Source organism: Variovorax sp. 05L425 (assembly GCF_056397705.1).
Genome location: NZ_JBFTNY010000008.1, coordinates 1 through 56,730 on the forward strand (window position 1 = coordinate 1; position 56,730 = coordinate 56,730).

Annotated in this window: 51 protein-coding genes and 2 riboswitches (1 of these 53 only partly in view); of the genes, 14 read left to right on the forward strand and 37 right to left on the reverse strand. The window is 66.1% G+C overall.

The annotated features are described in order from the left end of the window. The coding region (locus tag AC1DN9_RS11090; protein ID WP_478100029.1) for a nitronate monooxygenase at positions 1 to 462 on the forward strand (462 nt) is incomplete at its 5' end. 250 nt (positions 463 to 712) lie between these two features. On the opposite strand, the gene AC1DN9_RS11095 is transcribed toward AC1DN9_RS11090, so the two are convergent. Next, complete coding sequence (locus AC1DN9_RS11095) at positions 713 to 1,228, reverse strand: hypothetical protein (RefSeq protein WP_478100031.1); 516 nt, start codon at positions 1,226 to 1,228, stop codon at positions 713 to 715. Between the two features lie 158 nt (positions 1,229 to 1,386). Continuing rightward, complete coding sequence (locus tag AC1DN9_RS11100; RefSeq protein ID WP_478100033.1) at positions 1,387 to 1,629, reverse strand: hypothetical protein; 243 nt, start codon at positions 1,627 to 1,629, stop codon at positions 1,387 to 1,389. 63 nt (positions 1,630 to 1,692) lie between these two features. Beyond that, positions 1,693 to 1,755: riboswitch (Fluoride riboswitch) on the forward strand. Between the two features lie 88 nt (positions 1,756 to 1,843). On the opposite strand from AC1DN9_RS11100, the gene crcB reads away from it, so the two are divergent. From crcB to AC1DN9_RS11135, 7 genes are all read left to right on the forward strand, one after another. Then, positions 1,844 to 2,233, forward strand: a complete 390-nt coding sequence (gene crcB, locus AC1DN9_RS11105) for a fluoride efflux transporter CrcB (RefSeq protein ID WP_478100035.1) — start codon at positions 1,844 to 1,846, stop codon at positions 2,231 to 2,233. A 12-nt stretch (positions 2,234 to 2,245) separates the two neighbouring features. Beyond that, positions 2,246 to 2,617, forward strand: a complete 372-nt coding sequence (locus AC1DN9_RS11110) for an HIT family protein (protein WP_478100037.1) — start codon at positions 2,246 to 2,248, stop codon at positions 2,615 to 2,617. A 30-nt stretch (positions 2,618 to 2,647) separates the two neighbouring features. Beyond that, positions 2,648 to 2,971, forward strand: coding sequence for a DUF190 domain-containing protein (locus AC1DN9_RS11115; protein WP_478100039.1), 324 nt, complete (start codon positions 2,648 to 2,650; stop codon positions 2,969 to 2,971). A 35-nt stretch (positions 2,972 to 3,006) separates the two neighbouring features. Beyond that, a complete protein-coding gene (locus AC1DN9_RS11120; RefSeq protein ID WP_478100041.1) occupies positions 3,007 to 4,188 on the forward strand; it encodes a cation:proton antiporter in 1,182 nt (393 codons plus the stop codon). Further along, positions 4,185 to 4,601, forward strand: coding sequence for a universal stress protein (locus AC1DN9_RS11125; protein WP_478100043.1), 417 nt, complete (start codon positions 4,185 to 4,187; stop codon positions 4,599 to 4,601). The genes AC1DN9_RS11120 and AC1DN9_RS11125 overlap by 4 nt, the downstream gene beginning before the upstream one ends. 29 nt (positions 4,602 to 4,630) lie before the next feature. Then, positions 4,631 to 5,035 carry a universal stress protein gene (locus AC1DN9_RS11130; protein ID WP_478100045.1) on the forward strand — a complete coding sequence of 135 codons (405 nt, stop codon included), beginning with the start codon at positions 4,631 to 4,633 and terminating at the stop codon, positions 5,033 to 5,035. 104 nt (positions 5,036 to 5,139) lie between these two features. Continuing rightward, positions 5,140 to 6,372 carry an MFS transporter gene (locus tag AC1DN9_RS11135; protein WP_478100046.1) on the forward strand — a complete coding sequence of 411 codons (1,233 nt, stop codon included), beginning with the start codon at positions 5,140 to 5,142 and terminating at the stop codon, positions 6,370 to 6,372. Between the two features lie 129 nt (positions 6,373 to 6,501). Here the strand turns inward: AC1DN9_RS11135 and AC1DN9_RS11140 are convergent, their stop codons facing one another. The 14 genes from AC1DN9_RS11140 to AC1DN9_RS11205 all read right to left on the reverse strand — a co-directional run bounded on the left by AC1DN9_RS11140 (position 6,502) and on the right by AC1DN9_RS11205 (position 22,270). Beyond that, complete coding sequence (locus AC1DN9_RS11140) at positions 6,502 to 6,891, reverse strand: CrcB family protein (protein ID WP_478100048.1); 390 nt, start codon at positions 6,889 to 6,891, stop codon at positions 6,502 to 6,504. Continuing rightward, entirely contained in the window at positions 6,888 to 7,292 is a 405-nt protein-coding gene (locus AC1DN9_RS11145) for a fluoride efflux transporter FluC (RefSeq protein ID WP_478100050.1), read from the reverse strand. Before AC1DN9_RS11145 ends, AC1DN9_RS11140 begins: the two co-directional genes overlap by 4 nt. 214 nt (positions 7,293 to 7,506) lie before the next feature. Continuing rightward, entirely contained in the window at positions 7,507 to 9,045 is a 1,539-nt protein-coding gene (locus tag AC1DN9_RS11150; protein WP_478100052.1) for a MutS-related protein, read from the reverse strand. Next, on the reverse strand, positions 9,042 to 10,622 hold the full coding sequence (locus AC1DN9_RS11155; protein ID WP_478100054.1) for a MutS-related protein: 1,581 nt from the start codon (positions 10,620 to 10,622) through the stop codon (positions 9,042 to 9,044). Before AC1DN9_RS11155 ends, AC1DN9_RS11150 begins: the two co-directional genes overlap by 4 nt. Then, positions 10,603 to 11,868, reverse strand: a complete 1,266-nt coding sequence (gene eno, locus AC1DN9_RS11160) for a phosphopyruvate hydratase (RefSeq protein ID WP_478100382.1) — start codon at positions 11,866 to 11,868, stop codon at positions 10,603 to 10,605. Before eno ends, AC1DN9_RS11155 begins: the two co-directional genes overlap by 20 nt. A 416-nt stretch (positions 11,869 to 12,284) precedes the next feature. Next, positions 12,285 to 12,354: riboswitch (Fluoride riboswitch) on the reverse strand. A 313-nt stretch (positions 12,355 to 12,667) separates the two neighbouring features. Further along, positions 12,668 to 13,456, reverse strand: a complete 789-nt coding sequence (locus tag AC1DN9_RS11165) for a crotonase/enoyl-CoA hydratase family protein (protein ID WP_478100056.1) — start codon at positions 13,454 to 13,456, stop codon at positions 12,668 to 12,670. Beyond that, positions 13,453 to 14,439: an acyl-CoA dehydrogenase family protein gene (locus AC1DN9_RS11170; protein ID WP_478100058.1), complete on the reverse strand. Its 987-nt coding sequence runs from the start codon at positions 14,437 to 14,439 to the stop codon at positions 13,453 to 13,455. The genes AC1DN9_RS11165 and AC1DN9_RS11170 overlap by 4 nt, the downstream gene beginning before the upstream one ends. A 19-nt stretch (positions 14,440 to 14,458) precedes the next feature. Continuing rightward, positions 14,459 to 15,619, reverse strand: a complete 1,161-nt coding sequence (locus tag AC1DN9_RS11175) for an acyl-CoA dehydrogenase family protein (protein WP_478100060.1) — start codon at positions 15,617 to 15,619, stop codon at positions 14,459 to 14,461. Further along, positions 15,616 to 16,560, reverse strand: a complete 945-nt coding sequence (locus tag AC1DN9_RS11180; protein ID WP_478100062.1) for an SDR family oxidoreductase — start codon at positions 16,558 to 16,560, stop codon at positions 15,616 to 15,618. The genes AC1DN9_RS11175 and AC1DN9_RS11180 overlap by 4 nt, the downstream gene beginning before the upstream one ends. Before the next feature lie 37 nt (positions 16,561 to 16,597). Beyond that, positions 16,598 to 17,587, reverse strand: coding sequence for a Bug family tripartite tricarboxylate transporter substrate binding protein (locus AC1DN9_RS11185; RefSeq protein ID WP_478100064.1), 990 nt, complete (start codon positions 17,585 to 17,587; stop codon positions 16,598 to 16,600). A 26-nt stretch (positions 17,588 to 17,613) separates the two neighbouring features. Next, positions 17,614 to 18,738: an acyl-CoA dehydrogenase family protein gene (locus AC1DN9_RS11190; RefSeq protein ID WP_478100066.1), complete on the reverse strand. Its 1,125-nt coding sequence runs from the start codon at positions 18,736 to 18,738 to the stop codon at positions 17,614 to 17,616. A 3-nt stretch (positions 18,739 to 18,741) separates the two neighbouring features. Continuing rightward, entirely contained in the window at positions 18,742 to 19,914 is a 1,173-nt protein-coding gene (locus AC1DN9_RS11195; protein ID WP_478100068.1) for an acyl-CoA dehydrogenase family protein, read from the reverse strand. A 5-nt stretch (positions 19,915 to 19,919) separates the two neighbouring features. Then, the gene (locus AC1DN9_RS11200) at positions 19,920 to 21,107 is read right to left on the reverse strand and encodes a lipid-transfer protein (RefSeq protein WP_478100070.1); all 1,188 of its coding nucleotides are present in this window, start codon (positions 21,105 to 21,107) and stop codon (positions 19,920 to 19,922) included. A 23-nt stretch (positions 21,108 to 21,130) separates the two neighbouring features. Next, positions 21,131 to 22,270, reverse strand: a complete 1,140-nt coding sequence (locus AC1DN9_RS11205) for an acyl-CoA dehydrogenase family protein (protein ID WP_478100071.1) — start codon at positions 22,268 to 22,270, stop codon at positions 21,131 to 21,133. Between the two features lie 93 nt (positions 22,271 to 22,363). Here AC1DN9_RS11205 and AC1DN9_RS11210 point away from each other — a divergent pair, with 93 nt between their 5' ends. After that, complete coding sequence (locus AC1DN9_RS11210) at positions 22,364 to 25,177, forward strand: winged helix-turn-helix domain-containing protein (RefSeq protein WP_478100073.1); 2,814 nt, start codon at positions 22,364 to 22,366, stop codon at positions 25,175 to 25,177. A gap of 23 nt (positions 25,178 to 25,200) precedes the next feature. On the opposite strand, the gene AC1DN9_RS11215 is transcribed toward AC1DN9_RS11210, so the two are convergent. Both AC1DN9_RS11215 and AC1DN9_RS11220 read right to left on the reverse strand, forming a co-directional pair. Continuing rightward, the gene (locus AC1DN9_RS11215) at positions 25,201 to 26,553 is read right to left on the reverse strand and encodes an eCIS core domain-containing protein (RefSeq protein ID WP_478100074.1); all 1,353 of its coding nucleotides are present in this window, start codon (positions 26,551 to 26,553) and stop codon (positions 25,201 to 25,203) included. Between the two features lie 24 nt (positions 26,554 to 26,577). After that, a complete protein-coding gene (locus AC1DN9_RS11220; RefSeq protein WP_478100075.1) occupies positions 26,578 to 26,874 on the reverse strand; it encodes a hypothetical protein in 297 nt (98 codons plus the stop codon). A gap of 346 nt (positions 26,875 to 27,220) precedes the next feature. On the opposite strand from AC1DN9_RS11220, the gene AC1DN9_RS11225 reads away from it, so the two are divergent. After that, positions 27,221 to 28,792, forward strand: coding sequence for an AMP-binding protein (locus AC1DN9_RS11225; RefSeq protein WP_478100077.1), 1,572 nt, complete (start codon positions 27,221 to 27,223; stop codon positions 28,790 to 28,792). Here AC1DN9_RS11225 and AC1DN9_RS11230 read toward each other — a convergent pair. The 9 genes from AC1DN9_RS11230 to AC1DN9_RS11270 form a co-directional block, all read right to left on the reverse strand. Continuing rightward, positions 28,789 to 29,760 (reverse strand): Bug family tripartite tricarboxylate transporter substrate binding protein, encoded by a 972-nt coding sequence (locus AC1DN9_RS11230; protein ID WP_478100079.1) that lies wholly within the window; start codon positions 29,758 to 29,760, stop codon positions 28,789 to 28,791. The two genes, AC1DN9_RS11225 and AC1DN9_RS11230, sit on opposite strands and share 4 nt — an antisense overlap. 32 nt (positions 29,761 to 29,792) lie before the next feature. Next, entirely contained in the window at positions 29,793 to 31,679 is a 1,887-nt protein-coding gene (locus AC1DN9_RS11235) for a feruloyl-CoA synthase (protein WP_478100081.1), read from the reverse strand. An 80-nt stretch (positions 31,680 to 31,759) separates the two neighbouring features. Then, positions 31,760 to 32,584 carry an SDR family NAD(P)-dependent oxidoreductase gene (locus AC1DN9_RS11240; RefSeq protein ID WP_478100083.1) on the reverse strand — a complete coding sequence of 275 codons (825 nt, stop codon included), beginning with the start codon at positions 32,582 to 32,584 and terminating at the stop codon, positions 31,760 to 31,762. 110 nt (positions 32,585 to 32,694) lie between these two features. Further along, complete coding sequence (locus AC1DN9_RS11245) at positions 32,695 to 33,135, reverse strand: MaoC family dehydratase (RefSeq protein WP_478100085.1); 441 nt, start codon at positions 33,133 to 33,135, stop codon at positions 32,695 to 32,697. Positions 33,136 to 33,152: 17 nt separating this feature from the next. Then, a complete protein-coding gene (locus AC1DN9_RS11250; protein WP_478100087.1) occupies positions 33,153 to 33,593 on the reverse strand; it encodes a MaoC family dehydratase N-terminal domain-containing protein in 441 nt (146 codons plus the stop codon). Further along, positions 33,590 to 34,780 (reverse strand): lipid-transfer protein, encoded by a 1,191-nt coding sequence (locus AC1DN9_RS11255; RefSeq protein ID WP_478100089.1) that lies wholly within the window; start codon positions 34,778 to 34,780, stop codon positions 33,590 to 33,592. The genes AC1DN9_RS11250 and AC1DN9_RS11255 overlap by 4 nt, the downstream gene beginning before the upstream one ends. A gap of 21 nt (positions 34,781 to 34,801) precedes the next feature. Further along, a complete protein-coding gene (locus AC1DN9_RS11260; protein ID WP_478100090.1) occupies positions 34,802 to 35,941 on the reverse strand; it encodes an acyl-CoA dehydrogenase family protein in 1,140 nt (379 codons plus the stop codon). A gap of 87 nt (positions 35,942 to 36,028) precedes the next feature. Next, entirely contained in the window at positions 36,029 to 36,856 is an 828-nt protein-coding gene (locus AC1DN9_RS11265; protein ID WP_478100091.1) for an enoyl-CoA hydratase/isomerase family protein, read from the reverse strand. An 81-nt stretch (positions 36,857 to 36,937) separates the two neighbouring features. Continuing rightward, entirely contained in the window at positions 36,938 to 39,787 is a 2,850-nt protein-coding gene (locus tag AC1DN9_RS11270; protein ID WP_478100093.1) for a winged helix-turn-helix domain-containing protein, read from the reverse strand. Between the two features lie 202 nt (positions 39,788 to 39,989). On the opposite strand from AC1DN9_RS11270, the gene AC1DN9_RS11275 reads away from it, so the two are divergent. From AC1DN9_RS11275 to AC1DN9_RS11290, 4 genes are all read left to right on the forward strand, one after another. Further along, on the forward strand, positions 39,990 to 41,162 hold the full coding sequence (locus AC1DN9_RS11275) for a CaiB/BaiF CoA transferase family protein (protein WP_478100094.1): 1,173 nt from the start codon (positions 39,990 to 39,992) through the stop codon (positions 41,160 to 41,162). Between the two features lie 13 nt (positions 41,163 to 41,175). Beyond that, positions 41,176 to 41,925 (forward strand): electron transfer flavoprotein subunit beta/FixA family protein, encoded by a 750-nt coding sequence (locus AC1DN9_RS11280; RefSeq protein WP_478100095.1) that lies wholly within the window; start codon positions 41,176 to 41,178, stop codon positions 41,923 to 41,925. Positions 41,926 to 41,927: 2 nt separating this feature from the next. Beyond that, entirely contained in the window at positions 41,928 to 42,860 is a 933-nt protein-coding gene (locus tag AC1DN9_RS11285; RefSeq protein WP_478100097.1) for an electron transfer flavoprotein subunit alpha/FixB family protein, read from the forward strand. Positions 42,861 to 43,753: 893 nt separating this feature from the next. Further along, a complete protein-coding gene (locus AC1DN9_RS11290) occupies positions 43,754 to 44,839 on the forward strand; it encodes a serine hydrolase domain-containing protein (protein WP_478100099.1) in 1,086 nt (361 codons plus the stop codon). Positions 44,840 to 44,860: 21 nt separating this feature from the next. Here the strand turns inward: AC1DN9_RS11290 and AC1DN9_RS11295 are convergent, their stop codons facing one another. The 10 genes from AC1DN9_RS11295 to AC1DN9_RS11340 form a co-directional block, all read right to left on the reverse strand. After that, positions 44,861 to 45,154, reverse strand: coding sequence for a hypothetical protein (locus AC1DN9_RS11295; protein ID WP_478100101.1), 294 nt, complete (start codon positions 45,152 to 45,154; stop codon positions 44,861 to 44,863). 191 nt (positions 45,155 to 45,345) lie between these two features. After that, complete coding sequence (locus AC1DN9_RS11300) at positions 45,346 to 46,722, reverse strand: DUF1254 domain-containing protein (protein ID WP_478100103.1); 1,377 nt, start codon at positions 46,720 to 46,722, stop codon at positions 45,346 to 45,348. Positions 46,723 to 46,738: 16 nt separating this feature from the next. Then, positions 46,739 to 48,166: a DUF1254 domain-containing protein gene (locus AC1DN9_RS11305; RefSeq protein ID WP_478100104.1), complete on the reverse strand. Its 1,428-nt coding sequence runs from the start codon at positions 48,164 to 48,166 to the stop codon at positions 46,739 to 46,741. Positions 48,167 to 48,710: 544 nt separating this feature from the next. Beyond that, complete coding sequence (locus AC1DN9_RS11310) at positions 48,711 to 50,261, reverse strand: long-chain-fatty-acid--CoA ligase (RefSeq protein WP_478100106.1); 1,551 nt, start codon at positions 50,259 to 50,261, stop codon at positions 48,711 to 48,713. A 35-nt stretch (positions 50,262 to 50,296) separates the two neighbouring features. Next, positions 50,297 to 50,899, reverse strand: coding sequence for an N-acetyltransferase family protein (locus AC1DN9_RS11315; protein WP_478100107.1), 603 nt, complete (start codon positions 50,897 to 50,899; stop codon positions 50,297 to 50,299). Further along, the gene (locus tag AC1DN9_RS11320) at positions 50,896 to 51,978 is read right to left on the reverse strand and encodes an alpha/beta fold hydrolase (protein WP_478100109.1); all 1,083 of its coding nucleotides are present in this window, start codon (positions 51,976 to 51,978) and stop codon (positions 50,896 to 50,898) included. Before AC1DN9_RS11320 ends, AC1DN9_RS11315 begins: the two co-directional genes overlap by 4 nt. A 3-nt stretch (positions 51,979 to 51,981) precedes the next feature. After that, on the reverse strand, positions 51,982 to 52,311 hold the full coding sequence (locus AC1DN9_RS11325) for a hypothetical protein (RefSeq protein ID WP_478100111.1): 330 nt from the start codon (positions 52,309 to 52,311) through the stop codon (positions 51,982 to 51,984). Further along, positions 52,308 to 53,720 (reverse strand): alpha/beta hydrolase, encoded by a 1,413-nt coding sequence (locus AC1DN9_RS11330; RefSeq protein ID WP_478100112.1) that lies wholly within the window; start codon positions 53,718 to 53,720, stop codon positions 52,308 to 52,310. The genes AC1DN9_RS11325 and AC1DN9_RS11330 overlap by 4 nt, the downstream gene beginning before the upstream one ends. Positions 53,721 to 53,803: 83 nt before the next feature. Next, a complete protein-coding gene (locus AC1DN9_RS11335; protein ID WP_478100114.1) occupies positions 53,804 to 55,507 on the reverse strand; it encodes a hypothetical protein in 1,704 nt (567 codons plus the stop codon). 198 nt (positions 55,508 to 55,705) lie between these two features. Further along, positions 55,706 to 56,730: the 3' portion of an AraC family transcriptional regulator gene (locus tag AC1DN9_RS11340; RefSeq protein WP_478100116.1), read on the reverse strand. The gene runs 10 nt beyond the window's last position; only the last 1,025 of its 1,035 coding nucleotides appear in the window; its start codon lies off the right edge, out of view; it ends in the stop codon at positions 55,706 to 55,708.

Here is a 56,730-nt window from a genome sequence, read left to right on the forward strand (position 1 = left end):
GGTATCGGCAGCGGACGCCAGATCGCGGCGGCACTGGCATTGGGCGCCGACGGCGTGGTGATGGGCAGCCGCTTCATGGTGGCGCGGGAGATTCGCGCGCACGATGCCCTCAAGCAGCGCATCGTCGATGCCGATCAATACTGCTCGACGGCCATTCTCGGATCGCTCAACGACACCTGGCGCGTGCTGCACAACGACGCGGCGCGCGAAGTGCAGAAGATCGAATCCGCGGGCGCACGCAGCCATGGGGAGTTTGGCGACCTGATCCTCTCATCGCGCACGCGCCAGCGCGTGTACGAGGAGGGTGACGTGGACGGCGGCATCGTGTCGCTGGGCCCGGCCGGCGGCTTCGCCGACGAGATCGCGCCGGCGGCGCAGATCATCGACAAGCTCGTGCGTGACGCGGCACGGGCTGCGGTTGCTTTTGCGCAAGTCGTGCGCGACCCCGACATTGCGCGCTGACCGTGGCAGAGGAAGCGCCGGCGGTTGGAGGCGTCGCACGCTGAATGCGGGCCAAGAGTTCCGAGCACCGCCGAAGATCGACCTCTGAGGAGACGAGAGAGCCCCGGAGGCCTACGGCGGCCGAATGCGCCGATTGGCTGCGCGAAGTGTCCGATCCGCATTGATGCCGTCTGGTTGGCAGTCGATCCTTTCGCTCCTCGACCACTTGGCGGTGCCCAAGTAGAAGACGGCCCGCCTCCCGCTGCAGCGGCTACCAACTAACGCGCAAGCCGGTATCTGTGAGGCAGGTATGCGCCAGCACGTTTCCCGCGGCATCGGTGATCTGACCATTTACCGTGCCTGTGAAACTGCTTTCATCCTCGGAAAAGGTGCGCGTTCCCTTTGACTTCTGCATGCCGAGGAGCAACCCATCGGGGTTGAAACGATAGAACACCAGCGTAATGGTGTAGGTCCGATGGGACTCGCGCTTCCAGGTTCCCATTGAAGCGCTTGTCAAGGCGGGAGGGGAATTACTTCCATAAGAAGCCGTGCCTCCCACGTTGAACGTGGACAATCCCTTAAAGCTGCCAATCGCGACGCCGCTATTGCAGTCTCTGACTGTCGCCGTCGACTCCCAAACCCCGACGATGGCCTCCGGGCCTTTTTCTCCTTTGTCTTTTTGACGGTCGTCATCTCCGGCGAAAGCAGTGCCGTGGATCAGCAGCATCGTTACAGCGAGCGAAACGTTCACACGGGTGAATCTATAGAGGGCATCGGGCTTGGTCATGAGCTGACTCCTCGAGTTGGGTCGCAGAATTTCAAATCTTCCTCACGAATCTTTCAAGACGTCTCAGGCCTGCGTCCTTAGCCGCGTTTTCGCCCGGACGCGAGAGGTCGACAAAAAGAATTCCGCAGCACAAGCCGTCCCACCGGAAGCATGCGCAGTTAGGGTGGTCCATCGAGTTCCAACTCAGCACCTGGCTTGCACACAAGGGCATCGCCGACGAAGAAGCACGGATCCTCGGCGGCCGTCCGATTCGCAGCCAATTGACCTTCCACAGGAATGTGGCTTCCTCCCAGCCAAAACATCGCAAGCGCCCACAGCGCGAGTACCGCCAGAAGCGACGTGTTCTCGCGGAACCAATCCTTCAAGGTGGGTTCGGGTCGAAGGTTACGGACCGTCAGCATCTTCACCTCCCTGGGATCTGCAGACATGAGGTGTTTGCCGGCCCGTGGCTTGACCAATATACTGAGCCGCTCGGAGATGGCATTCCTCCAAAACCGCCCGCCCGGGCTGATGATGCCTACCAAGATCCCGGACGGATCGGAGTAGGCATTTCCGCTGCGCACACCGCGCACAGTTGCCGCACCGGTTGCTCCGGCCCTTTCGACCAGGAGCGACATGAGCGGGTTTTCGATCTTTGCAGTCTTTGGCGGCGCCGGCTGTGGCGCTTTGTTGCGTTGGTGGCTGGGTGGCTGGCTGAACCCCATCTTCCCAACGATTCCGCTGGGTACGCTCGCCGCCAATCTTATCGGCGGCCTGCTGGTTGGCGTCGCCAGTGCCTTCTTTACGCACAACGGCGGCCTCGCACCCGAATGGCGGCTGCTGATCATCACCGGCTTCATGGGCGGCCTGACGACCTTCTCTACCTTCTCGGTCGAAGTTGTGACATTGATCGGTCGCCATGAGCACTGGTGGGCACTGGGTGCGGCAAGCGTGCACCTCGTTGGCTCGCTGATCCTCACTGGGATCGGCATCCTGATCGCCAACGCGCTCTTCGTCAGGGCCTAGGCGGAGATGATCATGAACCACAGTGTCTGCCCTTTCTGCAACGAAAGTGAAGCCGTGCTCTCGAACACCCTGGCGATCGCGCGCTGGGACGTGAATCCCGTGACGCCGGGACACATCCTAATCCTCACCCGGCGCCATGTCGCCGACTTCTTCGAGACCACCACCGACGAACGGCAGGCGCTGCTCGCCTTGCTGCAGGAGGCGAAGGATCTGCTGCAGCGCGAGCGTCAGCCCGACGGTTTCAACGTCGGCGTCAACGTCGGCGAGGCGGCCGGTCAGACCATCCCGCACGTGCACGTTCACCTGATCCCGCGCTACCGCGGCGACACGCCGCAGCCTCGCGGTGGCGTGCGCGGCGTCATCCCCGACAAGCAGTCCTATTGAACCGAGTCATTCGAACCGAAGGAGCCCGTCATGCAAGGCATCTATCTCAAGTTCTACGTCCAGGAGAATCGCCGCCATCACGGCATCCTCGCCTACGAATGGCTGCTTGAAAAGGCCAAGAAGGTGGGTATCCACGGCGGCTCGGCCTTTCGGGCCATCGCCGGCTTCGGCCGCCACGGCAGGATGCACGAAGAGCACTTCTTCGAGTTGGCCGGCGACGTGTCGGTAGAGGTTGGTTTTGCCCTCACTGACGAAGAGGCGCAGAACTTCCTCGCGCACCTGGCCGGCGAGAAGCTCAAGCTCTTCTACATCAAGGTGCCGCTGGAGATGGGCGTCGTCGGGGGCGAGCCGTGACCGCCACCTGGGCGCTGGCCGCGCTCTGGCTCGGCTTGGCGCTGGCCGCGACGCTGCTGTCGATCTGGCTTCGGGTAGCCACCGCTTTGTCTGAGATCGTCGTCGGTGCCATCGCGCAGTTGCTGATCGGCGCCTTTGTGGGCGGAGCAGCTCTGGGGGTCGGCGAGTCGTGGGTCACCTTTCTGGCCGGCACGGGTGCGATCGTGCTGACCTTCCTGGCTGGCGCCGAACTCGATCCACGTGTTCTGCGGTCCAAGTGGAAGGAGTCCTCCGCGATCGGCCTTGTGAGCTTCGCGGCGCCCTTCTTCGGTTGCACCGCCGTCGCCTATTGGGGTCTCGGCTGGTCCGCGTCGGCCAGTTGGCTGGCCGGGATTGCAATGTCCACCACGTCGGTCGCTGTGGTGTACGCGGTGATGCTGGAGTTCGGGTTCAACGCGACCGACTACGGCAAAACAGTGCTGGCCGCCTGCTTCATCACGGACCTGGCCACGGTTCTAGCGCTCGGATTCATCTTTGCGCCGTTCACGTTCAAGACGCTGATCTTCTTTGCGGCCTGCGGGGTGGCTGCGATCGTCTTGCCCTGGCTTACGCCGAGGTTCTTCAAGCGCTTCGGCGGCCGGCCCTCGGAACTCGAAGCCAAATTCCTGATGTTCCTGCTGTTCGGGCTGGGGGCGCTGGCGGCCTGGGCGGACAGCGAGGCGGTGCTGCCGGCCTACCTCACCGGGATGGTGCTGGCCGGCACCGTCGGCAAAGACCACGCGCTGGTTCGGCGGCTGCGCACACTGACCTTTGGACTGCTGACGCCGTTCTATTTCATTCGTGCCGGCTCGCTGGTCTCGCTGCCAGCGCTGGTGGCCGCGCCCGGCGCTTTCATCATTCTGTTGTTGGCCAAGATGGCGACGAAGGTGGCCGGCGTCTATCCGCTGTCGCGCTGGTACGGCTCGCCGCGCAAGGAATCGACCTACACCACACTGCTAATGTCCACTGGACTCACCTTCGGCACCATTTCCGCTTTATTCGGTCTATCACACAACGTGATCGACCAAGCACAGTATTCGTGCCTGGTGGCGGCAGTGATCGGCAGTGCGGTGGTGCCCACGCTCATCGCCAATGCCTTCTTTCTGCCCCGCCACTTGCTGGACGAAGCCGACAAGGCCGAGGCGCTGCCAAACACTGCCGCACAACCTCATTCATCAGCAACCAGGAGCACACCATGATCCGACGCGTGTTGCTTGGCTACGATGGTTCGGCCGGGGCCGATCATGCATTCGAGTTTGCACTCGACATGTCGCGCAAATACGGCGCAGAGCTGCATGTGCTCACGGTGGCACGACCACCTGAGTTCGGCGACGAAGTGGAGACCGAAGCGGCGATCGAGGAGTCACGACGTCACTCCGACCGCCTGCTCGCCTCGATCCGAGCGAAGCTCGCGCAGGAGGCGATCAAGACGCACTTCCATGTCGCCGTCGGCCATCCGGCCGAACAGATCGTTCGTTATGCGGAGGAGCACGCGATCGACCACATCGTGGTGGGCCATCGCGGCCGCACGCTCTTCGAGCGCTGGCTGATCGGTTCTGTGGCACGGCAGGTCATCGCCTATGCCCACTGCGCTGTCACGGTGCTGAGATAGCGCGCCCTGCCTCATGATTGGAGAGCGCCATGACGAACCTGATTCTCGTCGCCTATGACGGAACGCCTGCCTCCGACAGGGCCTTCGATCAGGCCCTGACCTTAGCTCAACAGAGCGCATCGACGCTGCATGTCGTCGCCGTCGCTTGGTCCGCTGAAGTCGAAACTCGCCGCAGTATCGACCGGGCTCGCGTCAGGTGCACGTCGTGTCTGCGAGGGCTGCACGCGCGCGCGGTTGCCGCGGATGTCGATCTCGAACTCGAAGTGGCCGAAGGCATTGTGGCCGACCAGATCGTGGCGGCCGCCGAGCGAATTGGAGCCGACACCATCGTAATGGGTCATCGACATCGCTCACTGATCGATCGCATGGCCGAAGGCTCAGTGGCCAAACGGGTCATCGACCGCGCTCGATGCTGCGTTCTCGTCGCGCCTTGACGAGGTGTACGGCCAGTGCATGACATGTGCCCGCATACACGCCACGGATGCGACCCCGAACGCACCACTCGTTGCGACCCCCCGGTCCTGAGGACGCGAACATCATGCGAACAAGCGTCGAGCCACAGTCCCATCCGGTAGTGCCAAAGCGCTGGCTGAACCGCAATATCCTGGGCATGGGCCTCGCGAGCCTCTTCAGCGACTGGAACCACGAGATGGCTTCAGCCATCCTGCCGGTATTCCTGTCGAACGTGTTGGGTGCCCCCGCGTTTGCGCTGGGTCTGATCGAAGGCGTGGCCGACGGGGTGTCGACGCTGTTCCAGATCTGGGCCGGCTGGTACAGCGACCGCATCGGACAGCGCAAGGGCTTGGCGGTTGTCGGTTACTTCATCACCGCTGTCAGCAAGGCCGCGTTCGCGTTGGCGGGAAGCTGGTGGCAGGTGCTGATCGGTCGGACGGCGGGCTGGATTGGCTGGGCAATCCGCTCACCTGTGCGCGACGCACTGCTGACCGAATCGACGACGCAGGCCACGGTGGGGCGTGCCTTCGCATTTCATCGCACGCTTGATACGCTGGGCGCAATCCTCGGGCCACTGACCGCCTCGTTGCTCATCGCACACGTTTCGCTGCGCACTATCTTTGTCGTCTCGCTCATTCCGGGTCTGTGCGCGGTCGCGTCCATCGTCCTGCTCGTGCAAGAAAAGCCGCGACGCCCGGACGCGAGCCATCCCTGGCACAGCGTCAAGGCACTTCCGAGTGATTTCATGCGATTCCTCATCCCCGTCGGATTGTTCGGCATTTCGAACTTCGCGCCGACGCTGCTCATCCTGCGCGCGCAGGATCTGCTGACGCCCACGTTGGGCACGATGGCCGCCGGTGCATTCGCGATTGGCCTCTACACGTTCGGCAATGTCGTCTACGCGCTGGTGGCCTATCCGATCGGTGTCCTGGCCGATCGCGTGAACAGACGCCTTGTATTAAGCGCGGGCTTCGCGCTGTTCGGGTTGCTGTGCCTCGGCTTCATCGCCGCTGACGCGCAGCGTTGGCTGCTGGTGCTTTTGTTCGCCCTGAACGGCATCTACACCGCGATCATTGAATCGTCGCAGCCGGCGCTTGCATCCACGCTGATGCGCGATGACCAGCACGGCACCGGATTTGGGTTGATGAGTTCCGTGGACGGGCTGGGCGATTTCGTCTCCAGCATCGCAATGGGCGGACTATGGACGATGTTCTCGCCACAGGCAGGCTTCGCACTGGGGGGAGTCGTCGCGCTGGCGTCCGCGGTCGTTCTGGTCTGCATGCGACTCTCACCCGCCACCGAGGCGTCGAGCCCATGACGGACGAAGGTCGCGAAGTCCATGCACGCGTCGAGCATCGGTTATTTGGATCGGTGCCAGAGATGGTGGAGGCCGAGCGGCGTTGAAGACATTCCGCCCTCAGACCGGCAAGGTGCGCTGGTAGCGCGCTCAAGCCTGTGATAGCAGTTGTCCGCCAAGCTTGAGTCCGACAACAACTGCCACGTAGCCGGCTACCAAGCTGATCAAGACATAGGCTGCCGCCACGACGGCGCTCGCCCCCGAGGCCGTGATCAGCACGGCCATGCCATAAGCAAAGCTCGAAAACGTCGATAGCCCACCGGCAATACCGGTCCCGAGCAACAGGTTGGCCCGGTCGGACACTACCCTGCGGCTATGACGCGCTGTAACGAAGCCCAGCAGAAACGAGGCCACGAGATTGGCCATGAGGATGTCCAGCGGAAAACCGTCCGCCAGCTTTGGCATCATCAACATGACGAACTCGCGCAGCACAGCGCCCAGGGCTCCGCCGACGAAGACCGGAATGACGATTTTGATCACGGCAACGCCCCTTGGCCCTGCACACGGGCAATCGTGGCCCCGAGTACGGCGGCCAACAAGCCGACCGCGGCCGAAAGAAAAAGATAGAGCGCGGCAAGCACTCCGCGTCTCCCTGCGGCCAGATCGGCAGCGCCGAGTTGCATGCTGCTGAAAGTCGTGTAGCCGCCGAGCAACCCAGTCAGGACGCCGGCATTGAGGGCCATGCCGTAGCGGTCGCGCCAATCGACGTTGAACAGGACGGACAGGTATCCCATCACGAAGGCGCCGGAGATGTTGATCAGGAAGGTGCCGAGCGGAAAGTCGCCGCTGTGGCGTTCACCGACCACTCGTCCGATCCACAAGCGCAGCAGAGACCCCAGGCCACCGCCCAAACCGATCCACATGACATCCAATGGCTTCATTCCAACATTTTTGCGGTTTCAAGTCCTGAAGCGCAACAGGCTTGAGTCACTGGATAGGGCTGTGGGCTGACGGGTCGAGGCGGCCTGATCGGGTGCGACTCGGTCGTGGCCCGTGGCCATTTGCTTGGGCGCGTTTTGTGCATCGGTGCCGATCGGATTGGTTGCTCGCATCGCCTCCTGCCAGTCCACAGCGACAGGCGTGCGCAGCAGCAGGTCACGATCCGACAGGCGAGGCGTTCGACTCCCGCGCTTCGGCTTCGAACACCTCCCGGTACAAGTCGTCGCCATAGCTGGTCTCCAACGGCTCGCCCCCGACCAATTTGAAGGGCCGCGTGCCATCGGGCAGGCGCTCGGCCCTCAGGAAAATCGCGTCGTCGCGCCGCGCCGCGAAGATTCCGTGCGAGAAGTCGTACATATGGGTGACACAGAACACCTTGACGCGACGCTCGAGGAGCGCAGCGACGATCTGCCGGGCAACCTCGGAACCCTCGCGTTCGTTGGTCGATGCGAAGGACTCGTTGAACAGCACCAGCGCGCCGGGCGCAACCAGTTCTGCGATCCGGTTCATGCGCGCGAGTTCTTCGTCGAACTTGCCGCTCTTCATCGTTGCGTCCTCCTCGCGCTTGTAGTGCGTGAAGAGACCCGTGCAGACTTCCGCAGCAAACGATTGCGCGCCGACGAACATGCCGCTTTGCATCATCAGCTGGGCGACGCCAATGCTACGCAGGAAGCTGGACTTCCCGCCCTGGTTCGCGCCCGTGACGATCGCCAGGCTGCAACCTTGGGCGTCGACGGTGTTGCCCACGATGGCGCGGCCCAGGCTGAGGGCCAGGCAAGGGTCGTACAGCTCGCTGAAGCGGTGACCGCGCACGTCACCGGGCAGCGGCGTCGGTACGCAAGTCGGCAGGCCGAGGTCGACAAGCCGGTCGCGCAGGTTCAGGCACCCGACGTAGAAGGCGAGTTCGGTGCGCAATGCGACGAAGAAGCTCAGGATGTGCTCGGCGGACTGCGCGAGCGCATTGGCCGCGAGGTTCAAGCCTTGGTCCTGCAGCTCGGAAAGCGCCCGCGCGCCGGCTTCGTCGCGCTCTGGCAGGTGGAACGTGTACTCACGCGGCCCGTGGCCGAGCAGTCGGCGAAGCCAGGTGGGGCGCTTGTCTCCGAGCAGGCGCAGAACGTAGCCCTGACCCATGTTGCCCTTGCCCAATCGCGCACTGAGCAGCACGCCATGGCTGAATTTCAGCTCCTTGAGCTGATCCTCGATGACGCCGAAGTAGTCGTCGCCCAGCTCGCGCTGCAGCGTCGCGAACAGCGCCGTGAATGCACGAGACGAAAAGCTCGGCGCATGCGTTTCGGCCATCGAGCGCAGGATCTTCAGCATGTCGACGAACATGCGCATCAACTCGACCGAGCTGCTCAGGATGGACGACGGGAGACTCATGAAGTAGCCGAAATGGCTCTTTCGCCTGCGTTCCATCGTCTCGATGGTCAACCCATAGAGCTCGCGCACCGCTTCCGGATTGGCCAGGCAGTCGAGCAGGACCTCCTGCCGGTACAAGATCGTGTCGACCTCGTCGTGCAGCCCGTTCAGCAGCGCCTTGCGCGCCACCTGCAGCAGCAGCTCATCGTCGCCGGCCATCGCCTTCAGCAAGGTGCCGATCTCCAGGTCCTGCATCAGCGTGTCGTCGTGGGGCGGGGGCGGCAGCGGCTGCTCCAGGTCGAAGTCCCGTTCCGGGTGCATCAGCAGAGCTTTCATGGCGCGATGCGCTCCTTCAGCGCGTCGTAAGTGACGTGGTACTTGCGCGCGATCGCCACCGCGTAGGCGAGACCGTCGGCCGGCCGGCGTTCCAGCCTGTAGGTGCGGATGGCCGGATCGTGCGGATCCACCGCGCTCACCATGCTGACCGTCTTGGCGTCGAACGAGGCGAGCTCGCTGAGGAACGTGACGCACACCCCCAGCGCGTCGAGACGTGACAGCCGCGCCAGCACCTTCCGACTGAGGAAGACCGCGTCCTCCAGCGTGGTGGACGCGAAGATCTCGTTCAGGATCACGATGCTGCGCGGCGTGGCGGCATCCAGAACATGGCGGATGCGCACCAGGTCGTCCTGCAGCTTGCCGCGCAGGTTGGCGATGTCCTCATGCCGCTCGAAGTGCGCGAAGACGCGGTCGCACAAGAGCAGTCTTGCCTGCGTTCCCGGGACTGGGCATCCGAGGCTGGCCAGGTAGTGCAACTGCCCGAACATGCGTGCGAAGGTCGTCTTGCCGCCGTTATTCGGGCCCGTGACGACGAAGATGCGTTCGGCGCCGCGCAGGAAGAAGTCGTTGCAGACGACGCTTGCCTGTTCCTGCACGCGCTTGTTCGCGAGCGCGAGGTCGAACGTCTGCGCGCAGCTAACCTCCTTGTTCCTTTCGCTCAGCTGCGGATAACAGAAGCTCAAGCCGGCGCGGCGCAGCCGGTCCACGTGCGCAAGGTAGGCGAGGTAGAAGTGCACCTCCCGGTCGAAGCGCGACAGCGTCACGTCGAGGTACCCGGCATGCTCCTCACGGAAGGTCTCGAGGGCCCGGAAGGGCTCCGGGTTGAGCAGCGCTACGCGGTCCAGGATCTGGGCCTCGATGTGGTTCATGCTGCCCATCTCCTTGAATTTCATGAGGTAGTCCTTCACCGTTCCGCGGCGGAACGTTTCGAATGTGCCTTCCACGGCTGCCGTGTAGTCGATCTCATCGCAATAGGGACGCACGGTCACGCTGCCGCCGTGGATCAGCACGCCGTAGCGAATGGCGGCCAGACTGGAGGCGACCTGTTGCCCCTGCTCGCCGAGCCCACTGAACGCAGGCGATGTCGCGTAGCGCTCGACATGCTCACGCAGCGCGCGCATACCTCGCGACGCCAGCGTCAGCGGTTCGAGCTCGTGCCGCAGGCGTTCGACGGCGGCGCAATACGTCTGGACCGCGGAGAGGAACCAGCGCAGCTTCTCGTACTTGTAGTACATCTTTTCCGCGGCGAGCATGTGCAAACGCATCTCCCGCATCGCGCTTGCGAAGGCCTTGACGACTGCTGTCAGCGACTGCCCGTCGAGGTCGCACATCACTTCTTGGCGATAGACCACCGCGTCCACTTCGCTCAGCGGCATTTGGAAGAAGGGCACGAGGTCGTATTCCTGCCAGCCGGCGGTCGTCGTTTCCACGATCTGGTCGAGGTTCAAGTCGTGAAAGAAGTCGGGCTGCTCTCGCACCTCGCGCTCATCCTTCTCCCCGCCGGGGAGATAGAGGATGCTATGCAACGGCAAAGGCGTCGCACCCATGGATCCCGCATCAGCGTTCGAAGTGCGCACGATCGCCCAACTCCTGTTCGATCTCGAGCAGCCGGTTGTACTTGGCGACACGTTCGCCGCGGCACACCGATCCAGCCTTGATCTGGCCACCGCCCATGGCCACCGCGAAGTCGGCCATGAAGGTGTCGCCGGTCTCGCCCGAACGGTGGGAGATGACGTAACCCCACCCCGCCTGCCGGCATAGGTCGACGGCAGCGACGGTCTCGGTCACCGTGCCGATCTGGTTGAGCTTGATCAGCGCCGCATTGCACGTTTTTTCTTCGATCGCCCGCGCAATGAAGCGGGTGTTGGTGACGAGCATGTCGTCGCCGACGATTTGCACCTGGCCACCCAGCGCTGCCGTGTGTTCCCGAAACCCCTCCCAGTCGTCTTCCGCCAGCCCGTCTTCGATGGAGACAATGGGGTACTTCCGGATCCACTGTTGATACAGAGCCGTCATCTCCGCGCTCGTCTTGTCGCGGTAGGTCGTGTGCGACAGGCGGTACTTGCCGCCCTCATAGAAGGAACTGGCAGCAGCGTCCAGCGCGAGCGCGATGTCGTCGCCGGGCCGATAGCCCGCGGCGACGATCGCCTCGAGGATGAGCTCGCGGGCCTCTTCGTTGCTCGCGAGCAGTGGAGCGAAGCCGCCCTCATCGCCCACGGCGACCGTATAGCCTCGACTGAGCAGGATGGCCCGCAGCGCATGGAAGGTTTCGGCGGCGTATCGCAAGGCCTCGGCGAAGCTGTTCGCACCCCGCGGCACGATCATGAACTCCTGGATGTCCAGGCCACTGTCCGCGTGTTTTCCGCCGTTGATGATGTTCACCATTGGCATCGGCAGCCGACATGCATCCGCGCCCCCCAGATAGGCATATAGCGGCAACCCATTCGAGCGGGCCGCGGCACGTGCACAGGCTTGCGATACGCCCAGGATGGCGTTGGCTCCGAGACGCGATTTATTCTGCGTGTCGTCCAGATCCATCATCGCGTGATCGATTTCGGACTGATGCACGGGATCCATGTCGAGCAGCATTGGAGCCAGCACGTCGTTGACGTTGGCCACCGCTCGCAGTACACCTTTTCCGTTGTAGCGGCGCGCATCGCTGTCGCGCAGTTCGACCGCTTCGTTCGTGCCGGTGGAGGCGCCTGAAGGCACGGAAGACCCTGCGCGGAGGCCGTTGTCCAAGGTGACAACTACCTGCACCGTGGGATGGCCCCGGGAGTCGAGAATTTCAGTGGCACGGATGCCTGCGATGCGCGCGTTCATGGGTCTGTCTCCTGGTGATCTCTGCCGCTGGCCACGTAGGAAGTGAACCGACCGGGCGCGTTCCGCTCCCGGCGCGCGATCTGGAGCAGCACGCGGGTGCGGATCCGGCATGAATGCCCCGTCGCGGGCCCGGCCAGGTCGTGACCACCAGCGCGGTGTCGCGGCTCAGCGACGATGTGCTGGGTGGTCTGCAACAACATGGCCTCCTGGCGCGGGCTGAGCGCACTGGCGTACGCGCGATCGAAGCAAGCAAGCGAGTGCGTGGATTCGGGCGAGGTCTGGGAGGCGGAGATGGTGGGATCGGCGACGCAGCGTGTCCTGGCCGTACGGGCTCGGTGCACCGCAATGCGACGATGGGGCACTGCAGAGAAGAAGGCAAACAAACCGTTCATCCGCACACCTACACACCCGGACTGGGTCGTGTAGGCATCATCAGCCGGTGCGGCGGTTTCTCAAGGGAGGAGGAATGCCATCTCCTGGCGCCACTATATGGCGTTCAGGTTCACCGGACAAGTGCATCTGATTGGGGGATACGAACGACGAGGTTTTGATTCGACAGCTGCCCCGCCACGAGCCTATCGGCGCGCAATCGTATAAATCAGCGGCAACATCCAGCCAGCACTGCACGAGGCCGCACTCGCTTCCAACGAGGGCGGCGACTTGAACGGGTTGGAAGACCGGGCACCTCCTGCAAGAACCGGCGAGCCTCGCGGCTCCCCGTCCGCCTAGTCACCGCGGCTGCACGACACAGTAGCCTTGCGTCTACCGGCGAATCCCTGCAAGTCGCATCCGATTCGCGTCAGCCGCGGAACTCCGGCTTGCGCTTCTCATTGAAAGCCGCGACCGCCTCGTGATGATCCGGCATCTGGTGCGACATCACCTGGAAGGCGGCCGACATTTCCAGCAGCGTGTCCAGGCGCGAATGCAACGCTTCGCGCAACAGGCGCTTGGCCATCCGCACGGCATGCGGCGGGTTGGAAGCGATCTGCCCGGCCAGCTCGCGCGCCGTCGGCATTAATTGCTCGGCCGGCACCACACGCGACACCAGGTTCCACTCCACGGCCTGCTTCGCGTCGATGGTCTGGCCGGTCAAGGTCAGCTCGGTCGCGCGCGAGAGGCCGATGATGCGCGGCAACAGCCACGCACCGCCATCCCCCGGGATGATGCCGAGCTTGACGAAGCTCTCCGCGAACTTGGCACCTTCGGCGGCGATGCGGATGTCGCACAAACACGCCAGGTCCAGCCCCGCCCCGATGGCATGGCCGTTCACCGCCGCGATCACCGGCACTTCGAGGTTGAAGAGGTTGAGGGCCACCTTCTGGATGCCGAGCCGGTATTCGCGTCGCAACTCCATCCCCGGCATATCGTGGTAACGCCCCATGTCGCGCACATTGCCGCCCGACGAGAAGGCCGTGCCCGCACCTGTGAGGATGACCGCGCGCACCGAATGATCGGCGTGGATGCGATCGATGGCCGCCAGGAACTCTGCCGAAGCGGTGTTGCCCGTGAGCGGATTGCGGCGCTCGGGATCGTTCATCGTCAGTGTGACGATGTGGCCCTCTTGCTCATAGATCAAAAAGTTGCTCATTGCAGGATCTCCTCCATCACGAATTGCAGGACCGACGGCACGGCATGCCCGAGCATCGCCTCGCCGACGATGCGGTTCCAGTAGGCCTCCGAGCCATCGGCCATGCGCCATTCGTGCAGGCGGCGGCTGTAGAGCTGGAGATCGAATTCCTCGGTGACGCCGATGGCGCCGTGAAGCGCATGGGCCGTCGATGCCACGAGGGGCACCGAGGCACTGGTGCGCGCCTTGGCCGTTGCGGCAGCGAGCACCGCGGGGATCTTGTCGCCGGCCTTGAACGCCAGCTCCGCCGCCACGCCCGCGCAAGCCACGTGCTCGGCCATGACGCTGAGCTGGTGCTGGATCGACTGGAACTTGCCGATGGCCTTGCCGAACTGCACGCGGTCGTTGCAGTAGCCGAGCGTCATCGAGAACATCCGCTCCATCGCACCGGCCATGGCCGCCGCATGCAGCGCCGCGCTGAACACGGCGACCTGGTCGCCGTTGTCTCCGACCGGCGTGCCGATGGCGTCACGCGCCCAATGCAGCGATGCGCCCTGGCTGCCGCGCACGCCGGTCGTGGTGCGTTCGGCCTTTGCGCAGTCGAGCAGCACGAGCGCGCCGTCGACGTTGGCGAGTGCGTGGTCCGCGATGGCGCCGAACGCCACGTTGGCTGCACGGACCGAACCATCGGCTTCCCGCCGCGCATGGCCCACGAGCGTGATCATGCCTTCCGGCGCTGCCACATCACCCAGCAGGGCGCGCGCCGCAATGCTCTGGGCTGCGGGCACCGGCGCCGCGTGGCGGCCAAAGGCCACGAAGATCGGAAAGATCGCGTCCAGGTCGAGATCCGCGCCGCCGGCGGCTTCGCTCGCCATCAGTTCGAGGAATCCGTTGTCAGCCAGCGCGCGCCAGAGCGCCACGGGCGTTCCGCCGTTCTCGATCGCGCGGATCGCTGCCGGTGTGCACTGGTCCACGAGGATGGCCTCGATGGCTTCGGTAAACATGTTCTTGTCTCCTTGATGTTCAGCGCAGGCCGAGCCCGCGCGCGATCATGCCGCGAAGGATCTCGCGCGTGCCGCCACGCAGCGAGAAGGTCGGCGAGATCTGGCTCAAGTAGGCGAGCGTGCGATGCAGGTCGGCATCGATGGCGCGCGTCGGGTCGGCTGCCACGGCCGCTTCGATGGCGGCTGGAATGGCCTGCTCGAACTCCGTGCCGATGTCCTTGACCAGCGCCGCCTCGACCACAGGGCTTTCACCGCGCGCGAGCTTGGTGGTCACGGCGACCGACAGGCTGCGCAGCGTCGCCAACTGCGTCGTGAAGCCGCCCAGCAGCGCGGCATCCGATGCGGAGAAGCCGGTCTTGCGCAGGCTCGCCATCCAGGTGTCGAGCAGCACGACGCTCGAATAGAGGCGCTCCGGGCCGCTACGCTCGAAGGCGAGCTCGGCATTGACTTGCATCCAGCCACTGCCTTCGTCGCCGATCAGCGCGTCATCCTTGAGGAAGACGTCGTCGAAGGTCACTTCCGAGAAGTGCGCATCGCCCGTCAGGTCGACGATCGGGCGGATGTCGATGCCGGGCAGCGAGAGGTCGACGATCAACTGCGAGAGGCCGCCCTGGCGGTCTTCCGGCGCGCCGGAGGTGCGCACCAGCGCGATCATGTAGTGCGAGCGGTGCGCGTTGGTCGTCCAGATCTTGCGGCCCGTCAGGCGCCAGCCGCCTTCCACGCGGGTAGCGCGCGTGCGCACGCTGGCCAGGTCGGAGCCCGAGTTGGGCTCGCTCATGCCGATGCAGAAGAAAGCTTCGCCGCGGCAGATGCGCGGCAGGTAGAAGTCTTTTTGCGCTTCGGTTCCGAACTTGTTGATCAACGGCCCGCTCTGGCGGTCGGCGATCCAGTGCGCGGCGACCGGTGCGCCGGCCGCGAGCATTTCCTCGACGAGCACGAAGCGGCGGAAAGCATCGAGGCCCGCGCCGCCGTATTGGCTGGGCAAGGTGATGCCGACCCAGCCCCGCGCAGCGAGACGCCGGCTGAAGGCTGCGTCGAAGCCCATCCAGGTGCGTGCCCGCACCGCAGGCGCGGCAGGCTCCAGGTTGGCCGCCAAGAACTCGCGCACTTCCTTGCGAAATGCCTGCGCTTCCTCGGGCAGTTGCGCAAGGCGGAAGGCCTCGAGCAACTGCGTGCTCATGGCGTCACCTCTTCGACGGGGATCTCGCCGGTGGTCAGTGCATTCGGAGCGGCCTGCTTCACCAGGTCGGGGATCAGCTCACCGAGCTCCTCCACGGTCCAGCGTCCAACCTTCTCGATACGCGGGCCGGCGTGCCAGCCTTCGGCCACGGTGATGCGGCCACCCCGCGCGCCAAACACGCGCCCGGTGATGCCACGCGATTCGCTGCTGCCGAGCCATGCCACCAGCGGCGCTACATTCGACGGGTCAAGCGGATCGAAGCCGGGGGCCTCGTTGCGGATCGCCTGCCACTTGGGGCTGGCGAAGATGTCTTCGGTGAGGCGGCTCATGGCGGTCGGGTAGATGGCGTTCACCGTCACACCGTAGCGGTCCAGCTCGCGCGATGCAATCACCGACAGGGCGGCGATGCCGGCCTTGGCCGCGCCGTAGTTCGACTGGCCGGCGTTGCAATACAGGCCCGACGACGAACTCGTGTTGATGATCCGCGCGTCGCGCTGACGCCCGGCCTTCGATTCGTTGCGCCAGTAGGCGGCGGCGTGGCGCGAGGGCGCGAAGGTGCCGCGCATGTGCACGCGGATCACGGCGTCCCAGTCCTCCTCCTCCATGTTGACCAGGGTGCGATCGCGCAGGATGCCCGCGTTGTTGACCAGCACATCGAGGCCGCCGAAGGTGTCGATGGCCGCGTCGATCATGCGCTTGGCGCCCTTCCAGTCGGCCACGTCGTCCGCGTTGGCGATCGCCTGGCCTCCCATGGCTTCGATCTCGGCCACGACTTCGAGGGCCGGGCCGGTCGCGGAGCCGGGGCCGCCGTCGCCACGTCCGCCCAGGTCATTGACCACGACCTTGGCGCCGTGGCGTGCGAATTCGAGCGCGTACTCGCGGCCGATGCCGCGGCCGGCGCCGGTGATGACGACCACGCGGTCCTTGCAAAGCTGTTGCATGTCTTTCTCCTGAGTCTCTTCTCGCGGATGCAGCGGCTCAGCGCTGCACGATGTCGACCTGCTTGGCCAGCGCACGGTAGCGCGCGGTCTCCGACGCGATCATGGCGCTCATTTCCTTGCCGGGCATGGTGTAGACCTCGGCCCCCGCCGTCTCGGTCACGTAGGTCTTGAACTCCGGTTGCGCCATGGCCTTGAGCAGCGCGGTCTCCAGCGTCTTCGCCGCTGCGTCCGGCACCTTGCTGCTCACGCCGAAGCCGATCCAGACATAGAGGTCGTAGTCGGGCAAGCCGCTCTCGCGCACGGTGGGCACGTTGGCGAGCTTGGGGTGCCGTTCCTTGCCGGTCACGGCCAGCGGACGCACCTTGCCGGCCGCGATCAGCGGCAGCGCACCGCCGATGTCGAGCAGGGCCAGGTCCACTTGCCCGCCCATCAGGTCGGTCTGCACCTGGCCCGGGCTCTTGTAGGGGATGTAGTTGAACTGCACACCGGCCTCGTGCTGCATCATCAGCGAGCCGATGCGGTAGTGATGGCTGTAGCTGGCCATGCTCACGGTCTTCGGCGCCTTGCGCGCGGCGGTCATCGCCTCAGCGAAGGTCTTGTACGGCGAGTTGGCGCCGGTGACCAGCACCGCGGCGCTGCGCAGCATGGTCGCCACCGGACGGAGGTCCTTCTGCGGGTCGTAGGCCAGGCCTTCGTTGACCAGCGGGTTGATCACCATCGACGAAGGCGACAGCATCAGCACGCTGTAGCCGTCGGCCGGCGATGTCAACAGGCTCTGAACGGCCAGCACCGCATCGCCGCCCGGCTTGTTTTCCACGAAGGTCGACTGGCCCAGCTCCGGCATCGCCAGCTTGGCGACCAGGCGCGTGATGGTGTCGGAGCCGCTGCCCGGGCCCAGCGGCACGATGAAGCGCACGGGGTGCGACGGGAATGGGTCCGCGGCTTGCGCTGGCTGCAAAGGCAGGGCGAAGGCCATCAGCGAGGTCAACGCTGCGCCCAGCAGGCGAACAGTCTTGAGAGGTTTCATGTTTGTCTCCAGTTTGGTGATTCGATTCACAAGCGGGCCAGACGCGCGGCTTGCGCGTCCACGTCGCCGAACAATTGGTCGAGGACATGGATGCGACGCAGGCAATGGCCGACCGCGTATTCCTCCGTCATGCCGATGCCGCCGTGCGACTGGATCGCCTGCTGGCAAAGCGCACGTGCGTGACGGCCAATGGAAAGCTTGGCGCGGGGCAGGTCGGTGGCCGCGTTGGGCGACGCTGGGTCATCCGCCGCCACTGCCGCCGCAATGGCCATGCTTCGGGCCATTTCGAGTGCGACGGCCATCTCGGAGATGCGATGGCGCAGCGCCTGGTATTCGCCGATCAGCCGGCCGAACTGCTTGCGGGTGTTGACGTAGGCGGTGGTGAGGGCGAAGGCCGTTTCCATCGTGCCGACCATGTCCGCGCAGACGGCGGCGGTGCCTGCTGCGAGTGTGGCGCGGATGGCGGATGCTGCGCGCGCGTGGTCCGAAGAATTGCCCAAGGGTTCGGCGGCTGCCGAGTCGAGGATCAACTCGGCAGCGGGCGTGTCGTCGATGAGCCGGTAAGCCCGCAACCTGGCGTTGCCAGCATCGACGAGGAAGAGGGCGAGGCCGTCTTCATCGCCGGGCTGTCCGCTGGCGCGCGCACTCACGACAAAGCGGCTGGCCGCACCGGCATGCAGCACGAGCGACTTCGCGCCATCGAGACGCCACTGCTTGCCGTCGAGGTGTGCACGCGTTTCGACCCACAGGGACGCATGGCGCCCGGCTGCTTCCTCGTGCGCCCAGGCCATGCGCAATTCACCACTGGCGAGTGAGGGCAGCAAGCCGTCCTTCTGCGCTTCGCTGCCCGCTGCAAGCACAGCTGTCGTGGCCAGCACGCTCGACGCAAGATACGGCTCCAGCAGCAGCGCGCGTCCGAAAGCCTGCATCACCGGCAATCGGTCGCCCGCACCGCCGCCCAGCCCGCCGAAGGCCTCGGGAATGCCCAACGCCGTCACGCCGAGTTCGGCCAGCTTGTTCCACGCCGCTTCGCTCCAGCTCGCTTCCGAGCCTGCGATGGCGCGACGCTTCTCGAAGCCGTAGTGGTCATCGAGGAGGCGCGACAGGCTTTCCGCCAGCGCCTGTTGTTCTTCGTTCAGATCGAATTGCATGGCTTATCCCAGAAGCGTCTTGGCCAGAATGTCCTTCTGCACTTCGCTGGAGCCGCCGTAGATGGTGGCTGCGCGATAGAAGAAGTAGCGAGGAGACGCGGCAGCGAGCGGGTGCAGGGCAGCGTCGCCTTCGCCATCGCGCCGTTCCAGCCCAGCCGGTCCGGCGAGGCGGGCGATCAGCGAAGTCAACGCCTGCATCGTCTCCGAGCCCTTGACCTTGAGCACCGACGCGAAACCCGCGTTCTTGCGACCGATTTCCGGGTCGAGAAGGAAACGCCAGTTGGTCAGCTCCAGTGCGCGCACTTCGGCGCCGAGCGTGGCCAGTTCGGCGGCGAGCTTCGGGTCGTCGATCAGGCGCTTGCCGCCTTGGCTGATGCTCTCGGCGAGCTCCTGCGCATAGCCCAGCCGCTCCCAGCACAGGCCGATGCTGGCGATGTTGGTGCGCTCGCTCGCCAGCAGGTACTTGGCACAGTCCCAGCCGCGGCCTTCCTCGCCGACGAGGTTGGCGACCGGCACGCGCACCTTGTCGAAGAAGACTTCGTTGAGGTGATGCTGCCCGTCGATGGAAACGATCGGCCGCACCGAAACGCCCGGCGTCTTCATGTCGATCAGCAGGAGCGAAATGCCGTCCTGCTTGCGCGCCGCCTGCTCGGTGCGCACCAGCGCAAAGATCCAGTCGGCATGGTGCGCGGAGGTGGTCCAGATCTTCTGACCGTCGACCACGTACTCGTCGCCATCGCGCAAGGCACGCGTGCGCAACGAAGCGAGGTCCGAGCCCGAATCCGGCTCCGAGAAGCCCTGGCAGAACCACAGATCGAGCCGAGCCAGCTTCGGCAGGAAGAAGCGCTTCTGTTCTTCGGTGCCAAAGCGCAGCAGCACCGGGCCGAGCATCGCCACGTTGAAGGGCAGGGGCTGCGGCGCCGCGGCGCGTTGCAGTTCTTCGACCAGGATCAGTCGCTCCGCAGTGCCGAGCCCCGCGCCGCCGTACGCCTGCGGCCAATGTGGCGCCGCCCATCCACGTTCATGCAGGATGCGTTGCCACGTCACGATGTCCTGCTTGCGGGCCGCGTGGCCCTTGCTCAGGCGGTCGCGGATCTCGGCGGGCAGCCGGTCGCGGATGAAGGCGCGCACCTCGTCGCGAAACGAGGTCTCGCTCGGGCTCAGCTGGAGATCCATGGCGCTCAGTTCTTGCCGTAGAGCGTGACCACGCAGGCGCCGCCGAGGCCCAGGTTGTGCTGCAGGCCGAGGCGGGCACCTTCCACCTGGCGCTGGTCCGCGCTGCCGCGCAACTGGTGCGTGAGTTCATAGCACTGCGCCAGGCCGGTCGCACCCAGCGGATGGCCCTTCGACAGCAAGCCGCCCGAGGGATTCACCACGATCTTGCCGCCGTAGGTGTTGTCGCCGTCGTTCACGAACTTCTCGGCGCCGCCTTCGGGGCAGAAGCCCAGCGACTCGTAGCTGATGACTTCGTTCTGCGCAAAGCAGTCGTGCAGTTCGCAGACATCGATGTCTTCGGGGCCGACGCCGGCCGCTTCGTAGACGCGGCCCACGGCCGACTTGGTCATGTGCGTGCCCACCCAGCTCAGCATCGAGGGCGGTTCGAAGGATTCGACCGGGTCGGTGGTCATCGCCTGCGCCAGGATCTGCACGTCCGTGCGCAGACCGTGCTTCTTCGCAAAGCGCTCCGACACCAGCAGGGCGGCGGCACCGCCGCAGGTCGGCGGGCAGGCCATCAGGCGGGTCATCACGCCGGGCAGCAGCACCTTGTCGGCCATCACTTCTTCCGTCGTCAAAACCGTGCGGAAGAGGGCGAGCGGGTTGTTGGCCGCATGGCGGCTGGCCTTGGCGCGCACTTTGGCGAAGGTTTCCATGCTGCAGCCGTAGCGCGCCATGTATTCACGGCCTGCGCCGCCGAAGGTGCGCAGCGCCTGCGGCATGCCGTCCATGTCGGCCGTGAGACCGTGCAGCACCGGCAGGAAGCGCTCGCGCGTCGGCGGGCGGTCGGTGTATTGCGCCTTGAGCGCGCCCCCCTGCATCTGCTCGAAGCCGAGGGCCAGCACGCAGTCCGCATCGCCCGAAGCAATCGCCTTGCGCGCCAGGTACAGCGCGGTCGAGCCGGTGGAGCAGTTGTTGTTGACGTTGACGACCGGGATGCCCGTCATGCCCACTTCGTAGAGTGCCGTCTGGCCCGAGGTGGAGTCGCCGTACACATAGCCCACGTAGGCTTCCTGCACCACGTCGTAGCTCACGCCCGCATCGGCCAGCGCACGGCGCGTGGCCTCGGCACCCATCTCGGTGTAGCTCAGGCTCTGGCTCGGCTTGGCGAAGGGGATCATGCCGACACCGGCGACGATTACTTTTTCAGTCATGTGCTTGTCCTAAGGGGGTTGATTCAGAGCTTGCGTGAGATGAGGTCGCGCTGGACTTCGCTGGTGCCGCCGAAGACGCGCGTGATGCGGTAGTCGGTAAACGCCCGAGCGATCGGGTACTCCAGCATGTAGCCGTAGCCGCCGTGCAACTGCACCATCTCGTCGATGCACTTCCACAGCGTCTCGGTCGCGAACAGCTTCGCGATCGCGGCTTCCTGCACCGAGATGCGGCGCGTCATGTGCTCGCCGATGTAGTAGTCGACCATCGTGCGCACGGCCACGGCCTGCGCCTTCACGTCGGCCAGCTTGAACTTGGTGTTCTGGAAATCCCACACGGTGCCGTCGAAGGCCTTGCGCTCCTTCACGTACTCGATGGTCTGCTCCAGCAGGCGTTCGAGCTTGGCGGCCGAGTAGACGGCGATGATCAGCCGCTCCTGCGCCAACTCCTGCATCAGGCAGACGAAACCCTTGTTCTCCTCCCCCAGCAGGTTGTCGACCGGCACACGCACGTTGTCGAAGAAGAGCTCGGTGGTGTCGGCGGCCGGCTGGCCCACCTTGTCGAGCTTGCGGCCGCGGCGGAAGCCCGCGCGGTCGGTCTCGACCATGATGAGGCTCACACCTTTGGAACCGGCGCTCGGGTCGGTCTTGCAGGCCACCAACACCATGTCGCAGTTCAGCCCGTTGCTGATGAAGGTCTTGCTGCCGTTGATGACGTATTCGTCGCCGTCGCGCACGGCAGTCGTGCGGATCGACTTCAGGTCGGAGCCGGTGCCCGGCTCGGTCATGGCAATGGCCATGATGGTTTCGCCGCGGCAGATCTTCGGCAGCCAGCGCTGCTTCTGCTCTTCGGTGCCGAAGCGCACGATGTAGGGCGCGGTGATGTCCGAGTGCACGGACAGGCTGAAGCCCGAGACGCCCGAGCGGTGCAGCTCTTCGGCCAGCACGCACGAATGGCCGAAATCACCGCCACCGCCGCCGTATTCGGTGGGCACGGTCACGCACAGCAGGCCTTCGCGGCCGGCTTTCAGCCAGGTTTCACGGTCGGTACGGCCGGCCTTGTCCCATTCGGCCTGGCGCGGCAGGCACTCGCGCTCGAAGAATCGGCGCGCGGTCTCGCGCAGCATTTCGTGGTCGTCGCGGTAGACGGTACGGTGGATGTTCACGGGGTCTCCTTGTCTTGCGAGTGATTCTGGGAGCCACCCCCCGTAACCTCACTACCCCGATCGGGTGGCGGGCGCGCCACAATGCCCCCACCCATGCCCGACAAGACGCCCAGCCCTGCCCGACCTCCCGACGTCTCCGCGCTGAAGGCGCTCGTCACCACCAAGATGGTCCCGCCGCGCAGCGCCGGCCGCGTCGTGGCGCGCGAAGCATTGCTGGCCCGGCTGATGGAGGCGCGACGCCGTCGCTGCCTGGTGCTGCAGGGCCCGGCCGGCTGCGGCAAGACCACCACCCTGGTCGCCTGGCGCCAGGCGCTGCTGCCGCTGGGCTTCGACGTGGGCTGGCTCACCTTGACGGCGGAAGACAACGAACTCACCCGCCTGCTCGACTACCTGCTGGCCAGCCTGGCCCATGCGGCGCCCGCCGTGACGCAGGCGGCGGCCGATTTCGCCGGCCGCGGCATCGACAGCGAGGCCGTCGAGCGCACACTGATCGCGCTGGTGCGCTCCATCGCCGGCCATCCTCGCGACCTGGTGCTGGTGCTCGACGACCTGCACCACCTGACCGACGCGCGCATCCACGAGGCGCTGCAATGGCTGCTGGACTACGCACCCGCCAACCTGCACCTGATGATGGCCTCGCGCGGGGCGGTTCCGCTGTCGCTCGATCGGCTTCGCGCCGAAGGCCAACTGCTCGAACTGGACGTGCGCGACCTGCGCTTTTCCGCGGCGGAATCGGAGCGCTTCTTGCAAAGCCAGCTCGGCACCATCGACCACCGCGACGCGATGCAGTTGCACGAGCTTTCCGACGGCTGGGCCGCCGGCCTGCAATTGTTGGCCATCAACTGGAAGAAACGACGGCAGGAGCTGGCCACGGCCCGCGGCGATGCCAAGGCGCCCGGGGACTTCGTGCGCACACACGTGCAGGATCCGCAGGCTTTCGCCGCCTACTTCGAGAAAGAAGTGCTGTCGCGGCTGTCGCCGCAGGAACTGGATCTGCTCATCAGCGTGTCGGCCTGCAGCCGCTTCTGCGCGCCGCTGTGCGCCGTGCTGCTGGGCCGCTCTGAAAGCGATGTGGGCATGGCGCCCTTGCTCGCGCGACTGGAAGCCGAAAACCTCTTCATCGTGCCCGTGGAGAGCACCGAGCGCGAGACCTGGTACCGCCTGCACCCGCTGCTGCGCGAAACCCTGCGCGAGCGGCTCGGCCAGCGCAGCGAGGCCGAGCGCCTGCAGGTGCACCGCATCGCCTGGCAATGGTTCCGCGACCACGGCCTCATCGACGAAGCCGTGCGGCAGGGCGTGGCGGCGGGCGAGGGCGCCGCCGCCGCCGCGCTGGTCGAAAAATCCGCCCGCGACCTGGCCGTGCGCGGCGAACTGCGCAAGCTCATCGGGCTGGTGCGGCAGTTGCCGCTGGCGCAGGTGCAGGCGCGCGTCGGCCTGCGGCTGTGGATGATCCGGGTGGAGCTGTTTGCGCGGGAGTTCGACGCGTTTTCAGCGCAGATCGATCGGCTGCGCAAGGACATTCCGCCCGACGACGCCATGAGCCACTACGCGCTCACCTTGATGGAAGCCACGCTCGCCGTGCAGCGCGACGACACCGACGCGGCCATGGCCCTGCTGCCGCGCCTCCTGGCCGTGCCCGAGGGCGCGGATGCCATGACCATCGGCGGGCGCGACAACATCCTGACCTGGCTCTACATGCACCGCGGCGACTACGAGCGCGCGCGCCGCATCCAGCAAGACAATTCCATCCGCCTGATCAACGGCGTGCCCCTTCGCGGCACGCCATCGGGCACGCTGCAGGGCCGCGCCCTGGTCGGCCTGAGCTACGCCATGGAAGGTCGCATGACGCAGGCCGAGCGCATCTACCGCGACGTGCTGCGCGAATCCAACGAGGGCGGCAGCGCCTGCGTCGACTCGGCCTACCTCGCGACCGCGCTGCTGGGCGAGGTGCTCTACGAGCACGACGAAACCGACGAAGCGCTGCAACTGCTGGAGGACCGCGTGGATGCGCTGGAGCGCGTGTCGATTCCCGACTCGGTGCTTCGCGTGCACCGCACGCTCGCGGCCGCGCACTGGGTGGCCGGCCGACGACTGGAAGGCATGGCCTACCTGGAGCGGCTGGAGGACTACAGCGCCGCGCTGGGCCTAGACCGGCTGCTGGTGTACAGCCTGGCGCTGCAGTCGCACTACCGCATGGAGATGGGCGATCCGGCAGCGGCCGAGGCGGCGATGCAGCGCCTGAACGAGATCGATGCGCGCCATGCCAATGCGGAACACAGTGCGCTGATGGAGATTTCCGTGATCGCCGAGCGTGCGCGCATCCGGTGGTCGATTGCGCGGGGCGATCTCGACGACGCGGCACGGCGCATCGAATCGCTGATTGCGAACATCGAGATGCGCGGACGGCAACGGCTGGTGGCGCAGTTGAAGCTGATGCAGGCCGCCATCGAGCGGCGGCGTGGGCGCATGGATGCGGCGAAGGAATGCACGCTGGCGGCGCTGCGGCGCGGGCATCGGCTGGGGTTGGTGCGCAGTCTGCTGGATGCGGATCCCGTGGTGATGGAACTGGTGGCAGACGTGGCCAAGGACGCCTCGTTGGACCCGGTGCTGGCGTTTTATGCGGAGAGATTGGGCAGTGCGGGGAGGCGGGTTGTGGCGCCCGAAGCGTCGAGTTCACGCGGTACGTCGAGCGATGCGACAAAGCGCCCTGTGGAGCCCCTCAGCGAACGTGAGCGCGACGTCTTGCGCTTGCTTTCGCAGGCAATGCCCAACAAGAAGATCGCGCTGGCCTTGGGGCTGTCGATCGATACCGTGAAATGGCATCTGAAGAATATCTACGGCAAGCTGGGCGTCGCAGGGCGCGACGAGGCGGTCGCGTGGATGCGGGCGTTTGACGGGACTGACTAACTGAGCAGCTCGAGGCTGCGCCCTCAGGCCGACCGGGGGTCACCCGGCCGGAGCGGCCGCGGCGTCTCTCCGGCCGGGCGGGGCGGGGAGCTGCTGTTCAGGCCGATACCTTGATTGCCAGGTATCGCGTCCCAGCGCTTCGCGGCGTCGCGCAGTTCGGTGGTGCTGCCGCAGCTCGCAGCGGGCGTCGGGGAGAAGGTCACCGCGCCCGCGGCGTTGATCGTGTAGCCCCAGGTCACGCAGCCGAGCGCATAACGGCTGGAACCGCTGGTGCAGATCAGGCAGGTCTGGAAGTCCTTGCCCATGCTGCGGTCGGTGTCCCAATCCCCGGGCGCGTCCCACAGGATGGCGGGGTTGCGGTAGTCGCCGCTCTGCCCATTGCTGCCCTGGGTGAAGAAAGGATTGGTCGCGGACTCGATGCGGTCCACACGCCAGCCGCGCGAGGGCGCCGAAGCATTGCCCCAGCCCGAACGCTGACGGCGCACGTCGGTGCCCGGATCGGCCGTCGTCAGGCTGCCGCGGGCACCCACAGTGGTGTTGCGCAGCGTCTGCACCAGCTCCAGGCGGCTGCAGGCCCAGCAGCTTTCGTCGGGCCGGGCCACGATCTTCGCGTAGATGCCGCGCACCACGCGCCCATTCGCCGCGGCATAGGGATAGGTGCCCTTGTAGGCCTTGGCGAACTCGAAGTGCAGTTTGCAGTCCGCGGCACCGAAGCAGTTGCTGGCGTTGGCGGTGGTGCCGTGCACGCCGCCCACGGTGGTCATGGTGCCGTTGCTGATACCGGTGTCGACCCCGGCCGAGTGCTCGAATTGCGAGTCGGTCAGCCGCTGCATGCGCTGGACGGACAAGGGTGTGGGCCGGGGCTGGGGCTGGGTCATCGCGCCGGCAGGAGAAAGCACGGCGACGGCGATATGGTCGGCCTCGCGTTCATGCGCGTCGTCGGACGGCCCGATGGTCAGGCGCTGCACCGAGGTGGCGTGGCGCTGCTGCAAAGTGTGGGTGAGCTCATGCGCCAGGGTGCGCAGGCCGCCGGGTGTGTGGGGCGCGTATTCGCCAACACCGAACACGATGTGCTGGCCCACGGTGAACGCGCGCGCCTGCACCGCGCGGGCCGAAGCCTCGGCCTCGGCGCCGCTGTGGATCCGCACGCCGCTGAAGTCGGCGCCGAAGCGCGGCTCCATCTGCGCGCGCACTGCCGGGTGCAGCGGCTCGCCCGCCCTGTCCAGCACCGGTGCCGCGGCGGAGAGGCTGGAGGCATGGCCGGCGTGGTCGGCATGCGAGGCATGCTGCGCGTGCGGCCTGGCGCTCTCGCAGCGTGCGCAAGTGCCGCCGCAACTGCAGGCGGGCTTCCTGAGGCGTGCATACGTCTGTTCCATGGAACGCTCTCCTTGTCTTGCCCCTCAGGGCGGCAACACGATCGCGCGCAACAGCCGAGCGGCCTGGCCGGCGACGGGCCACACCAGCCCGGCCACGCGCGCAGCCCCTTTGTGCGGTTTCAGGCCCCAATACATCACGACGGCAGCGTCGTGGGGTGCGACAAACTCGTCCGGCGCCTCGGGGTCGGGCGCCAGGTCGGCGCCGGCCAGGGTGAGGGCATGCCCGGGCCGGCGGCTGTCCAACCAGGGTGGCCAGCCCACGCGCGTCAAGGCAGCGTCCGCGTCGTCTCCGGCCTGCAGCGCAAGGTGCAGGGCACGCAACAGAGCGTGGTCGTCGGTCATGGCGTGGGCGGTGCGGAGCGCTTCATCATAGCGACTGGTTCTTTTTTTGGAGACTACGTGCTGCGACTCCGGCTGCAATCCACAAATGGAGATAGTCTCATCATCCTCGATGAGGCTGATGTGCGTACCCCAAGCGTTCAGACTGCCGGGTGGCTGGCTGCATGGGGCTGTGCACCCCCCGACCAGGGTGGTCACATCGCGACCCGCCGGCTATCTACTCCAACGCACTTCTCATCGTTCGGAAGTCTCCCGCTCGGCTTGGTGAAATGGCGCACGCGAGGCGCGTGGCGGGACCGTCCGGACGTCAAGCCCTGGAATCCACGCCATGCCGACGTACCACAATCCCCTCAACCAGGGCTCGACTTTCGCCGAGCTGTACCGCTCCGCGTTCAAGGGCTTCGCGACGCGCGAGGCGCTGGTCGGCGGCGGCGTGCGCATGAGCTATCGGGAACTCGAACAGGCCTGCCACCGCATGGTGCGTTGGTTCCAGGCGATGGGCCTGCAGCGGCAGGACGGCATCGCGGTGCTCGCGACCAACCGGCCCGAGTCGGTGGCGACCATCATCGCGGCGCATCTGATGGGCCTGACCTACACGCCGCTGCATCCCATGGGCTCGGAAGAAGACCAGGCCTTCATCCTGGTCGATGCGAACGTGAAGGCGCTGGTGGTCGATGTGCCGCGGCATGCCGATCGCGGGCTGGCGCTGGCGCAGCGCGGGATCGTGCCGCGCGTGCTCACGCTGGGGCCGGCCGGCTTCGGCACCGACCTGCTGGCCGCGTCCTCCGGACTCGACGGCAGCGACATCGAACTGGACGTGCGGCCGGACGACATTCTCAAGATCGCCTACAGCGGCGGCACCACCGGCAAGTCGAAGGGCATCGTGCATCACCAGCGCACGGTGGTGACGTCGGCCCTGCAGCAACTCGCTTCATGGGAGTGGCCCGAGGAGGTGCGCTTCCTGGCGGCCACGCCGGTCTCGCACGCCGCGGGTGCGATGATCCTCACGACCTTCCTGCAGGGCGGCACCGTGCATCTGCTCGACCGCTTCACGCCCGGCGGATTTCTGAAGATGGTCGCGGCCGAACGCATCACGACGACCTTCCTGGTGCCCACGCAGATCTACGGGCTGCTCGATTCGCCCGAACTGGATCTGCACGACTTCACGAGCCTGCGCCTGGTGCTCTACGGTGCCGCACCGATGGCACCTGCACGGCTGCGGCAGGCGCTGAGGCGTGTCGGCCCAGTGTTCGGGCAGGTGTACGGCCAGGCCGAGGCGCCCATGACCATCAGCTACCTGCGTCGTGACGAGCACGATCTTGAACGCCCGCATCTCATGGGCAGTTGCGGCCGAAGCCTGCCGGGCAACCAGGTGCGCCTGCTCGATGCCGACCAGCGCGAGGTGCCCGTCGGAGAGATCGGCGAACTGTGCGTGCGGGGTCCGCTGGTGATGTCGGGCTACCTCAACCGCCCCGAGGAAACCGCCAAGGCTTTCGCCGGCGATTGGCTGCATACCGGCGACATGGCGCGCCGTGACGCCGATGGCTACCTGTACCTGGTCGACCGTGCCAAGGACATGATCATCACGGGCGGTTTCAACGTGTATTCGAGCGAGGTGGAGAACTGCCTCGCCCAGCACCCGGCCGTGGCGCTGTCGGCCGTGATCGGCGTGCCGCACGAGAAGTGGGGCGAGGCGGTGATGGCCGTGGTGGTGAAGAAAGACGGTGCGCGCGTAGAGGTCGATGACCTGATTGCTTTCGTCACCGAGCGCAAAGGCGTGGTGCAGGCGCCGAAGGCCGTGGAGTTCGTCCAAGCCTTGCCGCTCACTGCGTTGGACAAGGTCGACAAGAAGGCTCTCCGCGCCCGGTACTGGGCCGGGCGGGAGAGGCAGGTTAGTTAGTCAACCTTCGCCCCGGACACTTGGACCAGCTTCTGAATGATGGGGCCGCTCGCTTCGAGGTTCTTGCGGAATTCGGCGGAGCTGTTGCCCATGGCGACAAGCCCGTAGGTCTGGAATCGGGCTTTCATCGCCGTCGTCTGCACCGCGGCACGCGCCTCTTTCTCGAGCCTTGCGAGGACCGGCGCCGGGGTCTTTGCAGGCGCGGTCAGCATCACACCCCCAAGTGGCCTGAACTCCTCGTCCGGGAAGCCGGCTTCCGACATCGTCGGCACCTTCGGCATTTCCGACAGGCGGTTGTCGCCGATGATGGCCAGCGGGCGAAGGCTGCCGCTGGCGATGTGCGGCGCCATGGAGCCCAGCGTGCCGATGCCCACGGGGATCTGGCCGCCGATCATGTCCTGGATCATCGGCGCCTCACCCTTGTAGGCGACGTGGGTCATGTCGAGGTGGCGCGACTCGCCGAGGTAGGCCATCAGCAGGTGGCTCGACGAGCCGACGCCGAAGGACCCGTAGTTCACCTTGCCATTTTGCGAGTGCGCCCAGGCGACGAACTCCTTCATGTTGCGCGCGGGCACGTCCTTGCCGACTGCGAGCACCAGACTGGCCGAGCAGACCTCGGTGATGAGGGCGAAGTCACGCTTCACGTCGTAGGGCACCTTCGCGAACATGTACTGCGCGTAGTAGATCGGCGTGGCGTGCGACAGGAAGAGCGTGTAGCCGTCGGGCTGGGCGCGCGCCACGATCGAGCCGCCGAGCATGCCGGAGGCGCCGGGCTTGTTGTCCACGATGACGGGTTGCTTCAGGTTCCTGCCCATTTCCTCGGCCAGCACGCGGGCCAGCACGTCGGTCGCGCCGCCCGGAGGCGCGGGCACGACGAGGGTGATGGCCTTTGTCGGGTAGTCCTGCGAGAAGGCAAGGGCGCTGCTGGCGATGGCGGCGATGCCGATGAGAGCTTTCACGGTGCGCATTTTTGTCTCCGGTTTTGTTGACTTGCTTTGGCCTACGCGCACGCGCGCGCCACATGGGCGCCGGGCTGCGGCTGGAACAGTTCGTCGACCAGATGAGCCCGGCGCGAGCGCGTCGTGGCCTGGTTGACGTAGCCCTTGTCGGCGATCTCGTTGGCGTCCATCGAGGGCGGCTCCGCCATCAGCATCAGCCGCTCGACGCGCAGGCTGGCGCTGCCTGCGTCCTTGCGCAGGCGCTCGCTCAGCGCATCGACAAGGGCCGGGTGGGAGACCATTTCGGCGGCGCCCAGCCCTGCGAGTTCGGGCAGGAGCTTCTGGCAGGCGGCCGCGTTGGGCCACGCCAGCGCCGCGATGTAGTTCTGGTCATGTCCGCAGATCACGGCGTCGGTGATCAGTGGCGCGCAGCGCTCGATCAGGCCGAGGCGGATCGAGCCCGTGCGCACCCAGGTGCCGTTGACGAGCTTGAAGTCTTCCGCCACGCGGCCGTCGAAGCGCATGCCCTTGGCAGGATCCGCCACGTCGACGAGGCGCACGGCGTCGCCGAGCTTGAAGAAGCCTTCTTCATCGAAGGCCGCCGCGGTGAGGTCGGGCCGCGCAACATAGCCCGAGAAGTTGTGGGCGCCCCGAATGCGGATCTCGTAGCGGTCACCATCCAGCGGCACCAGCTTGAGCTCGGTGCCGGGTGCGGGTGCGCCGATGTTCGCCAGGTCGTCGCTCACCCAGGTGCGGTAGGTGCCCACGCCGGTGGTCTCGGTCGATGCCAGCCCGGTGCCGAAGACGATGCGCTCGCCCACCGTGCGCTCGGCCACACGCTGGATGCGCTCGTTGACGTCCTTGGGCAGGCTCGCACCGCCGTAGCCGAAGTTGATGACGCGTGCGAACACGCTGCGCGCGAGTTGCGGGTCGCGCTCGAGTTCGGCGGCCAGCATGGCCCATGCGGCCGGCACGCTGGTCAGCACGGTCGGCGAGACCTCGCGAAGATTGCGCACGGTTCGCTCGAACATCCCCGGCAGCGGCTTGCCGTCGTCGATGTAATGCGTGGCGCCGAGCAGCACCGAGCGCCCGATGTTGAGCACGCCGCCCAATGCGTGGTGCCAGGGCAGCCAGTCAAGAAAGACCGGCGGCTCTTCCTTCTCCGCCAGGGTCGCGAACATGTTCGAAAGGTTGGCTGCGCAGGCTTGCAGGTTGCTGTAGCTGATCGGCACGCCCTTGGGAACGCCGGTCGAGCCGGAGGTGAAGAGGATCTTGGCGACGTCCTCCGTGCGGATCGCCGCGTGCGCGGCAGCGACCTTGTCGCGCCGTTGTGCCGTGAGTTCAATGGACGACAGCGAAGCCCACGCATGCTGGCCCGCCGCGGCGCCATGCACGGCGATGACTGGTGCGTCGGGGCAACCCAGCGCCGAGATCGCCCGTTCGAAAGTGGCCGCGTCCTGCACGAACAGGGCCGCAGGCGGCACCAGTTCGCAAACGCCTTTGAGCCGCGCGAAGTCACGGCTCAGCAATGAATAGGCCGGCGACACCGGCGCGACCGGCACGCCCACGTACTCGGCCGCCATGAGCAGCACGAGTTGTTCGAGCGAGTTGGCCGACAGGATCACCAGCGGGCGGCCCTGGCCGAGCCCGAGTTCGAGCAACGAGGCGCCGACCGCCTGCACCTGCTGCCACATCTGTGTCCAGGTGATGCGCTTCCATGCGCCTTGCGCGTCGCGCTCGCTGAAAGCCGGCGCGTTGCCGCGCCGTTCGGCCCAATGCGGGATGAAGCCGGCAAAGCCAGTGCGACCCGTGTCCTTGGGAACAATCGGCGAACGCAGGATCAGCGTGCCGTCCGCACGCTGTTCGCAGACGGCCTTGCGGATCTCGTAGGGCACCGGCCGGTAGCGTGCCGGGGGTGGCGCGATGGCTTCGGTGGCGAGGGTGGTCATGCGGCTTGTCTCCAGAATTCTTTGAGATCGACTTGCGTCAGCAGGCGCGATGCCCGCCGACGCCCCCACGCAACGCGCAGTTACTGCGGCGAGCCAGCCACGGCCACGACCTGGCCGGTGATGTAGTTCGACTCGGGCAGGCAGAACAGGTACACCGCACCGGCCGCTTCTTCCGGCGTGCCGCCACGGCCCAGCGGATTGCGCTGGGCGTGCGACTTGAGCAGCTCGGGGTTCAGGCCCACGCGGATGTCCTTGCCTTCGATGTTGATCGTGGCGCCGGCCTTGGCGTCGGCGCTCGTCATGCGGGTGTGGATGAGGCCGAAGGCCACGGCGTTGACGTTGACCTTGAAGCGGCCCCATTCGCGGCTCAGTGCGCGCGTCATGCCGATCACGCCGGCCTTGGCGGACGAATAGTTCATCTGGCCGGCGTTGCCGTTGAGCGCCGAGGTGGAAGAGATGTTGACGATCTTGCGGAAGTTCTCGATGCCCTTTTCCTGGTCGGCCATGGCTTGCGCCTTGATGACCGGGTAGGCGGCACGCAGGATGCGGAAGGGTGCGGTGAGATGGCAGTCCAGGATGCCGTACCACTGCTCGTCCGTCATGCGCTGGATCACGTCGTCCCACGTGAAGCCGGCGTTGTTCACGATGATGTCGATGCCCTTGTAGTTGTCGATCGCCGTCTTGACGAAGCGCTCGGCGAAGTCCGGTGCGCTGACGTTGCCCGGGCAGGCCACGGCGTCGGCACCGCTCTTCTTCAGCAGCTCGACCGTCTCATGCGCCGGATCGGCGTCGAGGTCGTTGATGACGATGCGTGCGCCCTGGCTGGCCAGCTTCATCGCGATGGCCTGGCCGATGCCGCGGCCCGAACCGGTGACCAGTGCCACCTTGCCGTCGAGTGTTCCCATGTCTTGTTCCTAAGTTGATTGATTGAAGATGGATTCGGCTCTGTGCGGGGAACACCGCGGAACCGGCTTCGCCGGGCCGCTGGTGTTGCCCCCGGCGAGGGGGTGGGCGGCTACACGAAGTGAGCCAACCTGGGGGTGAGTGAGATGACCGCGTCGCCAACGATCTTGGTTTCGCCGTACTGATTGCGGGTTTCGATTTCGAGCTTCACGCGCTGTTCGCCGTCGGCTTCGAATTTCTCGACCACCTTGCCGCTGCAGGTGATCTTGTGGCCCAGGTGCGTGATGCCGGTGAAGCGCACGCCGAAGCTGCGCAACTGGCGCTGGTCGACCCACTGCGTGAGCAGGCGGCCGAGATAGGCCATCGACAACATGCCGTGCGCGAACACGTCGACCATGCCGGCCTTGCGGGCGTAGTCGGTGTCGATGTGGATCTGGTTGTGGTCGCCCGATGCGCCGGCGAACAGGGCCAGCGTGGTGCGATTGATCGCCGGGAGTTCCAGCACCGGCAAGGTGTCGCCGACATTGACGGCCGCGAATGTGGGTTGGCTCATGGTGTGTGCTCCTGCCTTCATGCGTTCTTGTGGACCAGCACGCTGCGCAAGTCGGCCACGTGTTCGCCGCGCTGGTTGGTGACGCGCGACTCGCGAACCACGAAGCTCAGGGCGCCGCCCTTCTTGTCGTAGATGTCGGCTATGTGCGTCTCGAACTGCAGCGTGTCGCCCGCGTAAGCCATGCGGTGGTACTTGAAGGTCTCCTCGCCGTGCAGGATGCGCGAGGTGATGATTCCCAGCTCGTCGCGCCATGCGTTCGACGGGATCTGGAACTCCAGCGAGAACAGGAAGGTCGGCGGCAGCGGCAGGCCGGGGTGGCCCGCGTCGCGAGCGGCGGACTCGTCGATGTAGATCGGATTCGTCTCGCCGATGGCCTTGGCGAAGAAGCGCAGTTGGCCCGCTTCGGCCGTCGCCTTGTAGACCGGCAGCTTCATGCCGATATGCTTCTTGTCGATCATGCGGACACCTTCTTGTAGATCGTCACGACGCCTGCACCACCGAGGCCCAGGTTGTGCTGCAGCGCGACCTTCGCGTTCTCGACCTGCCGTTGGTCTGCTGTGCCGCGCAACTGGTGCGTGAGCTCGTAGCACTGGGCGAGGCCCGTGGCGCCGAGCGGGTGGCCCTTGGAGAGCAGGCCGCCCGACGGGTTGGTGACCCAGCGGCCGCCGTAGGTGTTGTCGCCATCGTTGACCAGCTTCTCGGCTTCGCCTTCGCCGCACAGGCCCAGGCCTTCGTAGGTCAGCAGTTCGTTCTGCGCGAAGCAGTCGTGCAGTTCGATCACGTCGATGTCTTCGGGGCCCACGCCAGCTTGGGCATAGGCTTGCTGCGCGGCCAGGCGGGTCATGTCGAAGCCGACGACGCGGATCATGTCCTTGGCGTCGTAGGTGCTGGGCAGGTCGGTCGTGAGCGACTGGCCGGCGATGACGACGTCCATACGCAGGCCGCGCTTGCGCGCGAATTCCTCGGAGACCACGATCGCCGCGGCGCCGCCGCAGGTCGGCGGGCAGGCCATCAGGCGCGTGATGACGCCGTCCCACAGCATCGGCGAGGCCATCACGTCCTCGGTCGACACGACGTTGCGGAACACGGCGAGCGGGTTGTTCGCGGCGTGGCGACTGGCCTTGGCGCGGATCTTCGCGAAGGTCTCCAGCTTGGTGCCGTACTTCTGCATGTGCGCGCGGCCGGCGCCGGCGAACTGGCGGATGGCCGATGGAAGCTCGGGACGACCGACCAACTCATCGACCACCTTCTGGGCGCGTTCGAGCGCCGGCGCGCGGTCATCCCAGCGAGACTTCAGCGCGCCCGGGTTCATCTGCTCGAAGCCGAAGGCGAGGGCGCAGTCGACCGCGCCGCTCTGCACCGCCTGGCGTGCGAGAAACAGCGCCGACGAGCCGGTGGCGCAGTTGTTGTTGACGTTGAGCACCGGGATGCCGGTCATGCCGACGCGGTACATCGCCTTCTGGCCGCAGGTGGAGTCCCCGTACACGTAGCCGGCATAGGCCTGCTGTACGTCGCTGAAGTCCAGGCCGGCATCGGCCAGCGCCGCGCGGATGGCCTGCTCGCCCATCACGTCATAGGGCTCGCTGGTGCCCGGCTTCTTGAACTGGATCATGCCGACGCCGGCGACGAAAACCTTGTTTGTCATGTTGGTCCTTGGGGTGTTGAATCAGAGTTTTCTAGCGATTAGTTCGCGCATGACTTCGCTGGTGCCGCCGTAGATGCGGGTCACGCGAGAGTCGACGAAGTCGCGTGCAATCGGGTACTCCAGCATGTAGCCGTAGCCGCCGTGCAGTTGCACCATTTCGTCGAGCGCCTTGCCCAGCGTCTCGGTCGCGAAGAGCTTCGCAATGGCGGCCTCTTCGAGCGTGAGGCGGCGGCGCATGTGTTCGCCGATGTAGTAGTCGATCATGGTGCGCACCGCGACCGTCTGCGCCTTGACGTCGGCCAGCTTGAACTTGGTGTTCTGGAAGTCCCACACGGTCTGGTCGAAAGCCCTGCGGTCCTTCACGTAGTCGATCGTGGTCTGCAGTGCCCGCTCCAGCCGCGCGGCGGCCGAAATGGCGATCGTGAAGCGCTCCTGCGGCAATTCACCCATCAGGTAGCTGAAGCCCTTGCCTTCTTCGCCGAGGCGATTGGCGACCGGCACGCGCACGTTGTCGAAGAAGAGTTCGGCCGTGTCCTGCGCGTACTGGCCCACCTTGTCGAGCTTGCGACCGCGGCGGAAGCCTGCGCGTGTGGCCTCGACCGCCATCAGGCTGATGCCCTTGGCACCGGCCGCGGGATCGGTCTTGCAGACCACGATGATCAGGTCGGCGATCAGGCCGTTGCTGATGAAGGTCTTGCTGCCGTTGATGACGTATTCGTCGCCTTCGCGGACAGCGGTGGTGCGCACGGCCTTCAGGTCGCTGCCGGTGCCGGGCTCGGTCATCGCGATGGCCAGGATGATTTCACCGGATGCGGCGCCGGGCAGCCATTTCTGCTTTTGCTCTTCGGTGCCGGCACGCAGGATGTACGGGGCGATGATGTCCGAGTGCATGCCGAAGGCCGGGCCGCTGACGCCCGAGCGTGCGAACTCCTCGCCGAACACCGCCGCGTGGCCGAAGTCGCCGCCGCCACCGCCGTATTCCTCCGGCAGCGATGCGCACAGCAAGCCTTCGCGGCCGGCCTTCAGCCAAGTCTCGCGATCGACCTTGCCGGCGGCATCCCAGGCCTTCTGGCGCGGCAGGCATTCGCGCTCGATGAAGCGGCGCACCGTCTCGCGGTACATCTCATGGTCGTCTCGGAAGACGTTGCGGGTCACTTGCATGAATTTGTCTCCACCAGGGTCTCTGTTCTCAGGCTCTGAAGTTAATCCTCGGGGGGCGGGTGACCCCCACTCCGGATGGGGGGCGGATCAATCCGCGTTGCGGTCCCAGTCGAAGACGGCCGGTTCACCGCGCAGGAAGGCTTCGATGGCGGCGTCGTGATAGGGCGTCGTCGAGACCACGCCCTGGGCGTTGCACTCCAGGTCCGCCAGGGTGGCGTAGGGTGTCTCGAAGCTCTTGTTCATCAGGTTCTTGGTCAGTCCCATGGCCTCGCGCGGGCCAGCAATGAAGCGGCGGGCGAAGCGCATCGCGTCGGGCAACAGCGCATCAGGTTCGTGCAGGGTGTGGACAAAGCCCAGTTGCTTGCCCTCGGTGGCGCTCACGCGGCGCGCGGTGAGCGCCAGTTCCTTGGCCATCGGCAGGCCGACTGCGCGCGGCAGGAAGTGAAAGGCGCCCAAGTCGGGGATCAGCCCGATCTTGAGGAAGGACATGCAGAACACGGCGCGCGTGGAGGCCAGGATGAAGTCCGCGGCCAGCGCAACCGAGAAGCCCGCGCCGACGGCCGGGCCATCCACCGCGGCGATGACGGGCACTTCGAGCGAATGCAGGCGCCGGATCCAGCCATGGCCGTCCTGCACGCGGCGCCGCAGGGCGTCGGCGGTGCGGAAGTCCGGATCGGTGCTGGTCAAGCGGCCCTTGAGGTCACCGCCGGCGCAGAAACTTCCGCCGGAGCCGGTGAGCACCAGGGCGCGCACGCGGCGATCGTTCTCGACCTGGGTGAGCATGTCCTTGTAGTCGGCGCGCAAGTCCATCGACAGCGCGTTGCGTGCGGCGGCACGCTGGTGCGTGAACAGGGCCACGCCGTCTTCTTCGATCGAGAGCTGCGACTCGCGCAGCGGGATGATTTCGCTCGGCATAGGACCCTTGTTGCATCGGTGTGCGCCATGATCCGGCGCACCTTCTGCAAAGGACCCACCCGTGCCGGGTGGTGGCGCGCTTCAGGCTGGCGCGGCGACGCCTGACGGGCCTTCGACGTCCCAGCCCAGGTCGCGCACTCGCGCGACGGCCTCGTCGCGGCCGGAGACGCGCAGCTTGCCGTAGATGCGGCTGAGATACCACTTCACCGTTTCGGGCGAGAGGCCGAGCGCGCGCGCGATCTTCTTGTTGGGCATGGCTTGTGCCAGCAGGCGCAGCATCTCGACCTCGCGGTCGCTGAAGTCCTCGAGTTCAACGGCCGCTGCATTGCGCGCGGCCGAACCGGCCTCGGCTTCGTTGGCCGGCATGTCTGGCCGGGCGCGAATGGCTTGGAGGCGCTCGATGTAGAAGGCCAGCACCGGGTCGAGCGACTCGGTCTGGGCGAGTTCGCCCATCATCGTGCGGGCCGACGGGTCCGCGTCGAGCAGGCTGCGCTGCAACCCCAGGCGGTGTCCGCGCCGCAAGGCATCGAGCAGCTTCTGCCGTGCCGGACCATAGCGCCCCAGCCGCGCATCGACGGCTGCGCTCTTGACCAGAAGGTGCGCGACGTTGCGCTGCCGGCCACGCTCCTCGCATTGCGCGATGAGCGTGGCAAGTTGTGTGGCAGCGGACTCGTAGTCGCCGAGCGTCGTGGCCAGGCGAATGCGGGCGCGTTGCGCCACTTCGCCGATCTCGTCGGGGACACCCGACGGTGCGGAAGCGTGGCGGGCCTCGACGGCGTTGAGCTTTGCAAGCGCGGCTTCCGCGGCTGTCAGCTCGCCGAGCAGCAGCCGGTAGTGCACTTCGTCGCCCAGCCCATGCGCGAGCAGGCGGTCGAGCTTGTTCCTGGTGGCGTAGTCCTGCAGCCGTTCGACGTGGGCGAAAGCCGCGACCGGGTTGCCGGCCTGCCAGTTGGCCGCGGAGAGCACCCGGTAGACGCGCAGCACGGCGTCGGGCATGGCCATCCGCTCCAGCATGCCGACCTTGTCCTCGAGCAGGGCGCGCGCCTGGCGTGCGTCGTTGAGTTCGTAGAGGACGTCGGTCAGCAGGCTGAGCGCGAGGTACCAGGCGTCGGCGCAGGCCTTGCCGCTTTGCTCGGCCTCGGCGGCCACGGCGCGGAAGATGCGCTCGGCCTGCGTCATCTTGCCTTCGAGCGCGTAGCTGAGGCCCACGAGGCAGCGGCCTTGCAGGCTGCCCGCCGCCGTCGAGACGAGGGGAACGCCGTCGACCAACAGCGTCGGCGCGTCCAGCAGCAGGCGCCGCGCCTTCTCGTATTCGCCTTGCTGCGTGTAGAGCCACGACAGGATGTTGTTGCGCGCACCGACGGCCAGCGCCTCGGCATCCGTCGGCACGTCGAGCAGTTGCGGCAGGATCGACAGGGCGGCGCCGGTGTCGTCGCGCTGCACGGCCAACGCGGCGCGCAGGGTCGAGACGTGAAAGCGCAGCGCCGCTGCATCGGCGGGCAGGTCGCGCGCAAGGCCGTCGAGCGTCTTTGCGCTGGCGTTCAGGTCCCGCTCGAAGAACTGCGAGCGCGCCAGCCACAGGCGCATCGTGAAGCTCTCTTCGATCTGCTGCGACGGCATCTGGCGCAGCAGCGCGAAAAGTTCGCGTCGTTCGCCCCGCACGATGAGCGATCGCGCGCATTGGTCGATCAGCGTCGCGGCCTGGGCCGGCTGCCCAGCCTGCACGGCATGGCGAACCGCGTCCTCGAGCAGGCCCTTGTCCCGGAACCAGGCAAAGGCGCGCGCGTGCACAGCCTGCCGGGTGGACGCATCCAGCGCGGCAAAACGGACCAGCAGCGCGTCGCGCAGCAGCGGATGCAGTCGATACCAGGGCTCCAGTGACTGGTTGTCGACAAAAAAGACGAAGAGATTGTCGCTTTCAAGCCTTGCGAGCAGTGCTGCGGCTGCGGCGACCTCGTTCGGGGCATTCACCAACGCGGCGCAGAGCGGGGCGCAAAAGCGGTTGCACGGGGCGACGCGCACCAGCATGTCGAGTTCGGCGGGCGCGAGCAGCGACAACACCTCCTGCTCGAAATACTGCGTCAAGGCGGCAGCGTCGCGCGCCGGCAAGCGCGCAAAGGGTTCGCCCGGGGCCGCGCGGCCGGATTCGAGTTGCTTCTTCTTCCAATCGAGCGTGAAGAGGCGCAGGCCCGCGACCCACCCGTCGCTGAGGTCGTGGAGGGTCTTGATGGTGCGCGCGTCGATCTCGTCGCCGAGCTGTGCCTTCAGGAACTGCGCGCTTTCCGCCGGCGTCAGGCGCAGGTCGCGCTGGTCCAGTTCCAGTGTCTGAGACTGGCTGCGCAGGCGGTCGAGCGAGAGCCGCACGTTGCCGCGCGAAGCCAGCACCAGGTGCAGGTTGGGCGGGGCATAGTCCAGCAGCCACTGGAGTGCGTCCTGGATGCCGGGGTGGCTCAGATGGTGGACATCGTCGAGCACCAGCACCAGGTCGCGCGGGTGTGCCGCAATGCCCCGCACCAGCGAGATCGCGAGGCGCTCGATCCCGTCGGGGTCCGACGCGACGCTGTCGCTGCGAGACTGGCCGGCTTCGCGCACCAGCGCCGGGTCCACGCGGGCCACGCTGGCCAGCAGGCCGTCGAGGAAGCGGGCGGGCTCGTTGTCAGCGGCCGTCGACGTGAACCATGCGACATCGGCGCCCAGCGGGACGAGCGCCTGGCGCCATGCCGCGATCAAGGTCGACTTGCCCGAGCCGGAAGGGCCCGTGACCGTGATGCAGCGCAGCCGCCGTGCCTCCAGCAATCGCGCCAACAAGCGGTCCCGCGCCACGACACCCACGCCTGAGCGCTGCGCCGCCATGGCGGCGCCCGAGGCGGCTGATGGCGCTGCGTCTGGCTGCGCGCGCGGCGACGTGGACGGGGCGGGGCGGGGTGGCATGGGGGGCGGTTGGCGGCGCAAGAGCCGGCGCAGCGGGGCATTGTGCAGCAGCATACGCAGCGGTGCACCCCTGCCGGGCCACCCTACCCGATAGGGGTGGGTGTGTCGGGGGTCGCAGGCTGATCTACTTGTCTTATCGAATGGGCAGGCCCCGCCACCTGTGCGCCGGGCGCCGCCTTCCTGAAACGAACTGGAGACTTCTATGGGTGTTTTGTCGGGCATTCGCGTCCTGGAATTCGAGGCGATCGGTCCCGGTCCGTTCGGCACCATGCTGCTCGCCGACATGGGCGCCGACGTGATCCGCATCGACCGTCCCGTGGCGCATTCGGACCTGGGTCCGCCCAAGACCGGCGGCCCCCGCATCGACATCACCGGGCGCGGTCGCCGCTCGGTCACGCTCGACCTGAAGCAGCCGGAGGCCGTGGCCACCGCGCTCGAACTGATCGAACGCGCCGACGTGCTCATCGAAGGGTTCCGCCCCGGCGCCATGGAGCGCCTGGGCCTCGGCCCGGACGTGGCGCTCGCCCGCAACCCGCGCCTCGTCTACGGGCGCATGACCGGATGGGGCCAGACCGGCCCGATGGCGGAACGCGCGGGCCATGACCTGAACTACATCGCACTTTCGGGCGTGCTCTCCGGCATTGGCCCGGCGGGCGGCAAGCCGACGGTGCCGCTCAATCTCGTGGGCGACTACGGTGGCGGCGGCATGCTGCTGGCGATGGGCGTGCTCGCGGCACTGCTCAACGTGCAGCGCGGCGGCGCAGGCCAGGTGGTCGACGCGGCCATGATCGAAGGCGCGGCCCAGCTCGGTGCGGTCTTCTGGGGAATGATCGCCTCGGGCAGCTGGAAAGAACAGCGCGGCAGCAACTGGCTCGACAGCGGTGCGCCCTGGTATGACACCTATCGAACCAGCGACGGCGAATACATGACGGTCGGCGCGGTCGAAGGCCGCTTCTTCACCGATCTGGTCGCCAAGCTGGGGCTGGCGGATGCCGGTCTTTCCTCGCAGCATGACCGCAAGGGCTGGCCGCAGATGCGCGCCGCCTTCGAGATGGTGTTCGCAAGCCGCACGCGCGCCCAGTGGTGCGAGGTGTTCGACGGCAGCGATGCCTGCGTGGCACCGGTGCTTGGCTTCAGCGAAGCGCCCAGCCATGCACAGCACCGCGCCCGCGGCAGCTTCATCGAAGTGGGCGGTGTGATCCAGCCCGGCCCGGCGCCGCGCTTTTCCGCCACGCCCTCGGCGCTGCCCAAGCGCGCGCCGGAACGCGGCGAGCACGGTGGCGCGGCCTTGCGCGACTGGGGCTTCGACAACGACGCCATCGCCCGCCTGCAGCAGCAGGGCCTGGGTGTGCGCCCCGACCCAACAGCAATCTGACGGAGAAAGAAAAGTGAAGGCATTGGTAGCAGTCAAGCGCGTCCTCGACGCGAACGTGAAAGCGCAAGTGAAGGCCGACGGCACGGGCGTGGACATCGCCAACGTGAAGATGAGCATGAACCCCTTCGACGAGATCGCGGTCGAAGAAGCGGTGCGCTTGAAGGAGAAGGGCGCCGTCACGGAAATCGTCGCCGTCTCTTGCGGTGATGCGAAGTGCCAGGAAACCCTGCGCACGGCGATGGCCATCGGTGCCGATCGCGGCATCCTGGTCGAGACTTCCGAGGAATTGCAGCCACTCGCCGTTGCCAAGCTGCTGAAGGCGCTGGTCGATCAGGAGAAGCCCGACCTGATCGTGCTGGGCAAGCAGGCCATCGACGACGACTGCAACCAGACCGGCCAGATGCTGGCCGCACTGCTGGACGTGCCGCAAGCCACCTTTGCATCGAAGGTCGAGATTGCAGATGGCTACGCCACCGTGACACGCGAAGTCGACGGCGGCCTGGAGACCGTCAAGGTCAAGCTGCCCGCGGTGATCACCACCGACCTGCGCCTGAACGAGCCGCGCTACGTGACCCTGCCCAACATCATGAAGGCCAAGAAGAAGCCGCTGGCGACGATGACGCCCGCGGACCTCGGCGTCGACGTCGCGCCGCGCCTGAAGACCCTGAAGGTGGCCGAGCCGCCGAAGCGCGGTGCCGGCATCAAGGTGCCCGACGTGGCGACCTTGATCGACAAACTGAAGAACGAAGCCAAGGTGATCTGATCATGACCGTACTTGTCATTGCTGAACACGACCACGGCGCACTGAAGAGCGCCACCCTCAATACCGTGACCGCCGCTGCGGCTTGCGGCGGCGATGTCCATGTGCTGGTGGCCGGGCACAACGCCGGCGGCGCCGCACAAGCCGCTGCGCAAGTCGCTGGCGTCGCCAAGGTGCTGCATGCCGACGGCGCGCAGTTTGCAGAGCAACTCGTGGAGAACATGGCGGCGCAGGTGCTGGCCGTGGCCGGTGGCTACACGCACCTGGTGTTCCCGGCCACCGCGCACGGCAAGAACGTTGCGCCGCGCGTCGCTGCGAAGCTCGATGTGGCCCAGGTGTCCGAAGTCTCGCGCGTCGTGTCGCCCGACACCTTCGAGCGTCCGATCTATGCCGGCAATGCGGTTGCCACCGTGCAATGCGTCGATGCCGTGAAGGTCGTGACCGTGCGCACCACCGGCTTCGATGCAGCGGCAGCCAGCGGTGGCAGCGGCGCCGTCGAGTCTGTCGCGCCTGTTGCCGACACGGGCGCTTCCATCCTCGTGTCCCGCGAGGTGACGAAGAACGATCGGCCCGAACTTACCGCGGCGAAGATCGTGGTCTCGGGCGGCCGTGCACTCGGCTCAAGCGAGAAGTTCAATGAAGTGCTCACGCCGCTGGCCGACAAGCTCGGCGCCGCACTGGGTGCGAGCCGTGCCGCAGTGGATGCAGGCTATGCGCCGAATGACCTGCAAGTCGGCCAGACCGGCAAGGTCGTCGCGCCTTCGCTCTACATCGCGGCCGGCATCAGCGGCGCGATCCAGCACCTGGCCGGCATGAAGGATTCGAAGGTCATCGTTGCGATCAACAAGGATCCGGAAGCGCCGATCTTCAGCGTGGCGGACTACGGCCTCGAAGCGGACCTGTTCGCTGCGGTGCCGGAACTCGCTGGCGCACTCTGATCCGGAGAACGGCCATGGCACTTCTTCGGCAATGCCTTCTCGAAGTACGCGCCGCGGCTGCGGCGCGCGCATCGCAATCAGGGCGCGGGGGCGCTGGACGCGCAGTCATTCGTGCCGAGCCGAAAGTCCCTCATGGGGAACGCGACGCTCATCGCTGCCTTCCGCGAGGTAATTTTCACGTAGACAAGTACCTGCCGTCGGCCTAGACTGCCTCCACCTGTCACATTGAACGCATTCATCGTGTCCATGCACTTGTCGATTTCGAGCTTTCGCACCTTCGTTGCCCTTGAGCAGCGCGGTCGAATCATGTTGGGCAGTTAGCCCGCTCACTTCGCCAGTCGCCCCCTCAAAGGCAACGAGTTCGACTCGTTGCCTTTTTGCATTTTTGGACCTGAATCATGTTCAATCTCAATTCTCTGACGTGGATGTTCCAGCCGCCGCGGGTGAACCCAGGCCAGGCTGACAGCCCATCGTTGTGGCCTGTCGTTTTGGTTTGCTGCGCCTGTGTTGCCGGCTGCGACCTCACGCCAAGCGTCCTCTTCGTGGCGGATGGAAGCCCGGTTCGTCTATTGCAACTGACCGATGCCCAGGGCGAGTGCCCCGCGCCGGGTCGGGTTTGTTTCCTGGCGACTTGGGATGGACAGACAGCCCGTGGCTGCTGGATGCTCAAGGAGGCCAACGTCCGCGTCGTCCTTTCAGATGGAGAGCGAACCGTGCCGGTTGGCGATTTCCGCCCCACTGCATACGCTGAGTATCGGCACGCATCTTTGAACTAGCCATTGCAGGACGGTCCGTCGTCCTCCTGATAGCTACGGCAGAATCCGGCCACACAAGCCGTCGCTCGACGCCTGAGCGCGCCCAGCGGCACTGCTGCGCTTCACAGAAGGACGACCATGCAGAAAAGGACAACATCGCGTCGTGAATTCGTCTCCGGCAGCCTGGCGGTCGCACTGGGAGCGCTGGCGCCGCTCACCTCGAATCTCGCTGCCGAAACCTCCGACGACTGGGTTGTCGTCCCAAAGGGAGAGGAGGGCATTGACAAGACGTCTCTTCAGAAGATCCTGGACGATGCTCGCTCCGTGAGCGCTCTGAAAAGTGTTCTCGTCGTCAAGAATGGCTCCCTCGTCGGGGAGCAATACTACGGAGGCGCTTCGGCTTCCGATCTGCAGAGCGTCAATTCGGTCACGAAGAGCGTTGCCTCGATGCTTGTCGGTAGCGCGATCCAGCAAGGAAAGATCAAGAGCGTCTCGGAGACCGTCGGCAGTCTCCTGCCAGCGGCGGCAGCGAAGGCGCCCGGCGCGGCTTCGCATTCGATCACGCTCGAACAAATCCTCACCGACACCTCGGGTCTGGTCTACGACTATCGAACCCAGATGCGCGCCTTGGAGGCCGCAGACGATCCCGTCGCCTTCGCACTGGGACTTCCAGTCGATACGCAGAAGGCCGGAAAGTGGGTCTACAACGACGCCGCAATTTCCTTGCTTTCTCCCATCCTTGTTCATGCCCAAGGAATGCCTGTCGAGCAACTTGCGCAGCGCGACCTTCTCGGCCCATTGGGCATCGATCGCGTCGAGGGCGCCCGCGACAAGGCAGGGAACTTCATGAGCTACAGAGGCCTTCGGTTGCGCGCCCGAGACCTGGCCAAGATCGCGTGGACGATGGCCAACGACGGTCGATGGGGTGATAAACAGGTCGTGCCGGCGGAATGGGTCAAGAACAGCACGAGCTTTCATGTGCCGACCTCATGGAGCGCAGCGCCCATGCAAAAGACCGGCTATGGCTACCTGTGGTTCACGGGGAGTCTGAGTGGCCACCCAGTGGCTTGGGGCTGGGGTTACGGGGCGCAGTTTGCGCTGATCGTTCCTTCACTTCGACTCGCGGTGACGACTACGGCGACCAACCCCGGCCCTTCTGAGGTGGTTGCACAGAACAATGCCGTGATGACTGTCGTAGGGCGGATCGTCGCGCTTGCCGGATGACCGCTTTGCGTCGGGGCCGTCTCAGTCGTCGTGGTCGTCCCGTTCCCGACGCTCGTGATGCCGATGGCGATAGCCGCCCCTGTACTCTGGTTCGTAGTAGGCCGGCGGGGGGCCGTAGTACACGGGCGCAGGACGGTAATACGCCGGCGGCGGCGGCGGACGGTAGTACACGCGAGGGGGCGGTTCGTAGTAGACCGGCGGAGGTGCGGCGTAGACGGGTGCCGGTGCTTCGTAATACAGAGGCGCGCCGATGCCGATGGACCAATTGACCTCGGCGTTGGCCGAAGCAGCGGCCAGGAGGGAGCCGGCGACCAAGGCAGCCGTTGCAGCCCATTTGAATGCAGAACGATTGAGGCTCACAGTTGCTCTTCCAAGAGGTGGCGAGATGCCGTTCTTGCAGTCAACGCCTCACATGGGCGGGAGGTGCACCTGTTTGACGCTCTGTAACACCTCCAGTGTCCAGAGGCTATCGTCCGCGACCTGATCACCACTCCGGACGGAGCTACCTACTTCGCGGCCGTCACCGGGACCAAAGGCGGAAGCTTCCAGGTGCCGTTCATCGCCGCCTCGCTAGGCCCGTAGATGCGGCCGACCGCGCTGTATTTGCCGTCCGGCGCCGGCAGCCAGTTCGATTCCTTGTCCGGGCCTGGGGATGTGTGACCCACATACAGCGTGAGTCCGCCGTCGGCGTCGCGCTTCAGGCCGGGCGTCCGATCGCCGATCGAATAGCGCTTCAGCGGGTTGGCGTAGAGGAAACGGTCCGGCAGCGTGTAGAGCGTCATGGACCAGAAGAACTTGGCCGGTGGCAACTGGCCCGCCGCGAAGTGAATCGTCGACAGCTTGCTGCCGTCGCCGACATAGCCGCCATACCAGGCCTCCACCAGCGAGTTCCCGTACAGGCCCTTCTGGGCCGCGATCGCACGGGTCATGTAGTCGTTTTTCAGGTCGGCGCGGGTGCCGAACAGCCCGTTCGACGACAGCGTGACCTTGGCCTTCTCGGCGAGTGCCGCCTGCGCGTCCTTGACGCCTTCGTCGATCGCGGCGAGCGTTGCCGGCGGCAGCTTCGAGGCATCGAAAGCTCGGCCCGGGCCGATGCCGATGGTCGAGAAGTGCTTCATCAGATCCACCTCGCTCGCATCCGGCGGCTGGGTGAACTGCAGGAGGAAGTTGAGGTAGCCGATGAAGTCGTGCGAATGCGCCTTGGCTGCATCGTAGGGAGGGAACGACACCGGGGCCGCGGCCGGTGGCGGCGCGGTCTTCATGAAGCTGCTGAGCGGCATCAGCTTCATGCCGGCCTGCACCGCCTTCACCGCTTCGACATCGGACGGGCCGTCGAGCGCCGTGCGCGTCAACGTCATGACGATGTCGGTCTCTGACCGGAACACCTGCTTGATGCCGGGCGGCGTGCTTCCCTTCCAGCCCGGTCCCACGATCAGGAAGTCGCCCGCATCGTTGCCCGTCGCGCGCGAGCCGACATAGGCGAAGTTGTAGGTGAAGAGATCAACCCACTGCTGCACGTAGTAGCGATTGTTCGAAACGGCGGGAACGGACACCACCCAGGGCTCGGCACGCAGGTCGAGCCACGCCCACGAGTACGGCGTGTCGTTGTTGGGCGTGACGACATCATGGTTTTCGGGCGTGTACAGCTCGGCGTAATGACGGAACTTGCCGAAGCCGCCTACGTACTCGCGCGCCTTCGGATCGGCGAGCTGCTTGTACATGGTGTTGTAGTTCTCGAGCATCGCGTAGGCGTAGATGTACGCGTCCTTCGCGGTGGCGCGGACCTCCGCCGCCGGCGGCGATGCCTGCGCAGCCGCAGGATCGATGGCGCACAGCGGCGCACAGAATGCGATGGCCAGAGCGAGCCTGGATTTGAAGATCATGATGTTTTTCCTTCGATCAGGGTGAGGCCTGCTCCACCACCGGCGATTTCCATTGGCCGCTCAACAGCTCGGCCTTGGGCAGGTAGTAGCGCATCGTGAGCATGAACGGCCCCTTGGGCGCCGGCAGCCAGTTGGCTTCCTTGTCCTTGCCGGGCGATTCGTTCTGGATGTAGATCGTGAGTCCTCCATCGGCATCGGTCTTCAGGCCGGGCAGCATGGGGGAGTTGATCAGGTAGCGGTTCAGGTCGTTCTTCACCAGAAGTTGGTCCGGCAATCCGTACATCGTGAGCGACCAGAAGGCATTGACCGGCGGCAGCTGGCCCTTGGCGAAGCGCAGCGTATAGCGGCTCTTGCTGCCGTCCAGAGGCTGCCCGTTGGCGTCCTTCTCGTAGATCGGATAGAGCGCCTCCTCCCTCGAATTCGCCCCGATGCCCACCTGCGCGCCGACGGCGCGATTGAGGTAGTCGTTCTTCAGGTAGGCGCGGGTTCCGAACAGCGTGTCGATCTTGCCGCCGAGCGCCGCGCGGCGCGCATCGATGTCCTTCTGGCCGTCGGCCATGCCCTGTTGCATGGCGACCTTGATGTCGTCGGGGAGCGAAGCCATGTCAATGTGCTTACCGGGCTCGACGCCGATCTTCGCGAAGCGCGCGCGCAGCGCCTTCTCGCTCGGGTGCGTCGGCGCGAACTGCAGCGCGAAGTTCAGCACATTGAAGAACTCCAGCGAGGTCCGCTGCTCCGCCGGGCTGAGCGGCTTGATCCAGTCCGGTTCGGGCGGCGCCGGCGGTGCCGGCTTGCCGAGAAAGGCGGAAAGCGGCTGCACCTTGTAGCCGGCCTGGATCTTCTTGACGTTGTCGAGGTCGGCGGCATCGAAGAGCTGCGTGCGCCCGATGACGTTGATCATCTCCGTCTCGGACCGGATGACCTTCGTGATGCCCTTGGGCACGGTTCCCTTCCAGCGCGGCCCCGCGATGAGGAAGTGGCCGCCGCCGTTGCCGGTCGTGCGTGTGCCCAGGTAGTCGAAGTTGTAGGTGTACAGGTCCATCATCTGGAACACGTAGTACCGATTCTTCTCGATCGCCGGGAGCGTCAGGACGATCGGCTCGGCGCGCAAGTCCAGGCCGAGGAAGGTGTAGGGCGTGTCGGAATTCGGCGTCACGAACGCCTTGTCCTCGGGCGTGAACACGCGCGCGATGTTCAACACCGAGTTGAACGGACCCTTGTACTCAGGATTGCCCTTGGCGATCGAAAACGCGTACATCGTGCGGTAGCTGTCCTCCATCGGGAAGCCATAGATATAAGCGTCCTTGGCAATGGCGCGCGCCTTGGCGGGCGTCGGCAGGGTGGCAGCGGCCGCCGAAGCGGTCTGGACGAAGAGCGAGCCCGCGAAGGCCGCGAAGGCCGCGAAGGCCGTGAGAACGGCCTGCCACGTGTGTCGTCTGTTCATGGGTGACTTTCCAACAGGATGAAGGGCAACCGTCAGGCAGACCCCCCGCAGAATCGCGATCCTCATTTCACGCCCACTTTCTTTCAGGTTTCGCGCGTCCTGGCCGGCGCCCCTGCGGCGCCATGGACCGCAGGAACACGGATTCAGGTTGGATCTTGTGCGTTGCGGACGATGCTGCACATTGGCACATCGGGCAAGCGCGCCTGCACTTTCGGGCAATCGATCGGGCTTGGGCCCGGAGGACACGACCGCGTCGAGCGCGATGCGCCATGATGAGTCGAGCCAGGATCCCGCATGGAACTCTCACACAGGGCTTTGGAGCGACGATCGCTGGGCGTCCGGCAGCTTCGCCCCGATATCCCTGAGTTGGCGCAGCCCTTCGCTCCTCGTGGTCGCGTCGGGGTCGCCGATCACCGGTGTCGACGAACTGGTCGCCGCCGCGCGATCACGGCCCGGGCAGATGAATTTCGGGTCGGAGATCCTGCAGAAGCATTCAAACCCTCGGAAGTGATGACCAGGGAAGGATAGCAACAGGCCCTGCCGCTTATGCGATTCCTCGCTCGCGCCCTTCCCAATAGGGCTTGCGCAGTTCGTTCTTGAGGATCTTGCCCGCCGCGGAAAGCGGCAGCGGATCCTTGCGGAAGTTGTACGAGCGCGGACGCTTGTAGCCCGCGATGAGTTCGGCGCAGTGGGCGTTGAGCGCTTCCTCGTCGATATCGACGCCGTCTCGCAGGCGCAATTCCGCATGCACGGCCTCGCCCCACTGCGCGTGGGGGATGCCGATCACCGCGCACTCCAGCACGGCTGGATGGCGCGAGAGGGCGTTCTCCACTTCGGCGGAATACACGTTCTCGCCGCCCGAAACGATCATGTCCTTCTTGCGGTCGACGATGAAGATGAAGCCCTCTTCGTCCATGTAGGCCGCGTCGCCGCTGCGCAGCCAGCCGCCCTCGATGGCGTCGCGCGTCTGATCCGGCTTGTTCCAGTAGCCCAGCATCACGGTCGGACCGCGCGCGGCGATCTCGCCGACGGTGCCGCGCGGCACTTCGTTCATGTTGTCGTCGACGATGCGGATTTCCGTGGCCGGGCTGGAGCGGCCCGCAGCGCGCAGCAGGCGTGCGTTAGGCCCTTCGAGCGCGTGGAATTCGGGGCGCAGCACCACCACGCCGCCGGCCATCTCGGTCTGGCCGTAGCCCTGGTAGAGCTGGACGTTCGGTAGGCTCTTCATCAAGCGTTGCAGCAGCGCTTCGGAGATGGGGGCGGCGCCGTAGATCATCTTGCGCAGCGAACTCACGTCCGTCGGCACGGCCTGCAGATAGCGGTCGATGAAGTCGATCATCGTCGGCACCATCAGCGTCATGTTCACCTTCTCCGATGCGATCAGGTTGCAGATGAGCGCGGGGTCGAAGCGCGGCGCGATCACCTGTGTTGCGCCTGCCGCCGTGTAGCTCAGCATCGAGCTCATCGCGGCCAGGTGGAACATGGGCGCCACGTGCAGGAACACCGTGTCCTGCTCGTAGGGGCATTCGAGCGCGAAGCTCATCGTGGCCATCGTCAGGTTGTCGTGCGACAGCATCACGCCCTTCGGAAAACCGGTGGTGCCGCCGGTGTACATGATGCAGGCCATGTCGTGGCCCTGTCCCGCGCGATCGGCCAGGGGCGCGTTGTCGGCAATGAGGGCCTCGTACGAGACGAGGCCGGCCTGTGCGTCATCGCCCATGTAGATCGTGCTGCGCGCATCGACGCCGGGCAGCTTGCGCGCCATCTCGACGAAGTCCTGGTCGACCATGAAGAGCGTCGGCGTGCAGTCCTGCAGCGCGTAGGCATGCTCGGCCTGCGCCCAGCGTGTGTTGGCCGGCACCACCACGCAGCCTGCCCACAGGACGGCGAAGACGGATTCGATGTAGCGGTCGCTGTTCGAGGCGAGGACCATCACGCGCTCGCCGGGCGCGACACCCATGGCCGCGATACCGCCTGCGAGGCGTGCGACGCGGTTGGCCGTTTCGGACCAGGTACGGCGGCGGTCGCCGAACACCGTGGCGGCGCGGCGGGGGAAGAGCTGCGCCGTGCGGCGCAGCGTTTGTGTGAGTTGCATGGTTTGTCTCCGTTGTTGTTTGGGAAAAATCGCGGTCAGCCGCCCAGCGCGTCGGCCACGCCGTAGACCTCGAAGCGCGCCTGCACCTCGGCCACGTGATGGCAGAGGATGGCCAGGTCGTAGGTGTTGCCGTCGCGGTCCTTCACGTGCTCGCGCAGCACGGCCTCGGCGCGAAAGCCGAGTTCTTCGAACACGGCGATGGCCGAGCGCTGGTCGACCGTCATCTGCACGTAGAGCTTTTCCAGGCCCAGGCCGAGCGCCAGCGCAAAGCATTCCTGGATGAGGAGGCGGCCGAGGCCGCGTCCGCGCCAGTCGGGCGACACCATCACCCGCAGTTCGGCCACGTGCCGCGACCAGGAGCGCGGGTCGGTGACGACCGCGGTGCAGCCGACCAGCTCACTGTTCGAGCGGGCCGCCAGGCTGGTGATGTTGCCTTCGCCCAGCGCGTCGAGCCATGCGGTGACGACCTTGGGGTGGCTCAGGTCGCGGCGCACGAAGAGCAGGTCGTGTGTCGGCAGCTTCTGCACGAAGCGGGCGATCTCGGGGCCGTCCGAAACCTCGAGCAACTCGACCTCGACGGTCGCGTTGCCGATCAGGTGCTTGCGCGGATAGGCGCGGGATGTGGTGATGTCGTTCATTCGGATCTCCTTCCAAGCCATTGATCGAGTGCCGGCCACATGCGCTTGACCGCATTGGGGCCTGCCACCAGGCTGACGTGTCCGCCGGGCAGCGTGATTTGTTCCTTGTCGAGCGAGCCGGCCTGCGCCACCAGCGGCGCGGCGCATTCGGGCGGCACGAGGTGGTCGTATTGCGCAGTCACGTGCAGCAGCGGCACGGTGATGTTGTGGATGTCGACGGTGCGGCCGCCGACGCGCAGGGTGTTGTTGCAGAGGCGGTTCTTCCAGACCAGGTCCTTGACGGTCTGGCGCAGGTATTCGCCCGCGAGCGGCAGCGTTTCCGCGCCGAAGCGGTCCATCATGCGGTAGCCCTTGACGTACTGGTCGTTCCACATGTTGTCCCACAGGCGCACCTGGGCGGCGACGCGTCCCGCCGGACGTTGCGCCTCGAAGGCGCCCATCACCACGTGCGAGGGCACGTTGCCGAGCGTGTCGACGAGCCGGTCGACGTCGAAGTGGCGCTGGTCGGCCATCGACTGGAAGAGCGTCATTTTCTTCCAGTCGATCGGCGTGGTGAAGCACACCAGGTTCTTCAACGGACCGTCGGTATGCAGCGCGGCATAGATGGTCGACAGCACGCCGCCCATGCAGTAGCCGACCAGCGTGATGTCCTGTTCGCCCGAGTGCGCCTGCACGCGCCGGATGCAATCCGGGATGAAGTCGAGTGTGTAGTCCTCGAACTTGAGGCGCTTCTCGTCGGAGGTCGGCGCATGCCAGTCCATCACGTAGACGTCGTATCCGCGCTGGAGGAGGAACTCGATCAGGCTCTGGCCGGGCGCCAGGTCGAAGATGTAGCTCTTGTTGGTGGTCGCCATGACCATCAACAGCGGCACGCGATACACCTCGGCGCTTTGCGGGTGGTAGTGATACAGGCCCAGCGTGCCGCGGCGGTGCAGCAGGGTGCGGGGCGTGGTCCCGACGGCGGGCGCGGGCGAGCCGAGGTATTCGAGGCCCTTGAAGCTGCGCTGTATGGCGCGGTCGACTTCCGAGCGCAGGCGTTGCGTCAGGGAGGGGTCTTCAGACTTGACGGGTGCGTTCATGGCTCACCCCTTTGCGCGCCGGGTGCGAGGAGGCCGATGTGCCGGCGCGGGCGGCGGCAGCAGCATGTCGAGCTTGTCCTCGATGCGGCGAATGCCCGCGGCAATCGCCTCCACCTCGCTGCGGGTCGGGAGGCCCAGCCGCTCGTACACCCGGGCCATGTTCTTGTCGAACACGTGGTGCGTGCCGAGCGATGCGCGCAGGACGAGCGCGAGCGCCTGCGAAAACTGCTCCGACTCCATGTTGCGCGTGGTGAAGTCGTTGACGCCGCCTTCGAGGCGGTCGATGGTCTGGCGCCACATCGCCAGTGGGTCGAGGAGCTGCTTGGGATTCATGTCGGACTTTCCTTGGGAGACCGCTTCCGTGTGTCACGACCGTGCTCGGTGTGCGCCCCTGTGGATGGCGGTGAGAATTCATGGGGCTTTCGCTGCGCGCATTGCAGACTCGTGGCATGGGGCCAGGTCTGGCGCGCTTCGAGCGCATGGGCTTGCGCCGCCGCGCTACGGCGCAGGAAGGCGCCGGGGACGAGACGCGAATCGAGCAGCCTGCGCGCGGTCTCGTCGCTGGCGGCCGAGAGGCGGCCGAACAGCGCGAGCCAGACGCGCTCGGCCGTGGCCCAGCCGGTCAGTGAGGTCATCAACAGTTCGGCCACGGGCCGGAGCGGCCAGGCCAGACCGTTGCGCGTTGCGTCGGCGACCTCGACGGTGCGGTCCGGCACGGCGGCGCCGTTGAAGGCCTTGTCGAGGGCCGCAGCGATGCGATGCAGCGCGTCGCGCCCTGCATCGATCACCGAATCGAAATTGAGAAAACCGTGGATCTGCCCGGCATAGTGCAGCAGGTCCACCGGCACGTCGGCAGCGCGAAGGCGCGCGGCGTAGTCCAGGCCGTCGTCGCGGATCGGGTCGAAGCCCGCGCTGATGAGCATCGCGGGCGCCAGGCCCTTCAGGTCGGGTTGGCGGCGCGGCGAGAGCCAGGGATCGTCCGCGCCGGGGATTTCGCCGATCTGCGCCGCGATGCCGCGCAGCATGCGTTCGCTGATCAGGTAGCCGTTTGCGTTTTCCGCGAGCGAAGGAAATTCCGCCACCAGGTCGGTGGCCGGGTAGGCGAGCACCTGCAGGCTCAACTTGGGGCCGTTATGGAGGACCGTGTGCTGCGCCACCGCGGCGCAGATGTTGCCGCCGGCCGAATCGCCGCCGATGGCGAGGCGGCTCGCGTCGATGCCCAGGTTGGCGCCGAACTGCGCCACCCAATGGAGGGCTTCGAGAAAGTCTTCGCGGCCGGCCGTCAACGGATGCTCCGGCGCGAGGCGGTAGCGCACCGCGATGACCACGCAATTCGTGGCCAGCGCGATGCTGCGGCAGATCGAATCGCCGGAGTCCAGGCCGCCCACGATGAAGCCGCCGCCGTGGCACCACAGGAAAGCGGGCCGCAGTTGTTTCGAAGGGCCTGCGGAGAAGATCCGCAGTTCGATCGGGCCGCCGGGCCCGGCGATGGTGCGGTGCGTCACCGAGGCCACCCGGGGCCGGCGCCCCAGCGCCAGTGCCATGAGCCGCCACAGCTTGCGTTGCGTCGGCACGGACCGGTTCTCCATGCGGCCCGGCGCCAGGTTGAACCAGCGCAGGAAGGCGCGGACATCGCTGTCCGGCCGTGGCGAGCGCAGGGTCAACGGCATGCCGCGCGTGGCGAGACGAGTCGATTCGTTGTTCATGGAAGAGGATGGCTTGAGGGAGGAGGAGGTCTTCATGCCCGCAGGATGCGCAGGGCTGCGCGACGCCTCACCCCCCGGTGTGGGGGGCGGGCAAATCCGAGTTCACAGACCTCGTCGGCTCAGGGCTCGATGCGCTTCATCTTCGACGTGTCCATGCGCACCATGCCGAAGGCCATGCCGTAGAGCAGATGCCCTTCGGCATCGACCTTGATCGGCGCGTACATGCCGTTGAACATCGGGTTGGTGCCGGTGCGGATGCTCATCACTGTCTTTCCCGTGTCCAGGTCCATGCCGATGTGATGGCGGTCGCCCCAGCGGCCGGCGAAGTAGCCGTCGATGATGGCCATGTGGCTGCCACCGCTGATCATCGGGACGATCGAGATCGACGACACGTCGTTGCGCGACCATTGCTGGGTCCAGGCGTGCTTGCCGTTGTCCCACTTGAAGCCGGCCGCGCCGACCGGGCCGGGGCGCGTGGCGCCGTTGACCAGGTTGACGTAGTAGGGGGCGCGGCTGAGCATCGGCTCCTCCTTGCTCACGATGTTGTTGACCACGAAAGCCTGGTCGCCGTAGATGGCCACCGATTGCTCCGACTGCACGATGTCCAGGCCGGGGCCCATGTCGACCTCGATCTGGTCGGCGACGCGGGACGACTGCGTGCCGGGCCTCTGCTTCCAGCCTGCGGGAATGCCGTCGCGCCAGAACGACACCAGGCGCATCTTCTTCGCGCCGTCGGTGATGACGACCAGCTTGTCGTCCTTGGGACCGAAGCCCATCAGCGTCGGCGTCGAGCCAGTGCCGTCGCCGATCTTCGGCGGGGGCATCTGGATGCCGCGGTCGTATTTCGCGGCCCAGGCGCCGCTGGCCTCGTCGTCGTGGATCTTGCCGTTGGCATCGACCACCAGCCGGTACATGGTCGTGTTGGAGGCCACGTACACGGCGCCGCCCTGGGCCTCCGGCCCGGTGGCGAAGCTGTTCATGAACGACTCGTCGGCGCCAGCGGTGGTGTAGGTATCGATGATCTCGAGCGTGTCGCGGTTGAGCGTGACGACCTTGCCGCCCAGCGTGTTGACGACAAGGTAGCCGTTGAAGGTCATGCCCAGGCCGAAGGACATGTCGCCGGGCAGGTGGGTCTTGGCGCGGGCGCGTTCGTTGTCGAAGAGCGAGGCGGGCAGGGTGGTGAAGCGCGCCGGCTTCATGCCGGAGGCGGGGTTCTTCGGGTCTTGCTGGTCGATGCGGAACACCTGGCGGCCGTTGCAGCCGATGAAGGCATCGTCACGCGTCAGCACTGCGTACACGGCGCCGTTGGCGACCTGGTCGGACGATGCCGTCGCAATGCGGTTGGGTTGCGACGTCACGTAGTCGAGCAGGCCCTTCTCGTCCTTGGCTTCGATGAACTTCTGGATGGCGGCGGCCTGCGCGCGGCGCTCCTCGGCGGTCACGGGCGCGAAGTTGGGCAGCTTCACCGGAATGTCGGTGCGCGCGATCTCGACCAGCTTGCCACCTTCGGTCTTCACCTTGCGCAGGCCGAAGCCCGACCACCACCACTGGATCTCCTGGCCGGCGACGGTGTCGCTCATCGAGGGCAGCCCGACCGATTCGTTCGGGATCAGTTGCACCGACTCGGGCGTGACTTCGAAGGAGCCGCGCGGCACGGCGATGTCGGTGCTGTCGGAGGCGGCATCGTCCCAGTGCGTCTGGTTGTTGTACGACTGCGCGAGGTAGGGGTTGTGCGCCTGGCTGAGCGGCGTGGCGGCCTGGGCCGACATGGCGGCGAGTGCCGAGACGGCCAGGGCCGTTGCAAGACGGAGGTGCTGCTTCACTTTGGATTCCTTGTTTCGTGGTGTGAATGGCGGTAGTCGGAACGCCACCCGTCTCCATGCCGTTGTCTCCAGCCGAGCGAAGTGCGCGCAGGGGAATGGTCGGCGCGCACGCCCTGGCAGCCCCCACCCGCCATGGGTAGCGGAGGGTGCAAAAGGACTAGGGCTTTCCCGCCACCCGAACCGGGTGGATGAGCTTCGTCAGGCGATGGCGCTGGACTCGATCCTGGAACTGCTGCGGTACTTGCCAGGCGAGGCGTTGAACCAGCGCTTGCAGGCCCGGTGAAAGATGCTCTGGTCGGAAAAGCCGAGCAGGTAGGTGGTCTGTGCCAGCGAGACGCTGCGCTGACGCAGGTACTGCTGGGCGAGCTCGCGGCGCGTACTGTCCAGCAATTGCTGGAAGGAGGTTCCTTCGTCCTGCAGTCGCCGCTGCAGGGTTCGCTCGCTCATGCAGAGCGCAACGGCGACATCTTCGCGCTTGGGTTCGCCTTCGGGCAGCCTGCGCACGATCTCGGCGCGCGCGTCATGGGTGATCTTCATGTCGCCGAGCCGTTCGAGCCCTTCGCCGAGGAGGCGTTCGTGCATCTCGGCCAGCATGGGATTGGATGTCGGCAAGGGGCGCAGGAGGTCGGCGTTGTCGAAGATGACGCCGTAGCCCGCTGCATCGAAGCGAAGCGGGCACTGGAACGCATCGGCATAGGGCCGCATGTCTGCGGGTGCAGGCTGTGCGAGGTCCACCCGCTTCGGATGGATCTCGCGCCCCGAGATCCAGCGGCAGAACGCGATGAAGGTCATGAGATCGAATTCGTACCGCTGAGGCGGCACGGGCTGTTCGCCACCGTAGAGCTCGAAGCCGAGCCGGCACTCGTTGCCGGCCGGCTCGATCCTGACCTCGCCCGCCTCCGTCACGATGCGCAGGTAGCGCGCCAGCCGTTCGAGCCCGGCGCGCAGATTGGCGCAGGACATCATCGCGTAGCCCATGACCTCGAAGCTGGCGAGCTGGGCCATGCGCGGCGCCGTCAGCGCGATGGCCGGATTGCCGGAACGCAGCGCAGCCAGGCGCCACAGGCCGCTGACTTTCTCGGTATGAATGCGCGCATCCACTCGGGTGAGGCCGGCCATGTCAATGTCCAGCTCCTTGAACATCGCGTGCACGTCGAGTCCCTCCGATTCGAGCATGTCGACGATGCCGCCGACCCACGCCGCCGAAGTCGTGCGATTCCCGT

Bases quoted from the DNA above. Each gene is read 5' to 3' on its own strand.
- AC1DN9_RS11325 (WP_478100111.1), bottom strand. From the start codon at position 52,311: ATGAATCCCAAGCAGCTCCTCGACCCACTGGCGATGTGGCGCCAGACC.
- AC1DN9_RS11190 (WP_478100066.1), bottom strand. From the start codon at position 18,738: ATGCAATTCGATCTGAACGAAGAACAACAGGCGCTGGCGGAAAGCCTG.
- AC1DN9_RS11275 (WP_478100094.1), top strand. From the start codon at position 39,990: ATGGGTGTTTTGTCGGGCATTCGCGTCCTGGAATTCGAGGCGATCGGT.
- AC1DN9_RS11125 (WP_478100043.1), top strand. From the start codon at position 4,185: ATGATCCGACGCGTGTTGCTTGGCTACGATGGTTCGGCCGGGGCCGAT.
- AC1DN9_RS11330 (WP_478100112.1), bottom strand. From the start codon at position 53,720: ATGAAGACCTCCTCCTCCCTCAAGCCATCCTCTTCCATGAACAACGAA.
- AC1DN9_RS11230 (WP_478100079.1), bottom strand. From the start codon at position 29,760: ATGCGCACCGTGAAAGCTCTCATCGGCATCGCCGCCATCGCCAGCAGC.
- AC1DN9_RS11320 (WP_478100109.1), bottom strand. From the start codon at position 51,978: ATGAACGCACCCGTCAAGTCTGAAGACCCCTCCCTGACGCAACGCCTG.
- AC1DN9_RS11195 (WP_478100068.1), bottom strand. From the start codon at position 19,914: ATGGATCTCCAGCTGAGCCCGAGCGAGACCTCGTTTCGCGACGAGGTG.
- AC1DN9_RS11300 (WP_478100103.1), bottom strand. From the start codon at position 46,722: ATGATCTTCAAATCCAGGCTCGCTCTGGCCATCGCATTCTGTGCGCCG.
- AC1DN9_RS11285 (WP_478100097.1), top strand. From the start codon at position 41,928: ATGACCGTACTTGTCATTGCTGAACACGACCACGGCGCACTGAAGAGC.
- AC1DN9_RS11270 (WP_478100093.1), bottom strand. From the start codon at position 39,787: ATGCCACCCCGCCCCGCCCCGTCCACGTCGCCGCGCGCGCAGCCAGAC.
- AC1DN9_RS11290 (WP_478100099.1), top strand. From the start codon at position 43,754: ATGCAGAAAAGGACAACATCGCGTCGTGAATTCGTCTCCGGCAGCCTG.
- AC1DN9_RS11145 (WP_478100050.1), bottom strand. From the start codon at position 7,292: ATGAAGCCATTGGATGTCATGTGGATCGGTTTGGGCGGTGGCCTGGGG.
- eno (WP_478100382.1), bottom strand. From the start codon at position 11,868: ATGAACGCGCGCATCGCAGGCATCCGTGCCACTGAAATTCTCGACTCC.
- AC1DN9_RS11250 (WP_478100087.1), bottom strand. From the start codon at position 33,593: ATGATCGACAAGAAGCATATCGGCATGAAGCTGCCGGTCTACAAGGCG.
- AC1DN9_RS11170 (WP_478100058.1), bottom strand. From the start codon at position 14,439: ATGTTTACCGAAGCCATCGAGGCCATCCTCGTGGACCAGTGCACACCG.
- AC1DN9_RS11115 (WP_478100039.1), top strand. From the start codon at position 2,648: ATGCAAGGCATCTATCTCAAGTTCTACGTCCAGGAGAATCGCCGCCAT.
- AC1DN9_RS11200 (WP_478100070.1), bottom strand. From the start codon at position 21,107: ATGACTGAAAAAGTAATCGTCGCCGGTGTCGGCATGATCCCCTTCGCC.
- AC1DN9_RS11255 (WP_478100089.1), bottom strand. From the start codon at position 34,780: ATGACAAACAAGGTTTTCGTCGCCGGCGTCGGCATGATCCAGTTCAAG.
- AC1DN9_RS11215 (WP_478100074.1), bottom strand. From the start codon at position 26,553: ATGGAACAGACGTATGCACGCCTCAGGAAGCCCGCCTGCAGTTGCGGC.
- AC1DN9_RS11265 (WP_478100091.1), bottom strand. From the start codon at position 36,856: ATGCCGAGCGAAATCATCCCGCTGCGCGAGTCGCAGCTCTCGATCGAA.
- crcB (WP_478100035.1), top strand. From the start codon at position 1,844: ATGAGCGGGTTTTCGATCTTTGCAGTCTTTGGCGGCGCCGGCTGTGGC.
- AC1DN9_RS11175 (WP_478100060.1), bottom strand. From the start codon at position 15,619: ATGAGCACGCAGTTGCTCGAGGCCTTCCGCCTTGCGCAACTGCCCGAG.
- AC1DN9_RS11185 (WP_478100064.1), bottom strand. From the start codon at position 17,587: ATGAAACCTCTCAAGACTGTTCGCCTGCTGGGCGCAGCGTTGACCTCG.
- AC1DN9_RS11165 (WP_478100056.1), bottom strand. From the start codon at position 13,456: ATGAGCAACTTTTTGATCTATGAGCAAGAGGGCCACATCGTCACACTG.
- AC1DN9_RS11305 (WP_478100104.1), bottom strand. From the start codon at position 48,166: ATGAACAGACGACACACGTGGCAGGCCGTTCTCACGGCCTTCGCGGCC.
- AC1DN9_RS11130 (WP_478100045.1), top strand. From the start codon at position 4,631: ATGACGAACCTGATTCTCGTCGCCTATGACGGAACGCCTGCCTCCGAC.
- AC1DN9_RS11110 (WP_478100037.1), top strand. From the start codon at position 2,246: ATGAACCACAGTGTCTGCCCTTTCTGCAACGAAAGTGAAGCCGTGCTC.
- AC1DN9_RS11095 (WP_478100031.1), bottom strand. From the start codon at position 1,228: ATGACCAAGCCCGATGCCCTCTATAGATTCACCCGTGTGAACGTTTCG.
- AC1DN9_RS11180 (WP_478100062.1), bottom strand. From the start codon at position 16,560: ATGCAACAGCTTTGCAAGGACCGCGTGGTCGTCATCACCGGCGCCGGC.
- AC1DN9_RS11210 (WP_478100073.1), top strand. From the start codon at position 22,364: ATGCCCGACAAGACGCCCAGCCCTGCCCGACCTCCCGACGTCTCCGCG.
- AC1DN9_RS11225 (WP_478100077.1), top strand. From the start codon at position 27,221: ATGCCGACGTACCACAATCCCCTCAACCAGGGCTCGACTTTCGCCGAG.
- AC1DN9_RS11245 (WP_478100085.1), bottom strand. From the start codon at position 33,135: ATGAGCCAACCCACATTCGCGGCCGTCAATGTCGGCGACACCTTGCCG.
- AC1DN9_RS11315 (WP_478100107.1), bottom strand. From the start codon at position 50,899: ATGAACGACATCACCACATCCCGCGCCTATCCGCGCAAGCACCTGATC.
- AC1DN9_RS11100 (WP_478100033.1), bottom strand. From the start codon at position 1,629: ATGCTGACGGTCCGTAACCTTCGACCCGAACCCACCTTGAAGGATTGG.
- AC1DN9_RS11235 (WP_478100081.1), bottom strand. From the start codon at position 31,679: ATGACCACCCTCGCCACCGAAGCCATCGCGCCACCCCCGGCACGCTAC.
- AC1DN9_RS11260 (WP_478100090.1), bottom strand. From the start codon at position 35,941: ATGCAAGTGACCCGCAACGTCTTCCGAGACGACCATGAGATGTACCGC.
- AC1DN9_RS11240 (WP_478100083.1), bottom strand. From the start codon at position 32,584: ATGGGAACACTCGACGGCAAGGTGGCACTGGTCACCGGTTCGGGCCGC.
- AC1DN9_RS11310 (WP_478100106.1), bottom strand. From the start codon at position 50,261: ATGCAACTCACACAAACGCTGCGCCGCACGGCGCAGCTCTTCCCCCGC.
- AC1DN9_RS11135 (WP_478100046.1), top strand. From the start codon at position 5,140: ATGCGAACAAGCGTCGAGCCACAGTCCCATCCGGTAGTGCCAAAGCGC.
- AC1DN9_RS11150 (WP_478100052.1), bottom strand. From the start codon at position 9,045: ATGAAAGCTCTGCTGATGCACCCGGAACGGGACTTCGACCTGGAGCAG.